The sequence below is a fragment of the Cupriavidus sp. FW305-27 genome (assembly GCF_058787995.1).
Map to the genome: position 1 here is coordinate 1 of NZ_JBYTAG010000028.1, position 57,671 is coordinate 57,671.

The window sequence follows — 57,671 nt, forward strand, 5'->3', positions numbered from 1 at the left end:
GCCCCGGTCATGCAGACCGCCAGGCGCTCCGCTCCAGCCCCCGCATGCCCATGCCGCCGCCAGCCGGCACGCCTGGCCTTGCGCGGCGCACTTTCCCGCTCACCATCCAGCCTTGCGCTCCACGCAGAATCGGGTACGCCTGCTGCACCGCACGAGGTCAGGCACGGCCCGTGAGCCTCGCAGAAATGGGTACGGTCTGTCCTGGCAGGCCTGCTTGCGCTGGGCAGCGGGTACGCAGAAACAGGTACGCCCTGCGGCACTTTGGTCTTTCCAGGAGCCTTCTGGCACGCAGAAGCGGGTACGCCCAAAAATTTTTTTTCGAATTCGATTCGGCCGATGGCAGCGGTTCTCCGGCCCGCATTCCTCCTACATATCCACAAAGCCGGGCCAGGCCGACGACGCAGAAACGGGTACGGCTAATGTTGCAACGCAATAACCATCGGAAGCCCTGAGGCTGCCGGCACCCCACGCAGAAACAGGTACGCCCACGGGCACAGGCGCACCACTCGACGCCACGCAGAAACGGGTACGCCAACGACATGCAAGGCGGTTGGCTACCCGGCTGAGCTTTGGCATCCATGATCTGTCTGCGCAGAAACAGGTACGGCGCGTAGCGCCGCGAGTTTCCCGCGTATACGTTGAGTGTGAGTGCTAGCTTTTTCTGCAACTCTCATGTAGAATGGAAACTTGGTGAAAGTTCCGTCAGAACAGCACCATAGGTCTGCGCAGAAACGGGTACGCATGACCCGGAAGAGCCCGGCAGGAGGTACGCAGAAACGGGTACGCTTCGCGGCGCACCAGGGTGCCAGGGTCGGCACGCAGAAATGGGTACGCCGCAGAAACAGGTACGCTGGGGCAGCACGGCAGCGGCCTTTCAGGCCAGCGCAGAAACGGGTACGGTTTCAGGTCTCGGAACGCAGAAACGGGTACGCCTGACGTGCAAAGCGCCCGTCAGCAGCCCGGCAAGTGAACCAGTTTCTGCGGGGATAACCGGGCTCTGGCCGTACTTTCTGCGGGAAAGAGGCACTGGAACCCTCGCAAGCCGCGTATACCCGGCGCTCGCTCGCAGAAACGGGTACGGTTTGAGGAGTGGCCGCTGTGGAAAAGGCTGTGGAACCTGCAAGTTATCCCCGCAGAAACCAGTTCGCCCCACCCGCAGATACAGGTTCGGCTTGCCGCAGATACGGGTTCGGCCCTTCGCAGAATCGAGTACGGTTGCCCGCAGAATCGGGTTCGGTGGGGTTGGTTTTTCCCTTACGAATCAAGGCGCTGAACTTCACGTATACGGTTTACAAGTAGTTAACCCGTATCGGTATCGTTTACTGGTAGTGGATGGCTGGCGAACCGTGGACAACCCTGACGGGTTGCCCACCGTCCACCACCATGCGACCAGTCGTGAGATTCCCAGCCGGCAGAAAACAGGGCGAGCAAGGCAAGGGCTTTGCGTACCTGTTTCTGCGTGACAACCTTTGCGGCTTCGAGTACAAAGGCGGGTAATCCGAAGCACGCCAATATGCCCATCAAACGCTCCCCGGCCACCACGGGGGATCGAAGCGTCCTCGACCTGGACGCCGAACCCTCCCGCATCATTGTTCCCGGCAACGAGAACAACCTGGTTCCGTCCGAGAAATTCCAGCGTCTGTTCGACGAAGCGCAGGCCATGGAGCGTGAAGACGCCTGGCAAAGCGGTGAAGTCGGCTTCCTGAGCCGCGCCAGCGTCCAGGTAACGCTGCCCTACCGCGCGCCCAAGGGCGCGCCGCCGGTATGGACCCGCACCAGCGGCAATATCTCGCTGATGATCCAGCCTGGCTACTTCACGCAGCAACGTTCCGAACGTGCCACCAACGGCCGCCAGAAGCTGGTGTCCGAGACCGTCTCGCTGGGTTACCCCTATGGCTCCTATCCGCGGCTGATGCTGGCCTGGATCGGCAAGGAGATCATGGCGAAGAAAAAGCGCGGTGAATTCACCGGCACGGTAGAGGACCGGCGCATTTCGCTGGGCAATTCGCTGTCCGAGTTCATGTACAACCTCGGCATTCCGATGGCCACCGGCGGCAAGCGCGGCACGATGACGCTGGTACGCCAGCAGATGATCCGCCTGTTCTCGGCGACCATCGCCATCGTGCAAAACAAGTCCACGCCGAGCCAGAACCAGAACCCCAACCACGAGCCACTGTCGATCGATCGGGTGGGCTACCTGCTGGCCGATCAACTGTCGACCTGGTGGGACCCCATGCAGCCTGGTCAGGGGTCCATGTTCGAGAGCTTCGTGGTGCTGTCCGAGCCGTTCTTCAACGAACTGGTCAACCGCCCCGTACCGGTCGACATGCGCGCGCTCAAGGCGCTGAAACAGTCGCCGTTCGCGCTGGACGTGTATTCGTGGCTGACCTACCGCTTCTTCACCATCCAGCGCCGCACGGAAATCCCGTGGGAGGCGCTGCAGATGCAGTTCGGCACCGAGACCGAAAGCGAGCGCAAGTTCCGTGCGCTGTTCCGCAAGGCCCTGAAGGATGTGCTGGTGGTGTATCCCGGTGCCAAGGTCGATGCGGATTCGTCCAAGGCGCTGATCCTGCAGCCTTCCCGGACCAGCGTGCGCAAGCTGGGCTGATTTGCCAGCTTCCCGCCCGGGGAGATCCGCGCACGCCGTTGCACGTGCTCTCGGGACGGCATCAGCAGGTCCGGGCGCGCCGGAACTGAGGCCGGACACCATGTCTGGCCCCGAATGCAAAAAAGGCAAGCGTTGAACGCTTGCCTTTTTTGTTTGCCCGCCGCGGACGGATCCGCAACGGGCGGGGTCAGCCGAGGCTGGTCAGGCCGGCTTGATTGCCGAAGCTTGCAGGCCCTTCGGGCCTTGCTTGACTTCAAACGTCACGCGCTGCCCATCCTTCAGGGTCTTGAAGCCCGAGCCCTGGATTTCCGAGAAGTGCGCGAACAGGTCTGCACCACCGTCGTCCGGGGTAATGAAGCCAAAGCCCTTGGTCTCGTTGAACCACTTGACCGTACCGGTTGCCATAGGAATTTCCTTTTCGAAGCAAGTTCTTGTACACAACGCAAACAACCGTTCAAGCACGTTGAGTTCTCGTAGATACCGAACGGAAGCCGACGAGGTTGACACGACTTGACTCGACTGTAGCGCGCATCATAACCACTTTGGATTGCGGTGTCATGTGCGGCGTAATGCGCACTATAGATACTTTAGGCACATCTCGGGCTGTTTTTCAAGCAATTTTACGGTACGGCTCGTTTCCGGCTGCCAAATGGCGGCCTCTGCTCTCTGCATCGGCAACATATATTTTGTAAATTTGGAAAACGGTTGAAGCATCACGTGCTTTTGGCTACAGTTGCGCCTTAAGAATCAACCGCGCTTTCAGCGCTGAAAGAGAGGTCGCAGTGCCAGCCAAAATCATCACAGTCTTTAACCAGAAAGGCGGTTGCGGCAAGACTACGGTCAGCATGCACCTTGCTGGGACGCTTGGCCTGCGCGGCGCGCGCTCGATGCTGGTCGACATGGACGAGCAAGGCACCGCCACTCGCTGGGCGGCGCAGGCCAGCGACGAGCGGCCGTTCCCGGCTTCCGTGATTGGCCTGGCGCCCTCGGGCGGCGCCATGCACCGCGAGGTCCGCAAATTTGTCCAGGATTATGACTACATCGTCGTGGATTGCCCGCCGGCGGTGCATTCGGCAGCGCCCTCGAGCGCGCTGCTGATTTCGGACCTTGCCATTATTCCGGTGGTGCCTTCGCCGCCGGATCTGTGGGCGGCGGTAGCGGCCAAGACGCTGGCGCAGCACGCCCAAGTCCAGAATGAGTCCTTGCTGATCCGTGTGATGGCCAATATGGTCCAGCGCCGCGTCTCGATCGCGCGCCAGGCCATTGAAATCCTTGGCGACGACGGCGACGTACCGCTTTTGAATTCGATGATCGGGTCGCGCTCGGCATTCCGGGAATGCCAGGCGATCGGCTGCACCGTGCACGGCGTTGCCGGCGCACGCGAGGCGGTGCAGGAGGTCGACATGATGGTCGACGAAATACTGTCTTTGATTGAGCACTAGGTATGGCTACCAAACTGAAGAGCCTCAAGGCTGGCATGCTGGCCGGCATGGCGGCCGAAAAGACCCGCAACGATACGCTGGACCGCTTCGCTCGCGCGGAAGCGGCCATTTCCCAGCATCCGAATGGATTGCTGCAGGGCAGGGGAGCCGATGGCGCGCCCGTTTTCAGCGCTGAAAGTCTTGGCGAAGCCGCCGCGGGCCGGCAGCTGATCAGGATTCCGCTGGAGCAACTGCACGACAATCCTCTCAACGCGCGGCGCCTCTACGATCCCGCCGTGGTGCAGGAGCGGGCGGCATCCATTGCCACGCACGGCCAGAAGACCCCCGGCCTGGCCGCGCCCGATCCGGCGCGCCCCGGCCATTACATCCTGATCGACGGTCATTACCGCAAGCGAGCTCTGGCGTCTGCCGGCAAGCTCGAGATGGAATGTTTTGTCGAAAACGACCTGAGCGACCTGGACTTCTACCGGCTGTCGTTCATGCTCAACGAGCAGCGCTCGGACCAGTCAGCGCTGGACAATGCGATCGCCTGGCGCCAGTTGCTGGACGAAGGCAAGGTCCAGAAGGAAGAGGAAATCTGCGAGCTGACCGGCATGTCGGCCGGCACCGTGAACAAGACGCTGGCGCTGCTGCGCCTGCCCGAGTCCGTGCTGGGCGTGATGCGCGAGCGCCCGAGCGCGATCGGCATCGCCGCGGGCTATGAGCTGACGCTGTACTGCAAGCTGGCGGGCGAGGAGCGCACGCGCGAACTGGCGGCGCGCATCATCAATGACGGCCTGTCGAGCCGCGAGGTTGAAGCCATCCGCAAGCACGCGCAGGAAGGCAAGGCGCGCAAGGTCAAGGAAATCAGCCGGCAATACAAGATCCGGACCGACAGCGGCCAGTTGCTGGGCACCATCAAGGAATGGGACTCGGGACGCGTGATGCTGGACGTGCAGCTGAGCGACCGCAGTGCCCGCGAGGCGCTGGTCGAGGCCCTGAAGGCCCGCTTCGGGCTGGACAACACGCTGCTCTGAGCCGGGCAGGCAAGCCATGGCGCCGCTGCGGCAGCATTGCCGCCGCAGCGCTCAAGCCAGCAGGTCGCGCGGCGAGCGCGCGCCAAACTCCGGATCACAGGTCTTGCGGTAGCGCTCAAGCATGCTGGACAGCAGGGCATGCAGGCCACGCACCGAGTAGCCGGCCAGCGGCAATGCCGCCAGCTTGCGCTGCGCGCGCCGGGTCGGCGGCGCGGCCGGTGGACCGATCAGCGAGGCGTCTTCTGTGCCCGCACCGTCCCACTGGAGGTTGCGGTCACGCCAATGCCGGGCCAGCGCGTGCTGCGTGGCCAGGCCAAAGCCGGGCGTTCCGTCTGGCACAATGCTTTCCACACCGTCTTCCGGAACCCGCGCAGGCTGCTGCATCGGCGCCAGCGAACGCCGCGTGACCGAGGTCAGCCGGTCCAGGCTGAGCCGGTGTTCCCGCAACAGCAGGATTGCCGCATGGGCGGTCCGGTAGCGCTGGCCATCGTCGTCGCCGCCCCGGTGTTCCAGCCATGACAGGAAGGGAGCCAGGCTGGCCTCGGGAACCTGCAAGGTGTCCGGCCGCGCCGCCTCCGTTGCCGCCGAGGCATCGGTGCCGTCCGGGATCCGGGCTGGCCAGAGCGCTGTGACCGGGTAGCCGTTGGCATGCATCCAGCGGAACAGGGCGGCCAGCACCCGCATGCTATGCCGCACGCTTGCCGGACTGAGCGGGCCGGTGAACGGACGCCAGCCGGCCAGGTGGCGCGGTGCCCGCGGTCCGCACCAGCGGCTGCCCGGTTCGGGCTGCGCCAGGAAGCCCAGGTAGGCCCGGCGGTCGTCCAGATCGAGCTGCGACAGGCCCTTGCGCCGCTCCAGTGCTGCCCATAGCAGCAAGCGCTCCGCCTCCTTGCGGTAGGCCGAGAACGTGCTGCCGCTGTCGCCGGCGGCATCGCGCAGCCAGGCCTGGACGACGTCGAGGCCCTGACTGTACGGGCAGCTGGCGTCAGCGGCTAACGCGGGCGACGCGGTCATCCATTCCAGCGGCAACGGCTGGCGCATCCCTGGTCCCAGCCTGCCTCGCTCGAGCAGAGTCCGGTTGCCGACGTGCGCGCCCAGCAGCGGCTTGCCGTCCGGGTCCCGGAAGGCAGCACGGTTCTCGCTGAGCCAGCGGTTGACGGCCGCGCCGGCAAGCGCGCCAATGCGCGGGACGGCCCGCCACCAGGCGCTGCCGCGTCGGTTTGCAAGCTCAAAAAGAGAATTAAGGGTCACAATTTCAGCCTTGCGCAAGCGTCGCGCCAAGGCTGGTGCAAACCACAACTCCACGCCGTGCTGGGGGCGCGGCGCCGCCGTACCCAACCGTTCGAGCTCAGCCAGCGCGTCGACGCGGCGATCCATGCCGCGGTTGGAGCGGCCAGGGCCGGCCAGCAGCAGTTCGGCCAGGTCCGCCCGTCCGTGCAGGTGCGCGAGCTGGACCATCCGGTCGCGCAGGGCAAGCAGGATCCGCAGCGCAGACTCGGCCCCGGCTTCGTCGTCATCGGCTTCGTCGGCCAGGTAGCGGGGCACCACCATGGCCGCCGGCATGCCCTGCACATAGGCGCGTACCGCCGCAAATTCGCTGCGGGTGAGGCTGACCATCATCATTCCAGGAATCATCGGCAGGTATGCGCTGAATGGCTAACTTCTTGATTTATAAGGCACTTGAAGCGAGCGAGAATTCATCCGGCCCGAAATGCATAGATAAATACAATGCCGATAATTTTATGCGCGTTTTCACTGGAAAGTCATCCCCGCTGCCCTTGTGGCATCCGTATGCTGGTGTCAGGCAGTGCTCGGGGAAAACCCGCCGCAGCGCACCATCACCTTGCATTCGACCTACGCGTTTCATATGCTGCAGGTCAGGAGTTATAAATACTTAGATCAGACTTCAGTCGCATCTAAGACTCTTTCTACATAAGCGTCTTAACACGCAAAACGGGGCGATCCGGTATCTCCACGGGAAGGACGGACCTGCAGCCTGACGGGAAGGCTGCCGGGCGGTCTGGAGCGATGGCGGATCGTATGGAAGTGCAACCGCAAGATAGCGGAGCATTTCCGACAAGCAAGCGCGGATTGTCGCAGGGTCCGAACTTGCCGCAATAATAAGAGAGCGGCCATGGCCACCATCCTCTTGATCGAGCCTCACCCCCTCCTGCGCCTGGGTCTGCGCCATCTGCTGGCCCAAGCACATATTCCTGGTGACCTGATCGATATCGATCCCCTCGCCCCAGTCGATTCAGATTTGTGGCTGTACGATGCCGACCTGCTGATCTATGGCCTGCCAGCCGATCACGCCGGCGGCTGGGCCATGCTGGAGGAACTGTGCCAGCGGCTACGCCCGCAGCGCGTGCTGGTCCTCAGCGATCAGGCGGCCCCATCGCTGCCGGATGCAGGCTTGCCTGACCCGGTGCGCGGCTGCGTGGCCAAGAGCTGCAGTGCGGATGCGCTCGATGCCGCGGTGCGCCTGGTGCTGGCCGGCGGCGAGTGCTTCCCGGCGCGTGCCCAAGGCAGCCACCATGCCTGGCAATCGGAACTCGATGCCGGCCATACCCCGGTGGCAAGCAGCGCAGGGCAGGGCGAGGCCCGGGTCGTGGCGCTGCGCGCAGGCATCGGCGAGGCCGTGCTCGAGCATGCGGTGCCCGCGCCCCAGCGCCATTTCCAGGCGCACGCGACGTACCACGAAACCCCGTCGGCCGGCGCGCACCTGCTGAACATCACCGAACGCCAGTACGAAGTGCTGGCGCTGCTGGCTCGGGGCTATCCCATCAAGACGGTCAGCCGCATGCTGAATATCTCGGTGGCCACCGCGAAGACGCATGCCTGCACGCTGTACCAGCGCCTGCACGTACGCAACAAGGGCGAAGCCGTCTACGTTGCCCTGCAGAAGGGTGCCACGCTCAACTGGGCCGGGCCCGCCACGCCCGTCAATCCGGTGACCCGGGTGCCGGCACCTGATCCCACCTGCCAGGCTGCGTGACGGGTGGCGGCGCGGCGTTCACGGGTCGCGCCTCATCCTTCTGGCGTGCGGCTCTCGGCCAAAAGCATGAGGCAATGGCAGCGGCGGCTTGCTACCTTGTGATGAAAGGCATCTGCAGACACTTTTTCCGGCGGCTGGCGCTGCCCTGATGCCCTGCAAGGCGGGCCGCCCCGCGGCCCGGATCCCGACCCGGTGGCAAGCGCATCTGCGGCCCGGGCCAGCTGCCAGACCGAGTCAATGCCGACCTATCTCATCGCCAGCAATGAAATGATGTGCCGTGTCCTGGCGCGTCGCCTGAACGCACTGGACGTGCCGCAGCCGATCACGTGGCGCACGCCGCAGTGGCTGCATGAATCGGCGCGCGCATCGACGCAGGCTTCGTCATCGGAGCCATCGCCGGACCCGGCCGATATCGCGCTGATCGATTGCAGCGCACTGGAGGGCGACCCGCGTGCGTTGCTGGACCAGCTGCAGGCACGCCTGGCGCCACGGCGCTGGCTGGTGCTGTCCGATCGCCTCGATGCCTCGCTGATGCTGCATGCCGCGCTGCTCGGTGCCAGCGGGTGTCTCGCGCTGCCGGCACCGGTTGAACTGGTCTGCGCCGCCACCGCGCTGGTGTGGGCCGGCGGCCAGTGCTTTCCGCGCATGGCGCTGTCACTGACGGGCGCCAACGGGGCCACCGCCTCCCTCCTTTGAGCGAGCAGACCTACATCCACCGTAGGAGTGCGCATCGCACCTGATTGCCTATGCTTGATTCGCCCGGAGGCAGAAGCCAGCCCAGTTTGCAGGCAGGCCGCCCTGGGGAAGTAAGGGGGTCATATGGAGGCCGGACTGGAATTCCTCGTCGTTCGCGGCTTTGCTGTGCGCGAAGGCAGAGGCAAGTGGGCGTGCTGCTTCGAGATCAGGCTGGCTGCCAGCCTTGACCATGGTTGCCACGCGGGTGCCAACGAGGGCAGCGATGAGCCGCTGCTCTATCGCGGTGAACTGCACGGGCGTCAGTTTGACTGCGAGCTGGCCGCCGCCGACGCGGCCCGCGCGGCCGGCGAGCGCGAAGCGCGGCTGCGTGTGGAAAGCCTGAGGGCGCTGATCATTGCTCAGCATCGGCATCGCGTGCCGCCACCACTCGTGGCCTGAACCAGCAGGCATCCAGCGAGAATCAGGCACAGTGGCACCCGGCGGCCTCGCCGGGTGCCACTGTGCCTTTGTCATTCTCTTCGTCGTCGCGCAGCTTGCCAAAATGAAAATCGCCCAGTTGGGGCGATTTCATGGCAAGGTATTTGCGGAACAGGACACCAGCCGGCGAGCCAAAAAAGAAGCCCGCCGACCGGGGGACCATGCGGGCTTTGAAGGCGTGCGGGCCATACTGCCCGCCCACACGTCTCCTTGACGATAACCAATCAGTTCGCAGTCCTCCATCAACCAGAAGCACCATGCGCGCATATTTGCGGCTGAGTGCCCCCCTGAACCGCCTGAACCCTTTGCGGGTTTGTGCGCCGTCCAACAGACTGGCCAGAACCGCGCGCGCCAAGATCGCCATCATGGCCAATGGCAGCAAGTATCTGGCTCGGGTTCAGGGGGAGACGGAAAAATGACTGGTGTCAGCGCTCGGCCTGCCGTATCGCTCGTCAGGCACGCGCGCGGGCCCGGCATGGGCCGTCCGTACCCGCTCATGAAGCGGCATGGCAGGCGCGGAGGTCACTAGTGCACGGCGACACCAGGATGCGTGGACGGGGCGGACCAGGATTGCGCGGCGGCAATCCGGTGTGGTCGCACGTCAACTGCCATATCGACCTTTGGATCGAGCTGCTGCACGGGCTGGACCTGCCGCCGGTCGCGGCACTGGCCTGCGCGGTGCGGCAGGACTTCGAGGCCGACCACTTCACGCAGTGCCGCTTTCCGGATGCCGACCTGGAGCGGCTGTACGGCCTCACCGTGCACGCCCTGACGTTCTACGACTCGCTCGAGTCGCACGTTGCGGCACAGACCTCGCGCGGCCATATCGTCGTGATGGAGCTGGACAGCAGCCAGCTGCCGCCACCCCGCGGCGCCGGCTACCTGCGCCATTGCATGCCCACCTGCATTGCCATCGATGTGTTGATCCCCGAAGCCGGCGCAGTCGGCTACTACCACTCCGACGGCTACCACACCGCGACCGGCGAGGACTACGCCGCCATCATTCGCCTGGCACCGGGCGTGCGCAGTGCCGACGCGCTGCCCTTCATGCACGCCGATGTGGTCCGCCGCAACGGACATCCGCACGCTGCCGAGACGCTGCTCGAGGCCTCGCTGGCATTGCTGCGCTTTCACCTGGGCAACCGTCCGCGCGAGAACCCCGTCACAATGTTTCGCGCGGTATTTCCCCAGCATCTCGAGCGGCTGATGGCGCGCGGGGAACCGGGCTTTCACCACTACGCGTCGGGCGTGCTGCGCCAGCTCGGCGCCAATTTCGAGCTGCTGGCGCGCTACCTGCGCTGGCTGGTGATGCACGGGCAGGAGGTGCCCGAGAAGGCGGCACAAGCCTGCTACACCATGGCCTCGGAGGCGATGGTGATGCAGTTCCGCCTGATGCGCGCGGTCATCAGCCGCAAGCCGGACCGTTGCGAAGACTGCCTGGACCAGCTCGAAGCCTCATACCTGGCCAGCGTGCCGTTGCTGGCCGCGCATTTCGGCGAGTTCAAGCCATGAGTCGGCAGATCCTGCCTGCAGCGGGCAACACTTGGCTGGTGTGCCGCCTCCGGCGTCTGGCACAGAACCGGTTCGATCCGGCGCCGGGGGCAACCCGGTGCATCCGCCTTTTGCACGATATCCCGGGTCTCATGCCGACAGCGGAGGGCATGCCATGCATCCAGCCTTGCGTGCCTGCCGTGACTGACTAGCCCGTAACAGCTTCCATCTGCCGTGCCGCCTCGCCTCGTATGGCGGCGGCGGACATCGCAGCCGCCGCGGCGCATGGCGCCCTTGTCAGCGCCCGCTTCACTCTCGCCTTTCCGTCCAACCTCCCGATGGATGACCGTTCCCCAGCCGTTCGCCTACTGTCGGAGCGCGCTGCCATGACGCTAAATAGAGGCACTGGCTTGCAAAGAGCGCCGCACCTGGGTCGGCGGCGCAGCCAGCCGGTTCTCGGAAAGCAGTCGTGCCGAGCCAGGCCGGCAGAGCGTTGTTCCCGGACTCGGGATTGGACAGGGGGTACGAAAATGATTACGCATCGATCGGATCTGCATGTCAATCACCTGCTCAGCGCGCTGCCGCGCGGCGAGTGGGAGACGCTGGCGCAGCACTTCGAGCTGGTCCGTCTGCGCGCCGGCGAACTCCTGACTGATTCCGGCCAGCGCATCGTCCATGTCTATTTCCCGACCACCGCGGTGGTATCGCTGCTGTCGCTGCTGGAGGACGGCGCGACGGTCGAGATCGCCGCGGTCGGAAACGAAGGGCTGGTCGGCATCCCGGTGGTCACCGGCGGCGACACCATGCCCAGCCGGGTGGAAGTGCGCAGCCCCGGAATGGCCTATCGCATTCCCGCGCGCCTGCTGCGCGGCGACCTGCCGCGCCTGCCCACGCTGCAGCGCGTGACGCTGCTGTACGTGCAGGCCATGCTCACGCAGATCGCACAGACCGCGGCCTGCAACCGCCACCACTCCCTGAACAAGCAACTGTGCCGCTGGCTGCTGCTGGCCATCGACCGGCTCAGCTCCAACGAGCTGGTGATTACCCAGCAGGTCATCGCCAACATGCTCGGCGTGCGCCGCGAAGGCGTGACCGAAGCGGCCGGCAAGCTGGAAGACCTGGGCCTGATCCACCACAGCCGCGGCCATATCACCGTGCTTGACCGCTGCGGGCTGGAGAAGCATTCGTGCGAGTGCTACAAGCTGGTCAAGCGCGAGTATGACCGCCTGCTGCCCGCGCTGGCCAGCGCCTGAGCGGCACGCTTCGGCGCGTGTGGCCTGCGAAGCGCGGCGTGTATACGCCGCGCCGATCCCATTTGAGGAGCTGTAGTCGTGAGCAGACTGTCATATGCCGGTGGCCCGGCTGAGAGCGCCACCCCGCGCCGTGAGGCCCAGCCGGGCGTCACGCAGGCGCGCGCGCTGATGGACCACCTCGGCTGGATTGCCGCGGCTGGCGTGGCCGGTGCGGCCGCAGGCTTGCTGGTGGCGCTGTCGGCGCCGCCGCAGTATCGCGCGCAGGCGCTGGTGCAGGTTGAGGGGCGCGATGGCGGCATGCGCAGCGTCGCCCAGATGCAGGGCCCGGCGGCCTTCGACGCAGGCCTGCTCAAGAGCCGCGCCGTGGTCGGTCCGGTGGTGGAGCGGCTGCGGCTCGATATCACCGCGCAGCCGCTGCGTGCGCCGCTGCTGGGCGCGCTGGTCCAGCGCTTTTCCACACCCGGCCAGCCGCGCGGCACCTGGCCTGCCAGCCTGGGCTATGCCTGGGGCGGCGAGCGTCTGGTAATCGCCAGCATGACCGTGCCCGAGGCGCTGGTAGACCAGCCACTCACCTTCGAGGTGCGCAGCGACGGCCGCTACCGCCTGATGCAGCAGGACACCTTGCTGCTGGAAGGGCGGGCCGGCGAGACTGCGATGGCCAACGGCATTGTGCTGCGCGTGGACAAGATCGAGGCCGGGCCCGGTACGCGCTTCCAGCTCACGCGGCACGACCTGGCCCGCACCGCCGAGTCCGTGCGCCGCGGGCTCACGGTGGAAAGCGAACGCAGTGAAACCCCGGCGAGCCTGGGCGGCGCGGCCGACCCCCTGACCGCGCCGGGCGGCACCGTGCGCGTGAGCTGGCAATACCCGGACCGCCAGCTTGCCGCCCAACTCGTCAACGGGGTCACGCGCGCCTATATCGACGGCCAGACCGACAAGCGCCGCCAGGACGCGGCCGGCACGCTCGCGTTCCTCTCGGGCGAGCTGCCGCGCGTGCAGAGCGAACTCACGCGCGCCGAAGAGGCGCTCACGCGCTACCGCGCGCGCACGGGTTCGCTGCAGCCCAGCCGCGACGCGCAGTCGTTCCTCAGCAACAGCATGGAGTACCAGCGCCAGATCGCAGCGCTCAAGCTTGAGCGCACGCGGCTGCTCCAGCGCTTCACGCCCGAGGCCAACGAGGTCCGCACCGTCGACAGCCAGATCCAGCAGATGACTCGCGAGCGCGCGGAGATCGACGCGCGTATGCAGACCCTGTCGGCCTCCGAGCGCGAATCGGTGGCGCTCACGCGTGACGTCAAGGTGGCCGAGGACATGTACATGTCCTTGCGCAGCAAGGTCGAGCAGCTGTCGCTGATGCTGTCCGACAGCTCTACCCAGATGCGCGTGGTCGATGCCGCGATCGCGCCGGTCACACCGGTCGGTCTCGGCGCGTGGCCGTTCGCCTCCGCCGGCGCCTTGCTCGGCCTGTGCCTGGGCGTGGCCGCGATCAACCTGCGCCAGCGCATGCGCCCGTCGGTGGCCAGCGCCGCCGATGCGGAACAGCGCCTGGGCATGGCCATGCTGGGCGATATCGCCTTCAGCAACGAGCAGACCGAGCTGGAACGGCTGGTCGAAGCCAAGCGCCGCCTGGGCATCGCTTCCGGCTTTGTGCTGCCGCCCAATGTGCGCCTCGGCCGGCCGGAGTCTGTCACCAGCGTGATCGACGCCGCCACGGCCGCCGCGCCCGAGGACGAACGCGCGCGCGCCGAACGGCTGCTGCGCCAGGGCCTGCACGACCAGTTCCTGCACGACCAGTTCCTGCTGGCGCGGCGCGCCCCGCATTCGCTTGCCGTGGAAGGCCTGCGCACGCTGCGGGCGGCGCTGCATTTCGCGTTGCGCGATGCACCCAACTGCGTGGTTGCGGTGACCAGCCCCGCCGCCAGCGCCGGCAAGACCTTCGCCGCGGTTAACCTCGCGGTGCTGTTCGCCGAAGCCGGCCAGCGCGTGCTGCTGGTCGACGCCGACCTGCGCCGCGGCCGCGTGGCGGACTGGTTCGACCTGCCTGCCGAGCCCGGGCTGGCAGAAGTGCTCGCTGGCCGCAGCGCGATCGCCGAAGCGGTCAAGCCGAGCGTGGTCAATGGCCTGTTCCTGCTCAGCCGCGGCGCGGTGCCGGCCAATCCGTCCGAGCTGCTGATGCTGCCCGCGCTGGCGGAATCCCTGCGGCTGTGCGCGGGGCGCTTCGACCTGGTGCTGGTGGACACGCCGCCGGTGATGGCGGTGGCCGATGCCACGCTGGTGGCCAACTTGGCGGGTTCCACGCTGGTGGTGGTGCGCGCCGATGTCACGGCGACGGCGCAGGTCGATGAAACCCTCAAGCGCCTGGCGCACGCCAATGCCAGGCTGGCCGGTGGCATCCTCAACGGTGTCATGCCCCGGCGCAGCAACCGGGCGGACTTCAATACCATCAATCCTTATCTGGGGATGCCGTTGCCACGAGCGGTAGCGAAGCCTCCCGCATTGGCCGGTCAAGCCGATCGGGTAGGGAAAAACTGACGCATGCCAAAGCACGCCAGAAACCGCACCGCCATTTGTGTGGGTGTACCTGTTTCTGCGAGCGTTTGGCGGACGTTCTGAGCACACGCATTGGTGTGAAAACGCACTGATGCGCGTGCGACGTTCAGGCTCAATAGGTCACCAAGGCGTTGTACCTCAACCTGGAGCCCACCATGCGAGCAGCGATACGCACCATACTTTTGGAAGTGGCCCGACTTGACGTACCAGTTGAATCGCTGGACGACCAGGCCGATCTATACGAAGCGGGACTGTCATCACTGGCAACGGTGCAAGTCATGCTCGCGATCGAAAATACCTTCGGCATCGAGATACCTGACCGCATGCTGACTCGCCAGCTGTTCCGCAGCATCAGCACACTGGCTGCGGCGACCGAGCAGATCAAACAAGAGCAGGAGGCGGCATGAGCCCGGTCCTCGCCAGCGTCGAGCAGGCCTTTCCGCGCGCAGAGACTGCTGACGCCGCACACTTGCTGGCCGGAGCGCGCCTGGCCGCGGCAGAAGCAGCCAGGCATGCAGACCAGGTCGACGCCGATGCGTGTTTTCCGCACCAGGCGTTTGCAGTCTTGCGTGAGCAGAGGTTGCTGGGCGCCATGGTGCCGCCAGCCTGTGGCGGTGATGGCGCGTCGCTGGAAACGATCGCAGCGGTCTGCCGCGTGCTGGGCGGTGCCTGTGCCTCGACGGGAATGATCTACGCCATGCACCAGATACAGGTGGCATGCCTGGTCAATCATGCGAGCACCAGCTCGTGGCACGCGCAGCTATTGCAGCGCCTGGCCAGCGAACAATTGCTGCTGGCTTCGGCCACGTCCGAAGAGGCGATTGGCGGTGCCCTGCGCAGCAGCGGCTGCGCGGTCAACGCCGATGGCGGCAACCTGTACTTGCTCAAGATGGCTCCGACCATTTCCTATGGCGCCCATGCCGACGGGATCCTCGTCACGGCACGCCGCCATCCCGATGCCTCGCCATCGGACCAGGTCATGGTAAGCGTGCTCAAGCCAGACTACGTACTGGAAAGTCTCTCCACCTGGGATACCCTGGGCATGCGCGGCACCTGCAGCAATGGATTCCGGCTGGAAGCCCGCGGGCATACCGATCAGATCCTGCCCGTGTCGTTCGGCGAGATTGCCGACGTCACCATGACCCCCGTGTCGCACATCTTGTGGTCTGCCTTGTGGACCGGTATCGCCGCGGATGCGGTTCAGCGCGCCAAGGTGCTGTTCCAGGGCCAGGCGCGCGCCCGGCCTGGCACGCTTCCGCCCTCGGCTACGCGCGTGGCCGAAGCGGTTGCCATTATCCAGATGCTGGAGGGGCGGCTGGAACTGGCGTTGGCTCACCAACGCCAGCGTCATGCAAGCCAGAGTGTGTCGGCAATTTTCAACCTGGCGGCGGAAATGAACGGGCTCAAGACCAGCGTGTCGTCGCTGGCGCTCGAAGCGGTGCAAATCGCGATGCTGGTCTGCGGCATGGCGGGCTACAAGCATGGCACGCCGTTCAGCCTGGGACGCCACCTGCGGGATCTGTGGTCCGCCCCCTTGATGATCAACAACGATCGCATATTGACCAATACCGCCAATCTGCTACTGGCGGACCGGTCCGCCTGAGGAGCCGTCCATGGACGATACCAGCAACGCTTACGTGCCAGGCGACGACGCATCCGTTGCCCCGGGTGACCATTCTGCCATGGCCAGGCCGGCGCAGGATCCTGACACGGGCCGCCGTGCTTACCGGCAGGCGCTGATTGACGCCCGCGTGCTCTTTCCCTCGACGGTCGATGGCATTTATGGCCGTAGCGGACTGTTCGAGAGTATTGCCGACGGCTTGAACTACGCCGTCAGCAAACTGGGCGCCGACCAGGACGCGGAGGTGATGCGATTTCCTCCTGCCATGCCGCGCAAGGATTTCGAAGCGAGCGAGTATCTCAAGGGCTTTCCCCAACTGGCAGGGACGGTGCATTGCTTCTGTGGCGGCGATCGCGAACATCATCGACTCCTGGCGCGCCTGGAGCGCGGTGAGGAATGGGCCGATCAGCAGCAGCCCACCGATGTGGTGCTGGCGCCCGCGGCGTGCTATCCCGTCTACCCTGTGGTGGCCAGCCGCGGTCCGATGCCTCGGGAAGGGCTGGTGGTTGACGTGTTGACGTATTGCTTCCGTCATGAACCTTCGATCGACCCTGCACGCATGCAGATGTTCCGCCAGCGCGAATATGTCCGGCTCGGCACGGCCGAGCAGATCGTGGAATTCCGTCAACGTTGGATGGAACGTGGCACGCAACTGGCCAGCCTGCTTGGCTTGCCGCATGAGGTTGACGTGGCGAACGATCCGTTCTTTGGGCGTGGCGGCAAGATCGTGGCCGACAGCCAGCGCGAGCTCAAGCTGAAGTTCGAGTTGCTGGTGCCGATCAATGATGGCGCGCCGCCCACGGCTTGCATGAGTTTCAACTACCACATGGACCATTTCGCGCACGCATGGCCGTTGCGTACCGCGGACGGCGCGCCGGCGCACACCGGCTGCGTGGGCTTTGGCATCGAGCGCCTGACGCTGGCCTTGCTGCGTCACCACGGCTTCAAGCCGGCGAACTGGCCCCAGCGGGTGCGTGACGTGCTCGGAGGCATCTGAGACGGAGCGGCATTGAGACGTGAGCAGATGCCGCATCCATTCGGCCCATGCAGATGCAGTGCCGACCGATGCGCCTGGTGGTCCGCCCTGCATCGAACTTCTGCAGCCGCCCGGAGCAGCGAGGCATGCTCCGCGTGGCCAGCGTTCCAGCACGGGCAGGCTGTCACGGGAGAGGCAGTCCATGAAGTCGCAAACTTATCCTGACACAAGCATTCTTGCGTCCGGTCAGCAAGCACTCCCCGGCGGCCGCCCGGGCGTTGCCATCGGCAGTACCGCGCTCGGCGGCGAGTGGACATGGGTGCAGACACCCGCCGGCGCGGCCGAAAGCCCCGCTGCATTGGATCCTGCCGCAGGCTGGCTGCCGGCCCCAGTGCCCGGCACGGTGGCCAGCGCGCTGCGCGCCGCCGGGCGATGGGACGACGCAATGCCGCCGCCATTGCACCAGTATGACCATTGGTATCGTGTGAACTTTGCCGGCCGCGGCCGGCGCGTGCTGCGCTTTAACGGGCTCGCCACGGTGGTCGAAGCCTGGCTGAACGGAAAGCTTGTGCTGAGCGCGCGGCATATGTTTGTCGCTCATGAAGTCGAGGTCGACCTGGACGGCGACAACCTGATGCACCTCTGCTTCCGTGCGCTCCATCCGTGGTTGCGCAAGCAGCGCGGCCCGGTGCGGTGGAAGCCAAGAATGATCGTGCCACCAATCCTGCGGGCGATTCGCACGACCCTGCTTGGCCACATGCCGGGCTGGTGCCCGCCGGTCCATGCGGTTGGGCCCTGGCGGCCGGTGGAACTGCTTGACCCGGCCAGTGACGACATCCTGCATGGCGTGCGCGCTGATCTGTGGGGGCGGGTGCAAGGAGATCGCGGTGTGATTGGCCTGCACCTGCACTTCCCGGCATCCGCGCCAGCGTCTGGATCGTTCGAGGCCATCGACGGCGAGGGATGCATCTATCCGGGCTCGCTGTCGCGTACCGACAGGTTCACACTCGAAGGCACAGTCTGCGTTGAACGTCCAAAGCTCTGGTGGCCGCATACGCACGGTGAACCCCACCTCTACCGTGTGGATGCAACCATCGAGGGACGCGCCATCCACTGCGGACGGGTTGGCTTTCGCACCATATCATTGGATTGTTCAAGCGATGCCGGGGCCTTCGCACTGCGCATCAACGGAGAGCCGCTGTTCTGCCGGGGGGCGTGCATCTCCAGCAATGATCTGCACGGCCTTGCCGACACGGATGAAGCATCCCGGCACTGGCTGGAGCTGGCGCGCCGGGGCGGGATGAACATGGTGCGGATCAGCGGCGTCACGTGCTATCCGGGCGCGGCCTTCTACCGGATATGTGACGAACTTGGCTTGCTGGTCTGGCACGATTTCATGTTCGCCAATTTTGATTATGGCAGCATCGGACCGGGCCTCGGCCTCACCGAGGACATCACGCGCGAAGTTGGCGACTGGCTAAGCGCCACCCTAACCCATCCGAGCATTGCCGTGCTGTGTGGCGGCAGCGAGGCAGAGCAGCAGGCGGCAATGATGGGCGTCTCGCGCAGCGACTGGAAGCAGCCACTGTTCGACGAACTGATCCGGGGCTTGGTTGCCGCCAAGCGGCCGGACGTAGTGTATGTCGGCAATTCGCCAACTGGCGGCGCGTGGCCGTTCCAGCCGGACACTGGTGTGAGTCATTACTACGGCGTTGGAGCCTACCAGCGACCGTTGGCGGATGCGCGCTTGGCGCAAGTGCGCTTTGCTTCCGAATGTCTGGCATTTGCCAATGTGCCCTGCGAGCGCACGCTGGCGGAACACGGTTTGTCGCAGCCGCTGCATTCGCCCCGCTGGAAAGCCACAATACCCCGCGACGCGGGCGCACCGTGGGATTTCGAGGATGTACGTGAGTACTACCTGCGAACCTTGTACGAAGTGGATCCACCGCGCCTACGATATGAGCAGCCGCAGCGTTACCTGGTGCTGTCCCGTGCGGTGGTCGCGGAGGTGATGACAGAAGTCTTCAGCGAATGGCGCCGGGTCGGGTCAAGCTGTGCCGGCGGACTGATCTGGCAATTGCAGGATCTCGTGCCCGGAGCCGGCTGGGGCATCGTCGATGCGTGCGGGCGGCCAAAGTCGGCCTGGCATGCCCTGCGGCAGGTCTGGCAACCGCTGCAGGTATTGATTACCGATGAAGGGCTCAACGGACTGCACGTGCATGCGATCAACGAAACGCCGCAACCGCACGCGCTGTCGCTGACGCTGCGCTGCCTGCGCGACGGCGAGACAGTTGTGGCCGAAGCCCGGCACAGCCTGTTATTGCCGGCGCGTGGCGCGGCGCGCATTGAAGCAGCGGCGCTGCTGGACCGCTTCTTCGACTTCACCTATGCGTATCGCTTCGGCCCGCCGACGCACGATGTGGTCGTGGTCACGCTGCATGCTGCCGACAGCGGCGAGCCGCTGAGCCAGGCCGTCTACCTTCCTGACCGCCGTGCCGCCGCGCTGAAGCCCCCCGGGTTGCGAGCCAGGCTCGAGCAAGTCGACGGTGACTGGTGGCTGACGGTATCCGCGCAGCGCTTCGCACGTTGGGTTCACATCGACGATCATGCCTTTCAAGCGACCGATAACTGGTTCCATCTCGCGCCCGGCAGCAGCCGGCGTCTGCGGTTGGTGCATGAGGCGGGGAAGGCTGGCGCGCACGCTCCCGCGATTCCTTCCGGCGAGATCCACGCGGTCAATGCGGAGCATCCACTTGGCTATGATGGCTGACCGCCGAGCCGGGCGCCGTTGCTGTTGCGGCGCTCATGCCCCGGGATGCCCGCCGTAGAACATGGCGGGCACCCCCGGCCCTATGCGCAGACTTGGTGGGACGTGCCGAACGCCGACAGCAAGCCCTCCATGGTCCTGTCATAGCAGGACTCCAGCGTGTCCAGGCAATCCGTGCAGGAGTCCACCCGCCGGCGCGCGACCGCTCGAGCAAGCCGGAACTGCAAGACCTTACTCTCGGTCGCAATGCTGCGTGCGGCGTCAGCCACAGCCTTGGGCGCATTGTATTTTTGCTCGCCGAGCCAGGCCAGCCAGTGGTGCAGCATTTCGAAGTTGGCGCCGAGCTGACGCGGAAAATTGAAGGAGTACAGGTGGAAATAGGCGTCGTCACGCGCCAGCAGGGTATCCATATGCTCGCCGAACACCTGTCGCCAGCAGGCCACCGGGTTGGCTGCAGGGCGTCTGCCCAGGTGGTAGCGCAGCAGGCCGACCGAAGCGTCGACCAATGCGGATGACGCGAGCGGCGGGCGCACGCGCTTAGCGCATTCGGCATAGGGGAACAAGATGTTGCCGTTGCCGCTGAGATCAGGGAGAAGCCGCAACAGGCCGCGATAGTTCTCCTCCTGCGCGCTGTGATAGCCGAGGCCGTGGTAGTACCAGAGGCGCTGCGCCTGGCCGTCAATGCGGTCAATGGCGACGGTGGTCTTGACGTGCTCGCGCCGGTACGCCGTGGCATGCGTGTCGGGCAGATAGTAGCTGTCGGCTTCGAGCAGCACGGTGTGACCGCGTTCGACCTGGGCCATGACGTGCGCCTGGAGCGTGTCGTAGACCGCCATTTCTTGCACAACCGTCCCGTACAGCGTCTCCAGGTCCAACTGCGGATACTTGAAGAAGGTAAAGTGATCACCCTCAAAGTCTTGCGCCACGGTAAAAGCCAGTCCCGCGCGCGGTTCGAGACCCCAGCGGTGGAGCAGTTCGACCCACAAGTCGATGTAGCAGTTGGTTTCCTGCCAGATGGCCTCGGCGCTATGCAGCGGGTGGGGATCCGCAATCGCCGGCAGGGTGGCGCCGAATCCGCCGCCGCCCTCGCTGCGTGCTGTGCTTGCCTTCATGTCCGGTCCTCCACATCTGTCATGTCCCAAGGCGTGGTCTGCCGGCCTGGGTGTGGACTCCAAATCTAGCGAGTTGGCCTTCGCTCTTCGGTGCGCTCTCCAACAGACTCGGAGGCCTTTCGGCTGGGTCGAGAGCGGTGCAGGGAGTGCTCCCTCGAGCGGCGGCCAAATGTGAGATAGCCAACGGTGCGAAGGCACACTTGCAGACAGAATTGCTCAAAGCTCCATCCGGATTCGCGTGCCAATGGATGGACAGCGGGCCGAAGAGCAACGCACCGGGAGCACGACATGGGGCAAAAGCTATCAACAGTGCAGTCGCTGCGCGCCATCGCGGCGACGGCGGTGGTCGCCTATCATTCGGCCGCCACGATAAGGATCTTCGGGTGGACGCCCGGTGCTCTCAGCCATGCGAGCGAGTGGGGATGGAGCGGCGTCGATATTTTCTTCTTCATTTCCGGGTTTGTGATGGTGGCCACGACCTCGGGCCGGCTTCGCGGAGCGCAGGCGGCAAAGGATTTCATGGTTGCCCGGCTCATGCGAATCGCACCGATGTACTGGATTCTCACCAGCCTGATGCTGGCAGTCGTGTGGGTGGTACCGAGTCTTAAGAATTCCGAGTTCACGGCGATGCAAATTGTGACCTCCTATCTCTTTATCCCATACGAGGTCAAAGAGCACGGTAACGCCTACCCGATTCTCTATGTCGGCTGGACGCTGGTCTATGAGATGTTCTTCTATGCGGTTTTCGCCATCTCGATCTGCTTCTCGGAGCGATGCATGCGTTGGGCCTTGCCCGCCTTCTTTGCAGGGCTTTCGGTACTGTCGCTCACCAGGCCAACGCTATATATCTTCAGGTTCCTGACCTCCCCCCTGCTGCTGGAATTCGTACTCGGCTGCCTGGTCGCCTGGCTCTACAAATTCGGCTATCGGATCTCCAGGCGGGCTTCTTTCTCCCTGATCGCGGCCGGAGTTTTCGGCTTCCTTGTGCTGACCCCCGGTTCTTCGATGGAGGACAGAGTGGTCTTTGCGGGAATCCCCGCGGCGCTGCTGGTTTCCGGGATGGTGTTCTGGGAGAGCGCCGAGGGCTGGATAGGAGGTAGCTGGTTGCAGGGCATTGGCGATTCCTCATACTCGTTATATCTGTTGCAGGCCTTCACGGTTCCGGCATTTGCCCGGCTGTTCTCCGCGATGGACAAGCACAGGGTCTTGCCAGGCGACATTGCATGCGTGTTGTTGGTGATTGCGACGATGATGGTTTCGTTGCTTACTTATCGACTTGTCGAGAAAAGAATTGACGCAAAACTGGGCAAGCTTCGCCAGGGTCTTCGGAGAGTTCCTGCTTCCGGTAGCGGAAGACCGGAAGAGCCGGCGGCGCGGCCGGCAGGTCGAGACCGAGGGGTATAGCGGAGGTGGCGTGCGTTCTGTGGTCATCGCCACATAGCAGTGCAACGTTCGCTTTCCGCCGCAACTATACTGAGCCAGCGTGGCGTGTGGCGGCCACTAATGACTTGCCCGGCCCGGCAAGTGCCGGCGCGGCATGCAGGCTCCCTCCCCCATTCGACGCTTACCCCCTCTGGACCTACATGCCGGCCATTCCAGGAAGGATGCCGCCTGCCGGTGGCGCTCCTTACGCCGCCGCCCTGACGGGCGGGATTTCTCGGAGCGAATGTGATGAAGCGCATCTTTGACATCCTCCTGGCCGTGCTGGCCATCCTGCTGCTCGCCATTCCTCTCCTGTTCCTGATGGGCGCGGTGCGCCTGAGGCTGGGCAAACCGGTCTTCTTCCGGCAGGTGCGGCCGGGACTTCATGGCGAACCATTCCACATCGTCAAGTTTCGCACCATGACGGATGCTTGCGGCCCGGACGGCGAACTGCTGCCCGATCCGGAGCGGCTGACAGGATTCGGAGCATTGCTGCGCGCCACAAGCCTTGATGAATTACCGGAGCTCTGGAATGTCGTCAAAGGCGATATGAGTCTGGTCGGGCCGCGGCCACTGCTGATGGAATACCTGCCGCTCTACACACCGGAGCAGGCACGCCGCCATCTGGTCCGTCCCGGTATTACCGGACTCGCGCAGATCAGTGGACGCAACGCTATCAGCTGGGAGGAGAAATTCCGGTTGGACGTCTGGTACGTCGACCATGTATCGGTATGGCTGGACATGGTGATCTTGTGGAAGACCGTCACCAAGGTCGTGGCGCGCGAGGGGATCAGTGCCGCGGGAGAATTCTCCGCCCCCCGCTTCAAGGGAAGCAAGCCGAGTGCCCCGGATGTCGATGCCGCATGACATGTCGGATGCTCGCTCGAGACGCAAGGGCGAGTGACCATTCCATGATCTGGAGCCGCCAATGCGATTGTCCTGGGTGCTGATCGTCCATATTGGCGGCGCTTCACTCACGTTCCCCCTTGCTGCCATGATTGCGCTGCGGCTGGTCTACCTGGGCTTTTGGAGGCAGGCATGCTATTGGCTCCTGTCGCTGGGGGCCGGCGTGGCCGTCATTCTTGCAGGGAAACTCGCGTTCGAAATTGGGGGATGGTCAATACCATCGGCGAACGTGTACAGCATAAGCGGGCACGCCATGCTTACGGCTTCGGTCTACCCGGTGCTCTGTGCGATGCTGGGATCGACATGGGGCAGGCGCACAGCCAGGTTCGGCCTGTTTGCCGGTGTATGGGTGGCGGTCGTGGTGGCGGTTGCCCTGATTGTCGGTCGCTATCATACGCTGGCGGAAACCCTGATCGGCATGGCTGTGGGGTTGACCGTGGCATGGCTCAACCTACATCCCTTTCGTCCGCTTGCGCGCGCCGGTCAGACGCCGATGCTTGCCCGGCTGGCACTTTGCGGCTTCCTGGTCCTTATTATGCCGGCCGCGCTGCATCCTATCAAAACTCGCTTGTGGTCCCATGGGTTGCTTTGGTTCGGTGTCACCGAGCGCTATTTCAGATCCATCGACACCGATCCGGTTTCCGGCCGGACTGTGGTGAATGTCGAACAGTGCCGTTTGCCGTCTTACCGGGCATGTTCTGACACCTTCTGAGCTGCGACGATGGAGTTCACCATCACTGATCACGGATCCGGCGTGCCGTAATCTGGTAGGTACCGGCAGTGATGAACTGCCGGTCCTTGGCGTTGGCGGAGACGCCGGTGTGAGAGTCGACAACGCAATCGGCACCGATTGTCACGCCTGGGTAGAGCGTTGCACGTGTCCCCAGGAAACACCGCGGTCCGACGGTGGCGTTGCCATTGAGGACCGCGTGAGGTGACAGCACAGAGCATGCGCCCGCCCGGGAACCATGGCCGATCCCGCTGAAGACATTGGCCACCACGCCATCCTCCACCACTGCGCCCCGACTGACGACAGTGAATGGAAAGATCAGTGCACCCACGCCCAGGCGGGCGGAAGGCGAGACAAGGGCCGTGCTGTGTACATACAGCGGAACCTCGATCCCGATTTGCAAGAGCCAAGACAGTACGTCCTGCCGTGCCTGGGTGGCAGCTATCGCGACCAGCACTGCCTGGTGCGACGCGGGGCGGAACTGACGTATCGGTCCCAGATGCGGCAGATCTATGCCGTCCGGAACCTTGCCCGGCCTGTCATCGATGAAGCCCGCTACAACCGGTCCGCCGCACAATGCTTCTGCCTGCAGATAATCATAGAGTTCCACCCCGAGCCCGCCGGCGCCGGCGATGACCACTGAAGAGACGGCAGACGCGTGAACGAGTGGCATGGCTGATGGGCCCTCCGGTGAAGCCGTGTGAAAGTCGGCGGTGGTGGCGGCCGACGGCTGGGAGACAGCCGGGGACGACACCGACCGCCGCTTTAGCTAGGCCCGCTTGCTCTGTCCATTGCCGTATTCGGCGAGATAGCGATACTTGCCGAAGTAGTTGTGGGACCGGTACCAGCGTCCCTCGATCAGAAGGCCGTTGAAGAGCACGCCCTTGATGTCGGCGCCGGCCTGCTGGATGGCCCGTTGCGCCGCGATCAACTCGTCGGTGGTGGTCTTCTCGGCACGCGCGACGAGGAACACTACGCCAGCCTTGCTCGCCAGGATGCTCGCGTCGGCAGCGGCAAGCACTGGCGGGGTATCGATCAGCACGAGGTCATAGCGCGATTTGAGTTGCTCAAGCAGGGAATCTATGCTGGAAGTCAGCAGCAAATCCGCCGCGTGTGGTGGTTGCGTGCCGGTCGAGATAAAGTCCAGGCCGGGCGCCACTTGCCGCTGCAAAACCTGTTCCAGCGGCGCGCCCATCAGCAGTTCGGTCAAGCCTGGCCCGCGCCTGGCATCAAAGAGGCTCTGCAGGCTGCCGCGGCGCAGGTCGGCATCGATAAGCACCACGCGGCTGCCAGCGGCGGCAATCGCGGCAAAGTTCGCGCAGACAAAGGATTTGCCGACGCCCGGGGCGGGCCCGGTGATCATCACCGTCCGACTATTGCTCCCAGCCATGGCGAAACGCAATGCCGTGCGGAAGCTGCGCAGACTCTCCACGGCCGGGTCGTCCGGCTGCTGTAGTGCCAGCAGGTTGCCGCCGGATGGCAGCTCTGACTGCTGCTTGCTGAAGGGGATGGTCGAATAGACGGTCATCCCTGTCTGCCTCTCGATCTCGTCCGCGTCGGCCACGCCGCCATCGAGCATATGGCGCATGAAGATCGCCAGCAGGCCGGCAAGCAAGCCCAGGGCCAGCGACATCCCCGCAATCATCGCCCGATCAGGCCGCACTGGTTTGAGCGGCACATCGGCCGGGTCGACAATCCTCGCGGTTCCCACTTTGCTTGCCTTGACCAGTTTCAGCTGCTGCACCTCGTTTAGCAGCGTCTGAAGCAACTCAGTGCTGACCTTGACGTCGCGCATCAGGCGAAGCACATTCTGTTCCACATCCGGCAGCTTCTGGATCCGCCCGGATACACCGTTCAGCTGGCCGTTCAGGCCGGCAATCTGGTTGTCGATGAGTGCGATCGCCGGGTGATTGGAGGTAAAGCGTGCAGCCAGCTCCTGGCGCTTCTGCTGCAATTCCTGAAGCTTGGTCTGGATCTGTACCGACTGGCCCAGGATCAGCTTGGACTCCTCGCTGAGGTCGATGGTGCCGCGTTGATTGCGCATCGCGTTATACCGGGTCTCGGCCACATCGACCTGCTGCCTGAGCAGCGGCAGTTGTCCCTCGAGAAAGGCCAGCGACTTCTCGGCTTCAGCGGCTTTGCGGCGGATGTTCTGGTCAACATAGGCGTTACCGATCTCGTTGAGGACAGCTGCCGTCATGTCCGGCGAGATTCCCTCCAGCGACACGCCGATCACGCCGCTTTGCTTGCCACGCTCGCTGATCGCCAGCTTCTCCTGCAATCGCGTGATGGCCGCGCCGCGCGGCAGGCGACGGAGTACGAACTGGACACCGGGGCGTCCGTCGATCTGGCTGACCAGCATGGTGACCGTCCCGGTGGCCGTGCTGATCGTCAATGGCGATCCCACCTTGCCGGTAGCCTCGACATTGTCGCTGGCAAACCGCACCCTGTACGCGTCGTCACCCAGCGCGGTCAACGTGATCTTGCGTTCCTCCATGGGCGCTGGCACGTCGAGCTGGGCCACGGTGATCGATTCATGGCCCCACGCGAAGCCGCCCCATCCAAACAGCCCCGGGTGCGACAGTTCAGGATTGAAATTGGCGATTGCCGGGCCAATCAGCGGGAAATAGCGCGGTGCGGCTTCGATATACAGACGCAGGTCGTCGACCGCCTTGCCGACTACCATCCGTGAGCGCAGGAGTTCGATCTCCGCAGAAGCCGCGGGTTTGACGTCGAAAGCCGGCGAGACGCCGGCTGCGAGCTTGCCTATCGAGTTACCGCTCGAGTCCTCCACTTGTACCGTCATGTCGGTGCGGTAGACCGGCTTTGCCAGGATGGCGTAGATGAGACCGAGGCCGATGATGACTCCGGCGACGGACAGGAAGGTCCGTCGATAGCGGGCCAGCAAATCGAGATAGGAGGTGAGGTCCACTGCCGGCTCGCGCTCGTCCGCGCCAGCGGGGGCCTGGTATCGCGTACCGATCGGTTTCATGATGCCTCTCCTTGAACATGTGCGGGTGCAGCAGCAGCCCCCAGCCGTGTAGACCATGATGCGATGCCCTGCTTGATCAGTTCCAGCACGATGCCGAACATCTTCGGCGAGCATCCATACGGATCCGGCACATCCGTGTGCGTATATTCGCAAAGCCGGTGGGTTTTCCCGCGCGCGTGCGGGAAAACCCGCTCGAGCTCGTCGCGTTGCTCGCTGTCCATCACGAGGATCAGATCTGCCGCCGCCACCAGTGCGTCATCGACGGCGCGTGCGCGGTGACCGACGATATCGAACCCCTCGCGTGCAAGCAGCCTGACAGCGTTCGGATCAGCGGGGGCGCCGACCGGCGGTGCGAGCCCGGCGGAAACCACCTCGCAAGCAGGCAGGACATGGCCCAGCAGGCAAGCCGCCATCGGGCTGCGACAGATGTTACCGATGCACACCACCAGGATTGAGTGAACCATCTCTCGCATCCCACTATTTGAATGCCGTGGCCGAACTGAAAACGGGCTGTGTACTCGGCAGCAACTGGTTGATCACACGGCTCCAGCGGACCACTTCGCGTGCATTCACATAAACCACGTCCTTCGGTTCCAGCTCGAAGCCCTCGGCGATAGCCAGCGCCGCCGGAGAGTTGCCATCCAGGTGGAAGACATTGGGCTCGCCATCCACCGCCTTCCGAATCACGTAGATCTGCTCCGCATTGCCGGAATTCGGATTGACCCCACCGGCATCGCCAAGTGCCTCGTTCAGTGTCATCCGCCCGTTGCGCATCAGCAAGGAAGCCGGACGCACCACTTCGCCGGTGACGAAGATCTTGTTGTCTTCGCGCTGTTCCACGCGGACGATGTCGCCGGAGCGCAGCAGAATGCGGGATGGATCGATGCCCTTGGCGAGCAGCGCGGGGATGTTGACATACCAGCTGCGCTCGCCTCGGGTGATACGGATGCGGCTGTTGTCACCGGTCAGATTCAGCACGCCGCCGGCGCGATTGAGCGCTTCCACCAGCGTCATGGGCGCGTCGTCGATGGGCTGCATGCCAGGCAGCTTGACCTCGCCGTCGACATAGACACGCTGGCTGCGAAAGCCAAGCACACGCACGGTCATCTGGGGATTCCTGACCACTCGCGATAGCACACGCGCCATCTGGTCGCGAACATCGTTTGCCGTCTTTCCGGCCACCTTCATGACACCGGCGTAGGGGAACTGAATATCGCCATGTGCGCTGACCACATAGCCAGGCACGTTGGCGCCACCGCTCGACGAAGGGATTTCGAAGGAGGCGCCGATGCTGTAAGTCTGCGTGGGAAAGACCAGTTCCGGATGGTCCCATACCACGACCGAGATGATGTCCCCCGGGCCGATACGATAAGGCTGCGGCGTTGCGAACAGTTCCTGGACCCGATCGTTGTCCGTACGGGCCTTGTTGCGTTGCGCTTTCACCAGGTCCAGGGTGATCGGCGTGACCTTGGGCACGACTTCCGGCCCGATCGCGCTCACTACCGCCTTGTTATCGAAGTACATGCCGGGCGATGCGGCGCAAGCCGCAAGCAGGGCGGTGGCCACAAGTATTGTCAGACTGGTCCGAGATTGAATGCGCCAATTGACTGGTCTCACGGCGGTCTCCTTGCTGATAGCAGCGGACATCGCACCGCACATGCCATGTCCCCCGACGAATGCATAGTAGGAGCGGCTGCTCCATGCTTCGGTGCGGTTGCGCACAGTAAGTACATGCACGTGAGAGCCGCGCTTCTGCGAGCGCCAGGCCGCTCCGCGCCGGCTTGCACGCCGGTCTTCGCACACACCCCTTCCCGGTGATCGCGGCATGGCCATCCAACTCAACCACGCCATTGCTTTTGCTCCTGGCGCTGACCCAATCACTAAACTGTGGCTTCGCATGCTTCGTCCAGCACGACAGCCAGACGCTGCGCCAGCTGCTGGAAGCTGTGGTTGCGTTCGACGTACTCCCGCCCGGCGCGCCCCATGCGCAGGCGGGCCTCGAGCGGCGCCGCGGCGATGTTGATGATGGCATCGGCCAGTGCCCGAGGCTGCTCCGCGCCGACCGTCAGTCCGGCCGCCGAATCGGCCACCGGATTGTTGGCGGCATTGGAGGCGATGACGACGGGGCGGGCCGCAGCCAAGTAGTCAAACAACTTGTTCATGCTGATCCCGTACCGGTACAGCCGCGGCAGGTCGCGCACGGCGATGACAAAGGCATCCGCCTCCATCGCCACGGCAGGGATGCGGAATTTCGGCACCGGGGGCTCAAAGCTGACATTGCTCAAGCCGAGCTGCCGCGCCTGCTCAATCAGTGCAGCCTTCATGCGGCCATCCCCCACCAGGCGCAGCACGATGTGCCGTCCCTCCGGACGCGATTGCACCAGCTTCATCGCCTGCAGCAAGTTGTCCAGGCCGTTGGCCTGCCCGTGGGCGCCGAAATACATCAGCGTGAATCGCCCGGATGGTTCCCCAGTGCGCTCAGGCGTGGGCGGGAACAGCGAAAGGTCCACGCCATTGGGTATCCAGGTGATGCGCTCCCTCGGGATGCCGAGCGGCGTGATGTACTCCCACGCATGCGGCAACAGCACAACGATGCGAGCGGCACGTCGGTACAACCACGTCTCCAGCTTGCGCAATGCCCAGGTCAGGAAGTCCCCTTCACGCAGACGGCCCATGTCCACCAGTGTTTGCGGCCACAGGTCGCGCACCTCGAATACGAATGGCACCTTGAAGCGGCGCGCCAGCAGGGCGCCCGCCGCCGCGGCAAAGGGATGGACGCTGGAGCCGATCACCACGTCCGGGCGCGGCAGGCCGTGCGTGGTGCGCCGACGCAATACACGCCAACTGTAGGCCAGCATGTTGAGCATTCGGCCGGCGCCATCGCCTTCGTATATGGGCGTGCGTACCCAGAGGAAGGGCACATCGCGAATACTGTCCAGGCGCGACAACTCGCCCGCCTCCAGCCGCTTCTCGCCGCTGCCGATCGCGGTGGCCGCGATGACGGTCGCCTGCCAGCCAGACGAGCTCAGGTGCTTTGCGAGATGGAAGTGTCTCGTGCCGCCTGTGCCGCCGGGCTCCTGGGCATAGTGATTGAGAATCCAGACATGCTTCATGGATGGACGGGATCGTTGGATGCTGGCGCGGATGTCATCGGCAGAGCTCGTCCAGTTGCCCTCCCGGTCTGGTAGGTCAGCAGAGCAATGCGGGCCCGCCAAGGACCTCCCCCCTCGCGACCACTTGTCGCCGCACAAGGACATGGTCACGGGCCGGAAACTGGAATACCTTGCCGTCGTCTGCGGCGTACTTGCCAATCCGGTCAAATACATCTAATCAAAGTCCGCAGCTAAAGGGAAGCGCATAGCGTGGCCCGGCCCACACTGCTCGACGGCGCACCGTAGCAAGCTCAAGACAGCTGGTCCACCAGGTCAACGTATTCGCTTTGCGTTCGGCGTCGCACCCAGCGCCATTGTTAGTGCACTGCGAAGTCCCGATAATTTTCTCGACTGGCCCAATCCTGTGAGTATCGGCCATTCGGCTTGCGTGGCGCCGATCCAGGACCGGCTCGTGGAACTGACAGCCATCATTCCCATCGGAGCATTGGCATATTCACACTGGAAATCTGAATGAGGCATATGACCCCGGAAGCCCTTTCCTGGCTACAGCGGATTCTGGCCGAGCGATTCGGCCATGGCTTTCACCTGCAAGCTGCTGGCGCGGACTTTGTCCACCTGTGCCTTGCTGGTTCCGGCCAGAGGTCGATTGAGATTGCCGCAGATCCCGGCACCTTCCGGCGCGCCGACTCTGAGCTCGCCTTCACGAGCTGGGACGCGCTTGCCGAGGGTTGGCAGCCGGCCCTCGGCAGTCCCTTGCCAGCGCCAGGCCTCGCGCGCGCACCGTCACCGCTGATCGAGGCGACCACTACCGGCTATCGCATCCACTATGACGTTCTCGGTCTAAGCTACTGGATGCTGTCGCGCCAGGAGGAGGTCGGCCGCTCCGACCTCGACAGCTACGGTCGTTTCCCGGCCAGCGCGTCGCATGCCGGGAAACATGGCTATCTGGAGCGGCCGGTGGTGGACGAATGGCTGCATATCCTTGGCCAGGTGATCAGCCGGCTATGGCCCGAACTGCAGCTCAGGCAGCAGCGGGCCAGCATGAAGGTGTCGCATGACGTGGATGTGCCCAGCCGCTATGGCTTTGCCTCTGCGGCGAGAATCATCCGCCGCATGGCGGGCGACATACTGATACGCCGGGACGTGAAAAGCGTGCTGCAGGCTCCCGTGATACGGCTTAAGACCCGGACCGCGCTGCATCCGACGGATCGGGTCAATACCTTCGACTGGATCATGGATGTTTCCGAGCGCCATGGACTGGTCAGCGCTTTCTACTTCATCTGTGGCTGTACCGACCCCAGCAAGGATGCCGACTACGAGCCCGAGCATCCCGCCATATGTGGACTGATGCAGCGCATCCATGCCCGCGGCCACGAAATCGGCCTGCATCCGAGCTTCAATACCTATCGCGCCCCCGAAAAGCTCCAGGCGGAGGCAAAGCGGCTGCGGCGGATATGCGAGCAGGAGAATATCGAACAGGAAGCATGGGGCGGCCGCATGCATTACCTGCGCTGGGAACACCCCACCACCATGCTTGGTTGGGAGCAGGCAGGCATGACCTACGACAGCACGCTCACCTACGCCGACCACGCCGGATTCCGCTGCGGAACCTGCTTCGAGTATCCGGCCTTCGACCCGGTCGCGGGAACGGCGCTGAACCTGCGCATCCGTCCGCTGATTGCGATGGAAGGCAGCGTCATTGGTTATATGGGGCTTGGAACCGGCGAAGCAGCCTGGAAGAAGTTCCGGGAACTGAAGGATGCCTGCAAGGCGGTGAACGGCTGTTTCACGATGCTCTGGCATAACTCATCGCTCGGCAGTGCCGAAGAACGGGATCTGTACCAGGCGGTGCTTGAGCACTGACCAGCCATCGCATTGGCAAGCAGCCGGTCCGCACCCGCCAGGGCCGCCCTCGCCCGCAGGCGAACAGCGCCGCGGCGATGCTTTTGTCCTTCAGCGCGAGCCGCCACGGCGAACCAGCGTAGGCCAGAACATCAGCTCGGCAATCATACGCTTGCTAGGACCGTAGCGCCCCATAAAGCTCGGAAAATACGCCGCGACGAAGTCCCGGTCGTCCACGCTTGCCGACTGCGTCAGTTCGTACAAGCGCACACCCAGCGCATGCAGTCCGGGCCATGTCGCATAGCCACCGGTAGGGAATGACTCCGCCTGGCCATAGGGTGGGTAGCCCTCCGAGCAATTGCCGGTGCCATTGTCGTAGTTCACCCGATACCAGCCATTGGCGCCGCTGAAGTAATTGGTGAACAGCGGGCGGTTCCAGTCCTGGTTCCACACGTGAAGACGCAGCTGGCGCGCAAAAGCGACCATGCTGTCGTGCGAGGGCAGGCTCGACGGGGAGATGCCGTATACCCGCACCATCTCTGCGCGATTGCGCTCGATGGCTTCAAAGAAATGCACCAGCCGGCGCGCATGGCTGATGTCCCAGCCGAGGTTGGCAACCGGCGCGAAGCGCTCGGCAGGGATTTGCGTCTGCGCCACGAAAACATCGGGCCTGGCCGGATCGCGCTTGCACACCACCGGCTTGTCGCGCCCGGTGTAGCCCGCGTACCGGTTGTCGTCATAGAGCCGCCAGAATCCCGCGTCGAGGTCAGCCACCATGGCGCTCTTGCCGGCCTTACCGTTCGCTCCGGGAGGCACCTGTACAGTGATACGCGCCGCAACCAGGCCCAGCAGCAAGTCCAGGTGCGCCTTCATGGTGGCAAAGCCGGTATCATCCTGGTCCAGGGCAAGCCCAGGCCGCACGGCCAGCATGCCGGCCAGATCCGCGTAGATGGAGATCTGCCAAAGCTCCTTGTCGGTCAGGAACAGCTCGGACGAGCCATTCTTCACATCTTCCGGCCGGGCGGCGATCTGCTTGCGCAACGCACCCTGCGCCGCAGGGGTACTCCACCGCACCAGGTGCTCGCGCGCGATGCGCGCGGTCTGCTCGACAAAATCGCCGGGAGCCTCGGGCCGCGCCCGGCTCAAGCTGTTGGCAAGGCTGGTCGCGAATGCCAGGAACTGCGTGCTGCTGAGCATCACCTCGGTGTTGCGGAGCCGGATGTTGTGGCTGCACTCAGGACCGCCACGGCATATCCATGCTCGCCCCGGCCGGTTGCCGGGCGCAGGCTCCAGCTTCGCGTACGTGCTGGAGACGAGTTCGGCCAGCTGGTACAGCCGGTCGATCCGCTGGCAACGTTGCGCCATGGCCAGCAAGTTGTGAAAGTAGATCTCGAAATGGTATAGCGCGTAAGTATCGCCTGCTGCCAGTCGTTGCGCGATCAGCTCCTCTCGCACGAAGGCGAGGCCGCCTTGGTTCCAGCGGCGCCAGACGGCGTACTCGATCGGGCCGTCGCAGTTCAGCGCGTCGGGCATCAGGCCGCCGGATTGAGCCTGCGCTGCCGGCACAGTGCTGGCCAGCAGTACAACAAGGCCGCAGGCGCCCAGTAGCGCTGACGCAAGACGGCGGCGGACGAGCCTCATGCCAGCATCTCCTTGTGAACGCGCGGCTGTTCAGCGCCGATCGTGGCGACCAGCCACCACGCCTGACTGGAAAAAGGGCAGAGCATTCGATCGCGCAGGGCTCTCTATACTTCTGCTGGTTGCACACCCGAATCGGCGGCCGAGAAGTGTCGGCATACCTGATTTCCGTTGTCCGTCTCCAGACTAGCGGATCCATGGCAGGCGCAACATCGTGCGGATGGCGATCAGCCGTCGGAAGGACGATATCGTTCAGAGGGATGGAGAGCGGACTTTTGTCAGCTCTGCTTCGCGGCTGCGCACCCCTGCCTGTGTCAGGGATGGCGTGCTTGTGCGCCGGCGCTTGTCTAGTGCGCAAGCCGTCGCGCCCCACGCCAGGGCGAAGATCGGGTCGTTGACGGATTTGGCGGTGGCCGCCAACGTCACTGCATAGAGGCTGAAGGCCAGCGCCAGTGCAACCTGCGGATCCGATGCGCCGCCCTTTTTGGCCAGCCAGGCCGACTGTACCAAGGCACAGCCCAGCAGGAGTACAAAGCCAAGAAAGCCCGCGAGCCCGTAGCTGACCCAGGCCGAAAGTGCGTTGTGCGCATAGCTTCCCATTTCGCCGATCTCCATCTCGGAAGCATAGCTTCCAAGCAGCGGATGCTCCATGATTATCCTGACGGCGTACTGCATCAGTTCGCTTCTTGCCTGATAGGAAGCCGATTCCTTGATCGCCAGAAGCTGCAGAATGCGCGAGTTGCCCTCGAGGATCTGGAAACTGATGGCGAGATAGGCGATACCAGCAACGCCCAGCGGAAGCCAGATCAGCGTGGTCCGCGACGCGCCTTCCCGAACCACCATGAGCATTGCGGCCACCACGAGGAATGCCATAAACTCGGACCTTGCCCCTAACAGGAACAATAGGGGTACGGCAATCACTGTAATCAGTGCTGCTCGCAATCCCGCATTCATCGCGAGCAGGACCAGGGCGACAACGGCGGCAGAACGGGCCAGCCCCTGATAGCCCGAGACCCGCACCGCATCACCAGCAAGCCTTTCGGTATCGTAGAACTGGCCATTCGATTGCCATGCGGCGATCGCCAGGAAGTAGACCAGTGAAAGGGAAAGTATCCAGCGCAGCCACTTCCCGTCCAGATCGAGGCTCCGTACTGCCGCGTAGACCACCAGCCAAAGGAACATCGCGCCGAGGTTATACAAATAGACGGCGGGGGATCCCTGCGCCCCCATGCCGAGCAGGAAATGCAGGCTTGACCATGCCACGGCAAACAGCAAATACAGCATGAAAGCTTGATCGATAAAAAGCGACCGTTCGCGCCCGACTATCATCGCGCCGGCGCCGAGTGCCAGCAGCGGGACACCGAGCACGACCGACATCGGGCCGAAGAAGCCGCCCAGCACCGGCGGAAAGAAACCGCCAGCAACCGCGGTGTGATAGTAGAAGTAACCCGGAAAGAGGGTGACGAAGACCACGCCGGCGCAGAATGAGAGGTACCTGCGCTTCATGATTGCCCTGTTGCCTCCCGTGTTGGTCGTCAATTCGGACGGAATTCCCGATCGCTATTGCATCCGTCGCGGTTTATCAGCCAGTGGAAGTCGCTGGCGTACAAGCCGCGGACAGTGCCTTTCCGCATGCAAGGCCCGGCCACGGATGTCTGCTGCCGTCCTATCCATCTAATCAAAGTCGCCGCTACTTTTGTAGCGCAGTGCGTGTCCAACCCAACACACAGCGGTATGGCAGCCCGGACTGGAAGGGTTTGCTTCTGGCGGAAAATCCGGTCCGCTCTGGCGAGCGCGGTTGCGCAGGCGGGCAAGCCCGCTGGCACACGCAGGACGCGCCGCCCGGAGTGCACACAGATGGGCAACGACGCGTCGGCGACGGACTTCACGCCAGAAGCCGTTCATAGAATTGCAGGAGCTTGTCTTGCTCGATCGCCCAGTTGTATTTCCTGACCACGTTGCGGCGGCCGTTCTCACCCATGCGGCGCGCCTCATGCGGGTGCGTCACCAGATAGTCGACGGCGTCGGCAATCGCCTTCGGATCCAGCGGGTCCACGCATATGCCGCTGTCGCTCTGCTCGACAATCTCACGCCAGAGCGGAAAGTTGGAGGCAATGGGCGGAATACCCGCTGCCATGTACTCGAACATCTTCACCGGCAACGCATCGAGAAAATTGATGATCGGGTGGAGCGTCACCAGGCCGGCCACTGACCGCTCCAGCACGGCCCGCACCCCGGCCCGGTCCAGGTACCCGAGGTCGTTGACGCTGGACCAGCCGGTGGTCGCCCTGACCTCGGACTCCAGGGCCCGGTCGCCGAACCGTCCCGCCAGATTCAGTCGGGCCCCGGATCGCATCAGCTCCAGCGCCATGAGGGTCTCGCGGATACCGCGACTTGAGTTTATGCCGCCGAGATAGCACACTTCTGCACGCTTATCTTCCCAGCGCACGGGACCGCCCAGTTCGTCGAGTATGGGGAAATTGTTGATGTCGACCGTGCATGGATTAATCGGCAGGAACTTGTCCCTGATATAGGGTGTGGCTGCCACGATGCCGTCGAATCTGCGACAGACCTGCCTCTCATACATGGAAAAGGCACCCGCAAGCGCTCGTAAGCGCCTCGGTCCCAGGTAGGGCTTGCTGAGCAATTGCTTGGGTACATCTTCATGCGAATCATAGATGACACGCTTGCCCATGCTCTTCAGCCTCAAGCCAATGGGAATCAGCTCCGGGTCGTGCAGGTGGTAGATATCAGCATTCAGCTTGATCGCCCGGCGCAGAACGCGCGCGGTGGTCCTGAAGACGCGGTTCACACGCCCCGGCAAGGTGCCAACATCGGTGATGAGCACCCCATCGCGGCTTTCGTCCCCGTTGCCGTCGGCCACCACCAGCGAGACCCGATAGCCATTGGCCGCCAGGCTACGGCAATGCTTGAGAAAGATGCGATCATCGTAGCGTGGATGAACGGAGGTGAGGTGGGCTACGTTAGGACTCTGCACTTCTTCTGCTCCGTTTTTACTCCGTTAACATCGCCACGACACCCTCTGAAAAAAGGGCGGCCGTTTTGCTCGCGGGTCGAGGCTTGACGCCGGCCATCGCCTACCCGAGGACAAACGGGCATGCTTGCCTGAAGATGGGAGCGTCGTCGCACTCACTTGCATCCAGATCGCGTTGCGGCAATTGCCTTATGTCCATCGTTGTCGCCCTTTCATGCCCGACTGGTGCCGGCGTGCGGCGCGCGCAAGGCACGCCGCAGCCAGAGTGCCGAGAGCGCCAGGAAGTAAATCGCGCAAGCAAGGGAGCGCCAGTCGGGCGCGCCGCTGTACAGCAGTAACGACGGCAGCGCCAAGGCGCAGAAGAGGAGGATCCGCCTCGTATCGTGCGCCACCATTGCCCTGAGACCTACCCCTACTCGCGACATGAACAAGGCCAGCATCCAGAGATAGGCCAAGGCGCTTACCACCGAGAACGCGGCGATGCTTTGATCCGCCGGAACGCTGAATCCGTAACACGCCGCCAGCGTGGCCAGACGAACTGCGAAGGTGCTGAACTGCGCGGTCAGCTCCAGCTTCTGCAGTTCCATCACATCAGGCAGGCACGACAGCGGGGAAAACTGGAACTGAAAATAGATCCAGGGTGCCATCCAGCGCGCATAGTGGCCGGCCATGCGCCACCGTTCACCGAACACGGTGCCGAACAGGTCCGGTCCGGCGCAGATGAGCAGCACCAGCGCCGGGACACCGGCGTTGGCCAGCTTCCGGCGCAGTTCCTCGGCCACCTCCGGCAGGCGGCCTGCCCGCCTGGCGGCCGGGGCCTGGGCGAAGAAGACGCTGCCGATAGCGGCGCCGATCAGCGTGATCGGCGCTGACACCATGCGCAGTGCAAAGGCAAAGTGGCCCACCACGGCAGCACCGAACAATGCCGAGAAGATCAACGGGACCAGGTGTAGGCCCGCCACATTGAATACGGCCGTCCAGGTGGAATACAGCGGAAAGTCCTTGTAGCGGCGAGCCAGGGCAATGATTCGGACCAGCCTGATATTGCGGCCCTGCCTGCGCCGGACTTCCCTTATCAGGAAGAACAGTCCGCCGGTGCCATTGCCGATCACCGTTCCGCCCATCAAGGCAAGGACGCCGAGTCCGTGGCCGCCCAGCTGAACCAGATTCCCGATCAAGGACCGCAGCAGCCTGGTCTGCGCCAGCTGGCCGAAGTACTGCATCCTGACCATCCATCTCTCAATCACAGTGTAGAGGCCGGCCGAAGCAACGCCGAAGGGAAGCAGCCAGAGAACGTTGGTGTCGATCGACCAATTCAGGGCCAGGATCAGCGCATCGCCGAACCACAGCACGCCGAGCCCGCATAGCGCGGTAGTCGACGCAACGCATAGCAGGCACAACACCACCAGGTTCTCGGCATCGCGATCGTTGGCGGGTAGCGCGATCGACAAGTCGTAGCGCAGGCAGGCAACAACGCCGAAGAATGCCAGCAGGGCCGTGAAGACCGCCGCGGCGCCGAAATCCTGCGGTGCATAAAGGCGCGTCAGAATCGGCGCTGCCGCAAGGGTGAGTATCTGCGCGGTGGCCTGCCCGCCGACCAGCAGGCCAACGCTCCTGCCCACGCGCGGCTTCGCCGCCGCGTTGGGCTCAGTGGCAAGCGTTTGTTTGTTCAAGGCAAAACTCGCTCCGGCTGGCACATGACATGTTGGAGAATCGCCGAACAGATGGCCTGCTGGCTCGTCATGTCGAGGTAAGGATGCATCGGCAGGCTCAACACCTGCCGCGCCAATGCGTCGCCGATCGGCAGGCGGGCATGGGGAGTGGCCACCGCGGGCTGTCGGTTCAGCGGCAGCGGATAGTGCACGACGGTGGGGATCCCGGCGGCCCTCAGCCGGTCCTGCAAGGTTTCGCGATCGGGCACCCGGATCGTGTACTGCGCATACACGCTGATGTTGTGTGGTTCGATATGCGGCGTGGCCTCGATTCCCCCGCGGCGGAACAGCTCTCCGTACCGCGCCGCCACTTGCTGGCGCATCGCCACCTCCTCATCGAAGATTGACAGCTTCGCCAGCAGGATGGCCGCCTGCAATGTATCCAGGCGGCTGTTCACGCCAACGCGGACATGGTGGTAGCGCCGCTCCTGGCCGTGATGGGCGATCTGGCGTATCCGCTTGCCCAGCTCGTGGTCGTTGGTAAAGATCGCCCCGCCGTCGCCATAGCAGCCCAGCGGCTTGCTGGGAAAGAAGCTGGTACAGGCGATCGTGGACAGATTGCAGCTGCTGCGGCCTTTGTAGGAGGCGCCGAAGCTCTGCGCGGCATCCTCGATGACCGGTACGCCGTGGCGCGCGGCAATGGCATTGATGGGGTCGAAATCGGCGCATTGGCCATACAGGCTGACCGGGACGATGGCCCTGGTGCGTGGCGTAATAGCGGCTTCAAGTGCCGCCGGGTCCAGGTTACAGGTGCGCGGATCCACGTCTACATAGATCGGCTTTGCTCCCAGCAGCGCGACGGTTTCAGCGGTGGCAATATAGGTAAAGCCCGGCATGATGACCTCATCGCCGGCGCCAATCCCTAGCGCCATCTGGGCGATCTGCAGCGCATCCGTACCGTTGGCGCAACTGATGCAATACCTGGCGCCGGTATAGTCCGCCAGCCGCTGCTCCAGTTCCTCGACCTCCGGGCCCAGGATGTATTGACCGTGCGCCAGCACCTGCTGGATGCCGGCGTCAATCCTGTACTTGATGCGGGCTTGCTGGGTTTTGAGGTCGATGAACTCGATCATTGCTGATCTCCTCTGCAGACGGCATTCGGGCAAGCCTGGCCACTGTCCCAGGCACCTCAGGCACCTCAGGCACCTCAGGCACCTCAGGCGGCAGCCTTGCGCAGCGTGGCGCCATCCAGGACGTAGCGTTGCCCGCTGTTCGGGCAGATGGCCTCACCCTCACCACGCACCGGCAGGTCGAGCTGCTCGCCGAATTCGCTCATCCAGCCGATCTGACGTGCCGGCACGCCGACCATCAGCGCGTAGGCGGGCACGTCCTTGTTGATGACAGCGCCGGCGCCGACGAAGGCATATTCGCCAATCGCCACGCCGCAGACGATGGTGCAGTTGGCGCCCAGCGTCGCGCCCCGCTTCACCAGAGTGTCGCGGTACTCGCCCTTGCGCTCGATCAGCGAGCGAGGGTTATATACATTGGTGAACACCATGCTTGGACCGCAAAAGACGCCATCTTCCAGCGTGACGTTGTCGTAGACGGAGACGTTGTTCTGCACCTTGACGTGGTCGCCGATGACGACACGGTTGCCAACGAACACGTTCTGGCCGAGCGAGCACTGCCTGCCGATGCGCGCGCCGGCGCAAACATGCACAAAATGCCAGACGCGCGATCCGTCTCCGATCTGTGCGCCCTCATCGATGACGGCAGATGGATGTATCTGGTAGGTCATTAGAGCCTCAGGCAAGAAGTTGCTGCAAGAAAGGATGGGCTTCGCCGTCGCGGGGCGCTGCCGGGCGTGCCGAGCGGATCGCATTGACCGTTTCAATGCAGTGGCGCGCGTCATCCAGGCCGTAGCCCCGGCCCGCAAGTACCTCCCGGTAGCTGACGGTGTGCAGGTCGGTGAAGCCTTCCGAGAACTCGATCTCCGCGCCGTCCACGGTGATCGAGCGATAGGTCGGCTTCCTGCCTTTCACCGCCGCGGGCAAGTCGCCGGCATCGACCGACAGGAACCAGCGCACACGCGCATTCTCGTACTCGAGGTAGCCGGCCGCCTTGTTGTCCGTGCTGTGGTGCACGACATTGTGCTGCACCCTCCCGAAGATGAAGTGCAACATGTCGTAGAAGTGCACGCCGATGTTTGTGGCCAGGCCGAAGGATTTGCGCGTGTCGCCCTTCCAGCTCTCCATATACCACTTGCCGCGCGAGGTAATGTAGGTCAGCTCGACCTCGTGCTTGTGCCCGTTGCGCTCACGGCCGACCTTGTCCTTGAGGTCGAGGATGGCCTGGTGGTGGCGCAGCTGCAGGATGTTGAACACGCGCCGACCGGTCTCTCGCTCGACCAGGGCAAGCTCATCGAGCAACTCGGGCGTCGGTACCAGCGGCTTTTCGCAGATCACGTCACATCCCAGGCGCAAGCCGGCTGAGATATGAGACTGGTGCAGGTAGTTCGGCGAGCAGATGGCGACGTAGTCCAGCGCCGCGCCGGGCTGGCGGCGCAGTCGCCAGGCATGGTCATAGAAGCGCTCGAACTCGGTGAAAAACTCGCTCTGGGGCGAGATGCTGTCGATGATGCCCACGGAATCATTGATGTCATAGGCCGACACCAGCTGGTTGCCGGTATCCCTGATGGCCGTCATGTGGCGGGGCGCAATGTAGCCGGCCGCGCCGATCAGTGCGAATCGCTTCACGATAGCGCTCCCCGTATGCTCAGGCCTTGACAACATTGGCTTCTGGCGAGCGATACCTGCCGCGGCTGTCGACGAGGAGCTTTGCATGCTGGCGGATCAGAAGATAGTCGAAGCTATCGTGATCGGTGGCCAGCACCACGGCGTCGAAGCCACATAGCGATTCGCCGTCAAGCGGCACGCTCGATAGCTCGAAATGGTGTTCGCGCATCTTCGGAAACACGGGGACATGCGGGTCGCTGTATGCGACCGTCGCGCCCCGAGCGCGGATCAGTTCCATGATCTCGACAGAGGGAGACTCGCGCATGTCATCGACGTTCTTCTTGTAGGCAATGCCCAGCACCAGAACCCGGCAGCCTTTGAGCGCCTTGCCCTGCTGGTTCAGCCCCTCCGTCAGCCGGGCGACGACATATTCTGGCATGGCCTTGTTGACTTCGCCCGACAACTCAATGAAGCGGGTATGCAAGCCGTACTCGCGGGCCTTCCAGGTCAGGTAGAAGGGGTCGATGGGAATGCAGTGCCCGCCCAGGCCCGGCCCCGGGTAGTACGCGGTGAAACCGAATGGCTTGGTGGAGGCGGCATCGATGACTTCGAAAATGTCGATCCCCATCCGCGTGGCCACGATCTTCATTTCGTTGACCAGGCCGATGTTCACGGCGCGATGAATGTTCTCAAGCAGCTTGGTCATCTCGGCCGCCTTGGTCGAACTGACCGGCACCACACGGTCGATCGCCGCTTCATACAGCGCAATGCCGACCTTGCGGCAGCCCGGCGTCTGTCCGCCGACGATCTTGGGAATGCTGCGGGTTTCAAACTTGCCATTGCCCGGGTCCTCGCGTTCCGGCGAATAGACCAGGAAGATGTTGTTGCCCACCTCCAGCCCGCCTTCCTGCAAGCGCGGCAGCAATTCTTCCTCGGTTGTGCCGGGGTAGGTGGTACTTTCCAGTGATACCACCTGCCCGATGCGCAGGTACTTCTTGATGGCATCCGTCGTATTGATGACAAAGCTCATGTCGGGTTCGCGATGCTTGTTGAGCGGCGTCGGCACGCACAGGATGATTGCATCGCACTCGCCCACGCGCTCGAAATCCGTAGTCGCCTCAAATCCGGTCTCGCGGGCATGGGCAATGCCGCGTGCGGGGATATGCTCGATATAACTCTCGCCGGCATTGAGTTTGTCGACCTTGTTCCCGTCGATATCTATACCCAGCACGCGGAATCCAATCGCACAGTAGCGCAGCATCAAAGGCAGGCCGACATAGCCCAGGCCGACGATGCCGATAATGGACTCCCGGTTCTTGATCCGGTCGATGAGGTCTTTGGCGATTGGGCTCGGCATGGTGGAATCTGCTTCGTTGTGGTGAATCGAAGAGGACGATAAGGTCGGACCGGCGACGAGATGACAGAGCTGGGCGGATGACCCGTGTTATCGATTGTAGGAGTCCGTATATCTCCAGACGGGTGAAGACTGTTGTGACCCACACATATGCGGGCAATTACATGAACCATTTCCTGTCGCTAATTCCGGCGTGCCCAGATGTCGCTGCCAACACTAATGGAATCGAGGTCGAAAGCGACATCGTTCTGACGGCTATCGTCCAATCGATGGAGCCGTGCCGCACCAGACTGCATGCGACGGGCCACTTCCAATCAATGTGCGAAGGCGCACCGATGCCGGCGACATGGCTTTCTAGGATGCGGCTATCGTGGGATGGGTGCTGCGGCGAATGCGTGAGCAGCAGCTTGCATGACGCAATGCGCAGTAAACAAGAGCGCACCAGCGTCAGCGTGTATCCGTACTATCTGGTCAATGAGCAAAGGGGTAGTGCCAGCCATCGTCACAGGAAGGGAACATGAAAGTCGTTAACATGCATGGCAGCGTTCCGGATGCCGGGGACGAGGGGCGCGACCCGCTCGATTTGACCGTCCATGTCGATGTGCTGTTGCGCTACCGCTGGACCTTTCTCGCTGTGGCAGGCATGTTCATCTGTGTCGGAATGCTCTATGCCCTCCTGGCGACGCCTCTCTATCGCACCGACATCCTGGTGCAAGTGGAAGACATCAATGGCGATGCCAGCGCTGGCAGGCTGGCAACCAACATCTCGCCGATATTCGACGCCAAGCTGGTTGCAGCGGCGGAGATTGAACTGCTGCGGTCCCGGATGGTGGTAGGAAAGGCGGTTGACGACCTGCGCCTCGATATCGAGGCCGCAGCACGCTATTTCCCCCTGATCGGCCGGGGCCTCGCAAGCTTCAGTTCCGGCCTGTCCACGCCCGGCCTGTTCGGCTGGGGCGGCTTCGCGTGGGGCAAGGAATCGATCAGCGTGGCCCGGCTCGAAGTACCGCCGCAGATGGAGGGGAGCAAGATCTACCTCACCGCGCTGGGGGGCAACCAGTTCCGTGTCACCTTTGACAGCGACGATACCAAGGTGACGGGCACCGTGGGCTTGCCCCTGACGATTGCTACGGGACGCGGCACGGTTACCCTGCTGGTCAGCCATCTCGATGGCCGCGCCGGCTGCAAATTTGTGCTGCGCCGCCTGCCACGCGCCACCGCTATTGCCAGGCTGCAAGAACAGTTGATGATCTCTGAGCGCGGAAAGGAGAGCGGCGTGATCGGCGTATCGTTGAATGGCAATTCGCCGACGATGATCGCGGCCATCCTCAATGAGATCGCCGGTGCGTACGTCGACCAGAACGTTCGCCGCAAAGCCGCCGAAGCGGAGAAGTCACTCGCCTTCCTGGAGCAGCAATTGCCGCAGCTTCGAGAGCAGGTCGAGGAAGCCGAAACCCGCTACAACGCGATGCGTAGCCAGCGCGGCACGATCGACCTGGGCGAGGAATCCAAGCTGGTCCTGGTTCAGTCGATGCAGATCCAGACCAGGCTGCAGGAGCTGCACCGGCAGCGCCAGGAGCTGGCCACGCGCTTTACCAACGGCCACCCGGCACTTGAAGCCATCGATGGCCAGATCGGTCGTCTCAACGCACAGATCAATGCCATTGCCGGGCAGATCCAGAAGCTTCCCGACGTCGAGCAGCACGTGCTGCGCCTCATGCGCGATGTCAAGGTTAGCACTGAAATGCTGCAGTCCCTGCTCAATGACATCCAGCACCTCAAGCTGATCAAGGCCAGCAAGGTCGGTACCGCACGCCTGGTCGATCCCGCCGGCGTGCCGGTCAAGCCGGAGAGTCCCAACCGCCCACTGATCACCGGCCTATCCATAGTACTCGGCCTCTTTGCGGGTCTACTGGTGATCATTGCGCGCCACTCGCTGGATGGCGGCGTCAACGACGCCGACGAGGTCGAGCGACAGACTGGCATGACCGTCTATTCGACCATTCCCTTCAGCGCACAGCAGGCACAGGTGCAGTCGGCGGGCATGGAGGATGCGGGCCTGCTGGCGCGCGTGATGCCTAAGGATCCTGCCATGGAGAGCCTGCGCATTTTCCGCACCGTACTGCAGTCCGCGCTGGCAGGCAGCGACAACCGTGTCGTTGTGATCAGCAGCCCGTCGCCGGGCGTCGGCAAGTCCTTCATCTGTGCCAACCTAGCCGCCATTGCCGCCAGCGGTTGCCGCGTGGTGCTGATCGACGCCGACCTGCGCCGCGGTGGCCTGCACCATTGCTTCGGCGTGCAGCGCAGCCCCGGTCTGGCCGACGTGCTGATGGGCATGCCGCCGGACCGGGCGTTGCGGCGTCAGGTGGTGAAGGGCCTTGATTTCATCGCGACCGGTATGGAAGCACCGCACGCGGCCGACATGCTGCAGAGCGCGGGCATGGGCGCCCTGCTCGATGCACTGAGGTCGCGCTATGACTTGGTTGTGATCGATACGCCACCGGTACTGGCTGCTGCCGACGCCGGCATTCTCGCCGGCAAGGCAGACGCGGTGTTTCTGGTGGCGCGCGCGGAAATGACAACCGCGGGCGAGCTGCGGGCCTCCCAACAGGCGATCCGCCGGGCGGGTGCCGAGGTCGAGGGCGTGCTGTTCAACGGTCTCCACGTCCAGGGCCGCTGGTATCGCTCGCACAATCACTACGGCAAGTACCGCTATCTCAACGAGTACCGCTGCGCGGCGAAGCAGGCCTGAGCGCGGCACGTGGGGCACCCGGCGTCAGGTAGCGCAACTTTTTGCCAATCCGTCTCCTGGCGGCCACGAGTTCTGCGCAACGGTTCTGGCTGTTATTTTGCCTGGCGAAATACACCGCGAGCCATATGTAATGCTGCGAACAACCGGTTTGAGATGTTGGAGAACGTGCGTTGCTGTCCTCCGCAGCTTCTTCTCACCGATTCAACAGACTGAATCATGCTGCCCTCGAAATCAAGGCAGTTTAATTTCAACTCGTTCCGGGTATATTGAATGGCATCCCAGATTAGTTTTATTCCGGCACCGCTTGTGCGCAGCTTCGGGTCCTCGCCGACCATGTGGACATAAGAGGACTTCTGGTCCCACGTTAAATAAAGCGCGGAATGTATCTGGTTGTCATCGTCGACGGCCATGAAAATCTTTCTTGCATTTCTTTCCAGCAAGGCTTGGTCGTGTCTTTCTATAAAGCCAAAGGAATATGGCATTTTCATGCCCTGGCGATCAAAGGTCTTTTTGTTGATGGCGTAGAATTCTGATACATCATTGGTGAAGCGTGTTTTGACAATTTTCTCTGCTTTGCGAATCTTGTTGCGCGCGGCGCTGTTGAACCGGCTGAAGACACCGTCCAGATCGGCGATGTCATCGATAACGTAAGTGTAACGTACAGCCTCGGAAAATCCTTTCCAATAGAATGGCAATAGATTTCTGAGGGAATGATGAATATTGAAGCTAACGACATGTGATTTTGGGAGCAGTGCCACGATTTCCCTGACTGCCTCCATTTCAAAATCAATGCGATTGTGCTCGGATATATTCGACGGATAATTTAGCCAGAGCTGAAAGCTTTGCGTCAACTTTGGCATCCTTTGAATTATGAGTGGCCCCCTGCGTTCGGTGTAGTAAGGGAGTGCGGCAATTGGCTTGTTATTCTTCATGACAATCGCCGCGTCCCATTCGCCATTCTGGCAGACCGAGTCAAGCCACCAGTCTTTGGATGAGATCGCTATCTGCGGATTTTCCGAGCATATGGTGCGATATGCCTTCCTGGTCTCGCTTTCAGCGGTGATAGCTGGCACGGGCTTGGTTTGGCTCATGATTCCTCACAACGCTCCATAGTTGGTTTCTCTCAGAAACACTCGCCTTGAGATATTGCCCCTGGCGGCCCCAGCATTTGCCTGCGAGGCCTTCCTTTTTTCGTTAAAGGAATTATTCCCGCGTGGTAGTGCGGTCGCAACGGGCCCGCGTGTGTCAGCGAACGCAGGATTGGCTCGCACTGGCTCATGCCGGTCGGCTTCAGCTCGCCTTGCTTGAATTCGACAGTGTTGCGAGTTGCGGGTCGGTGCCGATCTCCGGGGGCGGCTGCTGGCGCGATGCAACCCCGCGCAGTGCATGCTGCAACGGCTGGCTCGGCTCCCGCTGCGAGGGCGCCGCCACCTTGCGGCCCGGCGACTCCAGTGAGCTGTACGGCGCGTACTCGACTACCAGGCTCTGAATGACGGTCTGGATCTCGAGTTCGTCACGGGTATCGCAGGCGGCAAAGAGGCGCTCAAGCATCTCGTGCAACTCTGCCTCCGCGATGAGCGGTTCGTTCGAGCACAAGATGCGCTCATGCTCGCTGGCCGTCACCTCACCACCGATGAGGAGCTCTTCAAACAGCTTCTCTCCCGGGCGCAGCCCCACGACCTTGATCTCGATGTCCCCGGCGGGGTTCTTGCGCGTCTTTTCCGTCAGGCCGGACATCTCGATCATCGTGCGGGCCAGGTCGATGATGCGGACGGGCTTGCCCATGTCCAGCACGAAGACTTCCCCACCTTTGGCCATCGCGCCGGCCTGGATCACCAACTGGGCTGCTTCGGGGATCAGCATGAAGAAGCGGATGACGTCCGGATGCGTGATCGTGACGGGCCCGCCCTCACGGATCTGTTTGCGGAACAGTGGTACCACGGACCCGGATGAGCCCAGTACATTGCCGAAGCGCACCATCGCGAACGTTGTCCGCGTGTTGGGGCGCGTGGCTGCGGCTTGGAAAACGAGTTCCGCAATGCGCTTGCTGGCGCCCATCACGTTGGTGGGCCGTACCGCCTTGTCGGTGGAAACCAGCACGCAGGTCTGAACGCCGAAATGGTCTGCCAGATCGGCAATGGTCAGGGAGCCCAGCACATTGTTGCGGATCCCTTCGGGCATGTTCTTTTCGACCAGCGGCACATGCTTGTAGGCGGCGGCGTGATAGATGGTGTCGACCTGCTGGCCGCGCAGTGCGGCTGACACGGCAGTGGCGTCGCACACAGAGCCGATCCGCGCCGTGATCTGCAGGTCAGGGTAGCGCTGGCGCAGTTCCTGTTCGATCGCGTAGAGGGCATATTCGGAGTGGTCGAAGAGAATTAGGCGCTGGGGTTCCTGCGAAGCGATCTGACGGCACAGCTCCCTGCCGATGGAGCCACCCGCACCGGTCACCATGACCGTCTTGCGTTGCGTGCATTTGGCGAACAGGTCTACCCGTGGCGGGACGATGTCACGGCCCAGCAAGTCTTCCACGCTGATATCCCGAATCGATTGCACGGTGATCTTGCGATCCACAAGCTCGAGAAGAGAGGGCAACGTGCGCACGCTGACCGAATAGCGGTGCAGCTTGTCGACGATCTGGCGGCGGCGCTCGATTGGCAGGGACGGAACGGCCAGTACGACTTCATTGATGGCGTGCCGCTGGATCTCCTTGCGCACGTGGTTGCTGTGATGGACTGGAAGGTCGGCAACGACCTTGCCCTCCAGCGCGAAGTCATCGTCGAAGAAGCAGACGGCCTTGTGGCCCAGGCTGGCGCGCATGGCGATGGCGAGCTGGAAGCCGGCCTCGCCGGCGCCGAATATCCCCACGCGCAAGCTGGCGCGCTCGTTGCGGGCCTGCAGGCTCTGCCGCGTGCGCGTCAGCAAGGCGCGCGCCACGAAGCGCGAGATCACGACATAGGAAAAGGCGATGAACCAGTAGATCAGCAGGCCGGTGCGAGGCAGCCGGTCGAGGTGCATGAGGAACGACAGCGCATAGGTGAGTCCGACGATGCCGGCCAGGCTGGTGCCGGTGGTCCAAAGGACTTTCAGGTCGAAATACCGGACGACGGTCCGATACAGTCCGCTGAGCGAAAACACGGGAATCGTGCAGGCGGCAATGATCAGCGGCGGCGTGATGCCGTACTGTGCCAGCAACTCGAAGTTGCCGGCGCGCAGGAATAGTGCGAAAGCAAAGCACAGCGGCAGCGCAAGCAGGTCCGCCGCAATCATCAGCGCGACTTTGCGACGTCTTGGCAGGGCAATCAGCCAGCGCGAGAGCGGTTTGGTCATTGGCCGGAACCTCCGCGCACCAGAACGGGCAGGGGCCTGGCGGCGACCAGGCTGCGATAGGGACGCCCCATTTGCGGGGCGGACAAAGAAGGTTGCGCACGGTTATGCATTGTCTTAAGGCTTCTTCTATGGGCAGCTCCACCGGCTGGTGGCCTCTGGAAGGGACATGCCCTTTCAGAGGCTTCCGATTTGCCCGTTTACCCGTCAGCGACTGGGTGCTTTCGACACCATTCCCGACTGAAACAATTATTGTTGTTGGTGCGTCCCTGGCAACGCAGCAACGTGGGTTTGCGTACGCAGCGGCAGGTGGCGCAAAGGGCGTGGAGCCCGCCGCGCCCTTTGCGCCTTAGTTGAGTGATCCAGGCCACATGGCGGCCTTCACCTGCCCATGCAAGTCTGGTTAGATGGATGCGTTCCCGGTACCCGGTCGGGTTCGTGCAGGGCACCCGCTCCGACTTTCATTACTGAGGTGGACCACCATGCTGGATACCAGTTTTTCTCCCTGGCCAAGTTTCACTGCCGACGAGGCGGCTGCCGTGCAGAAGGTGCTGCTGTCGAACCGGGTGAACTACTGGACCGGCTCTGAATGCCGGAAGTTCGAGGAGGAATTCGCCAGGTGGGCCGGGACGCCCTATGCGATCGCGCTGGCAAACGGGACACTTGCGCTCGATGTCGCGCTGAAGGCGCTGGACATTGGCCTTGGCGACGAGGTCGTGGTGACGCCGCGAACGTTCATCGCCAGCATTTCAAGCGTGGTGAATGCGGGAGCAAAGCCGGTATTTGCAGACGTCGATCTTGCGAGCGGCAATCTTTCCGCGGCGACGATCAGCAAGGTTCTGACGCCAAGGACGCGAGCCGTCATATGCGTGCACCTTGCCGGCATACCCTGCGACATGGACCCGATCATGGCGCTGGCGCGCGAGCACGGCATCAAGGTGATCGAGGATTGTGCCCAGGCACATGGTGCGCGCTACAAAGGGCGTTCGGTCGGCTCGATCGGGGACGTGGGTGCATGGTCCTTCTGCCAGGACAAGATTATGACCACCGGCGGCGAGGGCGGCATGGTGACGACCAGCGCGAGGGACCTCTGGCTGCGCATGTGGTCGTACAAGGACCATGGCAAGAGCTGGGACGCTGTCTATGAGCGTCAGCACCCCCCGGGATTCCGGTGGTTGCACGAATCCTTCGGCACGAACTGGCGCATGATAGAAATGCAGGCGGTGATCGGGCGCATCCAGCTTGCGCGCATGAAGCAATGGACAGCGCAGCGCACTGCCAATGCGGAGGTCATTGCCGGCGCGCTTCGGCAATGTGCTGCGGTCTGGTTGCCCGCCTGCCCACCGGATGCACAATCAGCCTGGTACAAGTTCTATGCATTCGTCCGCCCGGAATGGCTAAGGGATGGCTGGAGCCGTGACCGCATCGTGGCCGAGATCCAGGCAGGCGGCGTGCCCTGCTATGCGGGCGGCTGCTCGGAGGCTTATCTCGAGAAGGCGTTCGATTACACGGGCTGGCGCCCGCCGCACCGGTTGCCCAACGCCAGGCTGCTGGGTGAAAACAGCCTGATGCTGCTGGTGCATCCCACCCTGACCGACGCCGAGATTGCCCTGACTGCGCAGGTGCTGCGCGAGGTCATGCTTCGTGCAACGCTGCCGACCGGTGCCGGGCGGGACGCCGACGGCGGGGTGATGCCCGGCCTGGCGCAGGACTGCGCGGGCGCCATGCGGCGATGATGCACTGGCCGTCGCTGATCCAGCTTGGCACCATTACCTTGCTGGTGCCCGTTGCGCTGGTCATTGCGCTAGCGCTGTCCGTGGGGGGCGCATGGCGCAGCGCGCTGCGATGGCTGGTGTCGTTCAGCCTTGGCTCCGCGCTGGTGGGGGCTGCCAAGTTCGCGTTTGATTACGGCGGCTGGTACCTGCCGCAGCTCGGCCTGTACAGTGTCAGCGGCCACGCCATGCTGACCGCGGCGACGTATCCGGTGCTGCTGATGCTGCTGGGTTCGGCGCTGAGCCCGCGCGTGGCACGCATCGGCTGGTTTGCGGGACTGGCGCTGGGGCTCGCGATGGCGGTGAAACTGGTGTCCGGCAATTACCACACGCTGTCCGAGACCTTGCTGGGTGGTGCGGTGGGGCTGGTGGTTGCGTGGCTGAATGCGGGCATCCGTATCCGCGGGCCGGCGCCGCAGATCGTGCTGGTGGCTGCGCTTGGCATCGGCGCCTTCGTCTTTGTCAATGTGCGCGGGTTGCTGTACCCGGTCAAGGCCGCAATGTGGGAGCACGCGGCACCGTGGCAGGACGGCACAGTGCGGCATTACCGGCAGATCGACGCCGATCCGGTGACGGGCGAGACCCGCATCACCGTGCGCAAGCGGTCGTGCCTGTCGAAGCGGGGCCGGCAGGCGCCGCGTTTACTCACACCATCGAAAACAGGAACATCTACCCGGACACCAAGCTTGCTCTCGACGCAAACTACATGATTGGGCACTCTCATCATCAGTTTAAAAACAGAAAATGGCAGTTTTATTCCTTACAACAGCGGTGATGTGGGGCAGAACAGGTTGCACATTAGTATCATTAATTATCTGGTATTTTGCACCGACGAAAATCAGGTAGAGATGAGGTAGGCCGCATATGCAAGGGGCCGTATCGGGCTGGCGCCTGCCGTGCCCGGGGCAGAACGCCGCGCCGGCCGTTTGGCAGGCCGCTGACCGCCTCGCGCCGTGCGGGGTTGCCTCCGCGGAAGCGCACGCTGCGTGTCGTGCATTCGTCTACCCTGAACCATTCCAGCGCGGCGCTGGCCGCCTCACCCCTCGAGTAGGTGCGCCGCCGCGCACGCGTGGGCGGGCAGCGCAGAAATGGGTACGCTCCCCGGGCCTGTGCGCTTGTCAGTCGCGCGGCAGCGGTGCGCCGAGACCGGCGGCACCCTGGCGCCCGGCGGCTCGCGGGCCGCGCAGCAGCTGCCACAGGCAAGTCGCCGTGTCATAGAAGGTGCCGGCGCCGCGCAGACCCGCTGCGCGCAGATGGTGCGCAAGGTCGTGCGGCAGGGCCAACAGCAGGAACACTGCCGTCTTCAGTGGGTGCTGCGGGCCATGGTCATAGCGCCGGCAGGCCACATACAGTCGTGAGGCGTCGCTGGCGGAGCATGGCCGGTCGGCCGACACCGACGGCAAGCGCTGGTTGACTGCGCTCGGGACCATCTCGATGCGGTAGCCGAATTCCTGCACCGCGCGTCCGGCCAGTTCCAGGTCGTCGTAGCCGACGGCAAGGTGCTCGTCGAACGACAGGTTCTCGAACAGCTCGCGCGGGAACACCGCGCTGTGCAACAGCACCGAGCACAGGCGCTCGCCGCGGCGGTAGTCCAGCGTCGGGTGGCCCAGGAACGCCGGCTTGCGCGGAACGCCGCGCCGCCCCTGGCAGACCTCGGTCCCGGTCAGGATGAGCGGCGTCGCGCAGCCGGCCGTGGCCCGCCGGAGATGGTCGTCGGCAACGGACTCGGTCATCTGCTGCAGGAAGGTTGCGCCCAGCAGCGTCTGGTCATCCAGGAACAGTACGTGCGAGCCGGTGGCCGCGCGCAGGGCGCGGTTGCGGTTGGCGGCCCTGGAGCGGCGCGGGCCTTCCAGATAGGTGATGTCCGGATAGTCCCGGCGCATCATCTCGCGCGTGTCGTAGCCGCTGCTGTCATCCGTGACGATGAGCTGGTGCGCCGGCATGGTGGAATCAGCGACCGATTGCAGCGTGTGCCGCAGCTGCTCGGGATGGTCGCACGTGTAGATGCACACCGAAACGGTGGGCAGGAACGAGCTTGCCGGCATGGTGACCCCTCCAATGTTCGGCAGATGGCAGACACCTGCGCCGGCCTGTCTGGTGCGGGCGCGGCGCAAGGTCCTGAACTACAGCACCGGGCTGGCGGCCTGGAGCGCGGCTTCGCCGGTGCGGGACGCAACCACAGGGCGCGCGGTGCTGCCGCGCGTGAAGCGTTCATCGCCGCTGACCCACTCGAGCGTCGCGCCACGTTGCAGGGCGGCATAGACGGCCTCGCCCTTGTTGCGTACCTTCAGGCGCTGGTACAGCGTGCAGGCGTGACTCTTGACAGTTGCCACCGAGATATTGAGCATGCGGCTGACGGTCTTGATCGGGTAGCCGCGTGCCAGCAGCACCAGCACCTCGTACTGGCGCGGCGTGATCTTCAGCATTTCGGCTTCGTCGTAGCTGGGCTCTTCCTCGACCAGCGGGGCTGCATTGGTGGCAGCCGGGGCCGACAGCGGCTGCCCCGGCCGGAGGCCGGTGAGGTCGCGCACCGCCACGGTGGTGCGTGCGGCACCGGGCGTGCCGGCGCATGCCACCAGCGACAGTTGCTCGCCTGTGAGCGCGTGCGCAGGGTTCAGCGGAAGCGGCGCGGCCGAGGCCAGCGACTGCACGGCCGGCATGGCCGAACGCGACGCCGACGGCATCGAGCCGGTTTCGGCCGAGAACAGCAGCCCCTGCACGCCTGACACCGCCAGCCGGATGGCCGCCTCGATCACCGCCAGCGAAGCGGATTTCGGCAGGCAGCCGCAGACGCCGCGGGCGCTGTCCGCGTTGGGCACATGCAATGGCAAGATGTCTGCCAGGATCAGGATGCGTTGCGGCGACAGTGCTTCGCGGGCCTGTTCGAGCTGCGGCCAGCCAGACCCCACATCGGCGGGCATGCCGAATACGAGCAGGTCTGCGTTGTGGTGCCGGGTGTCCAGCCTGGCGATGTCCGCGGGCGCAATGGCGGCAACCTGGGCAGACTCCTGGATGTTCTCGAGCATCTGCAACAGCCCGAGCCGGAGCAGTGGATGCTCCTCGATCAGCAACGCGTTCATTGACTTCACTCCCCGTTACTCGGGGGCGGAATGCGGGGCGCTTTGCGTATGGAGGGCATTGCAGGACAGCAGTCACCTGCGGCGACTGGCTGCTTGTCTGACCCCCATGCTTCCATGCTCCGGCAGTCCCGTTTTTCTGGATGGAACTTGTCGGTGGCTGGAAGGTTGACCCGAACCCGAACCCGAAAGATTCTCGCTCCTAAATCGGCTTAAATTCATCTTATGGGCTGGTTGAATGGAATGCAAGCGAGCCGGTCTGGTACGAGTGTGGGTGGGAATGAAAGGACATACATAATCCTTTCAAAAATCATCCGAACGCACCGGTCCAGGTTCCGCAAACGCCGCGCTGATGCGGGGTCCAGGAGGTTTCACGGATGTGACATCGGGATTTAATTTGGTTGCAGCATTGAAACAGATAGCATTATCTGTACCCCCTGAAAGTAGTATTCTTAACCCCATCGTGGGGTATCGGTAATATATCTGCGGCGGATTGCTCCAATCATGAAACGCCGCTTTCATATGTGTTTTCGAAATAGGCCTGCCTGATTTTCAGGCAGGTCGGGCGCATGGCCTAGTGCTTCTGGATGAGAGACGTCTCCCACCTCGGGATGAGCGCTGCGGCGCCGGCTGCACCGACCTGCGCCGGACTTGCCACCGCCTGCCGGGAGGACAGGGTGGCGGGCCCGGGGCCGGCCGGCAGGTTCGTCCGCGCAGGCGTCAGCGGGCCCAGTGGCCGGGACGCATGACCCAGCCGTGCGGACCGCGCACCCAGCGCTCGGGCACATAACGGTAGCCTGGACGCTGCGCCTTCCAGTAGCCGGCGCGCCAGTCGTAGCGCCCGCCGGTGGCGGTCCAGTGGCCCGGCACCCAGACCTGGCCGCGGCGCGCGGCGGGGTGCGGTTCATAGCGCGGCGGCGGGGGCGGACGGTCATAGCCGTGGGCGACCGCCACCGGATGAGCCTCGGCGGGGGCGGTCAGTCCGAAGGTGCCGCCCGTGGCGAGGACGGCTGCGGCAATCAGGAGCTGGCGTTTCATGTGGATTCTCCTTGGGGCGGTTGGAAGCGGTTCGAAGCCGCTGGCTCGGTCAATAGCGGTCGTAGTGGTGGTGGCGCGGCGGCGGGCCGCCGCGCGGTGGCACTACGATGCAGGCGGACAGCAGTGCGGCCGTGGTGGACAGCAGCACCAGCAGCGAGAGGGCGCGTTTCATATGGGCTCCTGGCGGGTTCGCGTTGGACATGGCTTCAATGTAGCGAGCCAGCCCCGCTGCGCGTGCTTGCACTTGTAAGGCTGTCTCACAAGGGGTTTTGCAGCGGGCGCAGCCCCGCACCGGGCGCGCGGCATCCCGGAAGCCCTTGCGTATCAAGGCGTTGCGCGCATGGCGGCAGGTCCATGGCGTGGCCTGCGCGTGCCGGGTTGGAGGTAATGTGACGTTACACGGGAAATGATTCTCGCAAGGCAACGGATCCCGGAGCAGGCGCCGCACCCTTTGTGGGCGGCCTGGCCGGGCACGCAGAAACGGGTACGCTGCAACGGTGCGCGATGCCTCGGCATGGCCCGGTTGGGGGCGCACTGGTGGCGTCGCGGCGCCATCACGGTGCGTTCAGTCGCGCAAATCGGTGGGGCGGAAATGGCATGAAGCTTGCGCCATGGGCTATACCAGTCGGAAGTGGCCTCGTGTGCTTGAAGGAGGCGTCATGCCGGTCATGCTCATCGTGCTTGCCCTGCAATGGCTGCAGGGGCTGTCGCCGCCCGCCGCGGCGTTGTTCGCGCTGCCGCAGGAGATGGCGCCCGCGGATGCCGCGGCCATCGTCGAACCCGCGCTGACACGCTGACATGGGCTGACGCCGGGGTGGTATGACTACCCTGCCGCCGTGGCAGTCCGAGTGGTTCCATCCAACCTACCACTGTCATGGAGTCAGCATGAACCGCAGCGACGTCACCGACCTCATCATCGAAGCCAAGGTCACCCGCGGCATTGCCTGGGCGCAGGTGGCCGAACGCGTCGGCCGCAGCAAGGAATGGACAACCGCGGCGTGCCTGGGCCAGATGGCATTCGACGCCGCCGGCGCGCGCGCGGTGATGGAGCTGTTCGGGCTGCCGCCCGAGGCCGAGCCCTGGCTGCGCGAGGTGCCGTACAAGGGCTCGCTGCCGACGCAGGTGCCGGCCGATCCGCTGATCTACCGCTTCTACGAACTCATCAGCGTGTACGGCACCACGTTCAAGGCGCTGATCCATGAAGAGTTTGGCGACGGCATCATGAGCGCGATCGACTTCCGCATGGACCTGCAGCGCGAGCCCGATCCCAACGGGGACCGGGTGCGCATCGAGATGTCGGGCAAGTTCCTGCCCTACAAGACTTACTGATGGGCGACCGCGCGCACGGGCGGCAGCGCAAGCGACACGCCATAGCGCGCCGGATCCAGGCGCATGGTCAGCACGCCCACCAGCGCGGCGCAGGCCAGGTGGTACCACCAGCCGGCGGCGAAGCCGCCGGTGCGTTCGTGCAGCATGGCGGTGATCCAGGGCGCCAGCGACGCCAGCAGGAAGCCGCCGCCTTGCATCAGGGCGCTCAGCGCGCCGGCGCTGTCGGGGTCCGGCAGGTGGTCCAGTGCCACCACCAGGTATAAGGCAAAGCAGCCACCGAGGCCGGCGCCGCCGATCACGGCCCACGCGTGCGGCGCGGCGTCGGGCCACAGCGCCAGTCCACCGAAGCCCGCCACCTGCATGGCTAGTGCCAGCGCCATCCAGGCGCGGCGGTCCAGGCTGCGCGCGGCCAGCACCGGCAGCAGCAGCGCCGCGGCGGCCTGCGCCACCGCCATCAGCGCCACCAGCGACCCGCTCGCCGAAGCGCTCCAGCCGTGGTCCTGGTAGAACGGTGCGAGCCACGCCACCAGCGACGCATAGCCGCCGTTCATCACGCCAAAGCAGGCCATCAGCAGCCAGGTGCGCGGACGCCGCAACAGCGTGCGCGTTGCCCTCGCCGGGCGGCTTGCCGGCACCGCGGGGCCGCGCGCCGCGGTGCGCGGCAATGCCACCCAGGCCAGCGCCAATGCTGCCAGCGCAGGCACGGCCCACAGCGCCAGCGCATCGCGCCAGCTGCCGGCCAATGCCGTCACGTAGGGCGACAGCTGCGCGCCGAGCGCACCGCCGCCCATCAGCGCGGCGGAGTACAGCCCCATCACCGGCGCCACGCGCCCCGGGAATTCCTGCTTGACCAGGCCCGGGCAGGCGGCCTGCACCACGGCCACGCCCAGCCCGCACAGCGCGGCCGAGGCGATCAGCCAGGTGCCGTCCGCCACGCCCAGCCGCAGCGCGCAGCCGGCACCGAGCAAGGCCAGCGCGCCCAGCACCGCGGTGCGCGCACCCAGCCGCTCGCGGATGGCCGGCCCGAAGAACGCGCCCGCGCCCATCAGCAGCATCGGCAGCAAGGTCAGCCAGGCCATGCCCTGGTAGCTCAGGCCGGTGCCACTGCGGATGGCCGGGGCCAGCGGCCCCACCGCGGTCAGGAACGGCCGCAGGTTCAGGCCGATGCCCGCGACCGCGGCCAGCACCAGCCAGCGCGGGGTGGTGCCGCGCGCGCCCTCAGCCACGGGGCGCGCGCGGGCCGTAGAGCTGCGCCGCAGAGAGGTCGACCGCCACCCGCGTGAGCGGCAGCGGCGGCGGGTTCAGCGACAGGCGCAGTGCCTGGTAGGCGGCCTCGCTCGACATGCCGTAGGGCGCGGCATCGTGGTTGTCGAAGGCGTAGTAGACCGCCTGCACGCCGGCCATGGTCATCGCCGCCAGGCACATCGGGCAGGGGTGGCCGCTGGCATAGACCACGCTGCCGCGCAGGTCGGGGCGGCCCAGCTTGCGCGCGGCGGCGCGCACCGCCTCCATCTCGGCATGGGTGGTGGGGTCGTGGCTGTGGACGATGTCGTTGACGCCGGTGGCGACGGCCTCGCCGTCGAGCACCAGCACGGCACCGAAAGGGCGCGCGCCACGGTCACGGTTGGCCGCGGCAAGGCGAACCGCCTCGCGCATGAATTCCTGGTGAGTGGTCATGGTTGGCAAAGAAGTGAGTGCATGCTCGCGAGTCGGGCGGCATGGGTCTTCGTGGGGCTTGCCCGGCAGTTGTGGGACGCGGGCCGGGGCAGCGTGCAACTGTACGCCGGGGCTTGGTAATTGGGAAATTAAATGATGAAATCGCCGGCAGTGGAGAAACTAATGGATAACCGGCCATGCAGGACCCTCGCCTCGATCCCGTACTGCTGCAGAGCTTTGTCGCCGTGGCGGAAAGCGGCAGTTTTACCCGCGCCGCGCAGCGCGTGCACCTGACTCAGTCAACGGTCAGCCAGCAGGTGCGCCGGCTGGAAGACCA

The 57,671-nt window shown here is 64.0% G+C and carries 48 protein-coding genes (1 of these 48 running past the window's edge); 23 read left to right on the plus strand and 25 right to left on the minus strand.

All coding sequences use genetic code 11. The features are described from left to right. Positions 1-1,513: 1,513 nt before the first annotated feature. On the plus strand, positions 1,514-2,608 hold the full coding sequence (locus AC3WRI_RS15215) for a replication protein RepA (RefSeq protein WP_011616296.1): 1,095 nt from the start codon (positions 1,514-1,516) through the stop codon (positions 2,606-2,608). A gap of 201 nt (positions 2,609-2,809) precedes the next feature. On the opposite strand, the gene AC3WRI_RS15220 is transcribed toward AC3WRI_RS15215, so the two are convergent. Continuing rightward, positions 2,810-3,013 carry a cold-shock protein gene (locus tag AC3WRI_RS15220; protein WP_006159056.1) on the minus strand — a complete coding sequence of 68 codons (204 nt, stop codon included), beginning with the start codon at positions 3,011-3,013 and terminating at the stop codon, positions 2,810-2,812. Between the two features lie 377 nt (positions 3,014-3,390). Here AC3WRI_RS15220 and AC3WRI_RS15225 point away from each other — a divergent pair, with 377 nt between their 5' ends. After that, positions 3,391-4,050, plus strand: a complete 660-nt coding sequence (locus tag AC3WRI_RS15225) for an AAA family ATPase (protein ID WP_010811147.1) — start codon at positions 3,391-3,393, stop codon at positions 4,048-4,050. Between the two features lie 2 nt (positions 4,051-4,052). Beyond that, positions 4,053-5,066 (plus strand): ParB/RepB/Spo0J family partition protein, encoded by a 1,014-nt coding sequence (locus tag AC3WRI_RS15230; protein WP_010811146.1) that lies wholly within the window; start codon positions 4,053-4,055, stop codon positions 5,064-5,066. A gap of 51 nt (positions 5,067-5,117) precedes the next feature. Here AC3WRI_RS15230 and AC3WRI_RS15235 read toward each other — a convergent pair whose 3' ends face one another. Further along, positions 5,118-6,701, minus strand: coding sequence for a phage integrase family protein (locus AC3WRI_RS15235; RefSeq protein ID WP_041687889.1), 1,584 nt, complete (start codon positions 6,699-6,701; stop codon positions 5,118-5,120). Between the two features lie 499 nt (positions 6,702-7,200). Here AC3WRI_RS15235 and AC3WRI_RS15240 point away from each other — a divergent pair, with 499 nt between their 5' ends. The 3 genes from AC3WRI_RS15240 (at position 7,201) to AC3WRI_RS15250 (ending at position 9,195) form a co-directional block, all read left to right on the plus strand. Continuing rightward, positions 7,201-8,061, plus strand: a complete 861-nt coding sequence (locus AC3WRI_RS15240) for a helix-turn-helix transcriptional regulator (protein WP_010811144.1) — start codon at positions 7,201-7,203, stop codon at positions 8,059-8,061. A gap of 237 nt (positions 8,062-8,298) precedes the next feature. Continuing rightward, positions 8,299-8,757 (plus strand): response regulator transcription factor, encoded by a 459-nt coding sequence (locus tag AC3WRI_RS15245; protein ID WP_010811143.1) that lies wholly within the window; start codon positions 8,299-8,301, stop codon positions 8,755-8,757. Positions 8,758-8,880: 123 nt separating this feature from the next. Then, positions 8,881-9,195 carry a hypothetical protein gene (locus AC3WRI_RS15250; RefSeq protein WP_010811142.1) on the plus strand — a complete coding sequence of 105 codons (315 nt, stop codon included), beginning with the start codon at positions 8,881-8,883 and terminating at the stop codon, positions 9,193-9,195. A 22-nt stretch (positions 9,196-9,217) separates the two neighbouring features. Here AC3WRI_RS15250 and AC3WRI_RS15255 read toward each other — a convergent pair whose 3' ends face one another. Then, positions 9,218-9,601 carry a hypothetical protein gene (locus tag AC3WRI_RS15255; protein ID WP_136227837.1) on the minus strand — a complete coding sequence of 128 codons (384 nt, stop codon included), beginning with the start codon at positions 9,599-9,601 and terminating at the stop codon, positions 9,218-9,220. 161 nt (positions 9,602-9,762) lie between these two features. Between AC3WRI_RS15255 and AC3WRI_RS15260 the strand changes: the two genes are divergently transcribed. From AC3WRI_RS15260 to AC3WRI_RS15290, 7 genes are all read left to right on the plus strand, one after another. Next, the gene (locus AC3WRI_RS15260) at positions 9,763-10,746 is read left to right on the plus strand and encodes a DUF1839 family protein (RefSeq protein ID WP_011616301.1); all 984 of its coding nucleotides are present in this window, start codon (positions 9,763-9,765) and stop codon (positions 10,744-10,746) included. 509 nt (positions 10,747-11,255) lie between these two features. Then, positions 11,256-11,978, plus strand: a complete 723-nt coding sequence (locus AC3WRI_RS15265; RefSeq protein WP_010811139.1) for a Crp/Fnr family transcriptional regulator — start codon at positions 11,256-11,258, stop codon at positions 11,976-11,978. Positions 11,979-12,056: 78 nt separating this feature from the next. Then, a complete protein-coding gene (locus AC3WRI_RS15270) occupies positions 12,057-14,510 on the plus strand; it encodes a polysaccharide biosynthesis tyrosine autokinase (protein WP_492293489.1) in 2,454 nt (817 codons plus the stop codon). A 173-nt stretch (positions 14,511-14,683) separates the two neighbouring features. After that, entirely contained in the window at positions 14,684-14,935 is a 252-nt protein-coding gene (locus tag AC3WRI_RS15275; protein ID WP_010811137.1) for an acyl carrier protein, read from the plus strand. Continuing rightward, a complete protein-coding gene (locus tag AC3WRI_RS15280; protein ID WP_010811136.1) occupies positions 14,932-16,131 on the plus strand; it encodes an acyl-CoA dehydrogenase family protein in 1,200 nt (399 codons plus the stop codon). Before AC3WRI_RS15275 ends, AC3WRI_RS15280 begins: the two co-directional genes overlap by 4 nt. A 10-nt stretch (positions 16,132-16,141) precedes the next feature. Continuing rightward, positions 16,142-17,146, plus strand: coding sequence for an amino acid--[acyl-carrier-protein] ligase (locus AC3WRI_RS15285; RefSeq protein ID WP_010811135.1), 1,005 nt, complete (start codon positions 16,142-16,144; stop codon positions 17,144-17,146). A 181-nt stretch (positions 17,147-17,327) separates the two neighbouring features. Then, positions 17,328-19,895, plus strand: a complete 2,568-nt coding sequence (locus AC3WRI_RS15290) for a beta-mannosidase (RefSeq protein WP_010811134.1) — start codon at positions 17,328-17,330, stop codon at positions 19,893-19,895. Between the two features lie 80 nt (positions 19,896-19,975). On the opposite strand, the gene AC3WRI_RS15295 is transcribed toward AC3WRI_RS15290, so the two are convergent. After that, positions 19,976-21,004, minus strand: a complete 1,029-nt coding sequence (locus AC3WRI_RS15295; RefSeq protein ID WP_492293490.1) for a DUF1839 family protein — start codon at positions 21,002-21,004, stop codon at positions 19,976-19,978. A gap of 288 nt (positions 21,005-21,292) precedes the next feature. On the opposite strand from AC3WRI_RS15295, the gene AC3WRI_RS15300 reads away from it, so the two are divergent. From AC3WRI_RS15300 to AC3WRI_RS15310, 3 genes are all read left to right on the plus strand, one after another. Then, positions 21,293-22,408, plus strand: a complete 1,116-nt coding sequence (locus AC3WRI_RS15300) for an acyltransferase family protein (RefSeq protein WP_010811132.1) — start codon at positions 21,293-21,295, stop codon at positions 22,406-22,408. Between the two features lie 267 nt (positions 22,409-22,675). Continuing rightward, positions 22,676-23,293: a sugar transferase gene (locus AC3WRI_RS15305; protein WP_010811131.1), complete on the plus strand. Its 618-nt coding sequence runs from the start codon at positions 22,676-22,678 to the stop codon at positions 23,291-23,293. Between the two features lie 61 nt (positions 23,294-23,354). Beyond that, on the plus strand, positions 23,355-24,044 hold the full coding sequence (locus AC3WRI_RS15310; protein WP_011616305.1) for a membrane protein: 690 nt from the start codon (positions 23,355-23,357) through the stop codon (positions 24,042-24,044). Positions 24,045-24,066: 22 nt separating this feature from the next. Here AC3WRI_RS15310 and AC3WRI_RS15315 read toward each other — a convergent pair whose 3' ends face one another. The 5 genes from AC3WRI_RS15315 to AC3WRI_RS15335 all read right to left on the minus strand — a co-directional run bounded on the left by AC3WRI_RS15315 (position 24,067) and on the right by AC3WRI_RS15335 (position 30,167). Then, on the minus strand, positions 24,067-24,735 hold the full coding sequence (locus tag AC3WRI_RS15315) for an acetyltransferase (RefSeq protein WP_010811129.1): 669 nt from the start codon (positions 24,733-24,735) through the stop codon (positions 24,067-24,069). A 96-nt stretch (positions 24,736-24,831) separates the two neighbouring features. Beyond that, a complete protein-coding gene (locus tag AC3WRI_RS15320) occupies positions 24,832-27,054 on the minus strand; it encodes a polysaccharide biosynthesis tyrosine autokinase (protein ID WP_010811128.1) in 2,223 nt (740 codons plus the stop codon). After that, positions 27,051-27,518, minus strand: coding sequence for a low molecular weight protein-tyrosine-phosphatase (locus AC3WRI_RS15325; protein ID WP_011616307.1), 468 nt, complete (start codon positions 27,516-27,518; stop codon positions 27,051-27,053). Before AC3WRI_RS15325 ends, AC3WRI_RS15320 begins: the two co-directional genes overlap by 4 nt. 13 nt (positions 27,519-27,531) lie before the next feature. Beyond that, complete coding sequence (locus AC3WRI_RS15330; RefSeq protein ID WP_136227839.1) at positions 27,532-28,701, minus strand: polysaccharide biosynthesis/export family protein; 1,170 nt, start codon at positions 28,699-28,701, stop codon at positions 27,532-27,534. Between the two features lie 233 nt (positions 28,702-28,934). Next, a complete protein-coding gene (locus AC3WRI_RS15335) occupies positions 28,935-30,167 on the minus strand; it encodes a glycosyltransferase family 4 protein (protein WP_492293491.1) in 1,233 nt (410 codons plus the stop codon). 510 nt (positions 30,168-30,677) lie between these two features. Here AC3WRI_RS15335 and AC3WRI_RS15340 point away from each other — a divergent pair. Further along, on the plus strand, positions 30,678-32,030 hold the full coding sequence (locus tag AC3WRI_RS15340) for a polysaccharide deacetylase family protein (protein ID WP_492293492.1): 1,353 nt from the start codon (positions 30,678-30,680) through the stop codon (positions 32,028-32,030). 90 nt (positions 32,031-32,120) lie between these two features. Here the strand turns inward: AC3WRI_RS15340 and AC3WRI_RS15345 are convergent, their stop codons facing one another. The 8 genes from AC3WRI_RS15345 to wbpA form a co-directional block, all read right to left on the minus strand. After that, a complete protein-coding gene (locus AC3WRI_RS15345) occupies positions 32,121-33,650 on the minus strand; it encodes a hypothetical protein (protein WP_492293493.1) in 1,530 nt (509 codons plus the stop codon). Between the two features lie 249 nt (positions 33,651-33,899). After that, complete coding sequence (locus AC3WRI_RS15350; RefSeq protein WP_010811121.1) at positions 33,900-35,153, minus strand: O-antigen ligase family protein; 1,254 nt, start codon at positions 35,151-35,153, stop codon at positions 33,900-33,902. Positions 35,154-35,532: 379 nt separating this feature from the next. Continuing rightward, positions 35,533-36,645, minus strand: a complete 1,113-nt coding sequence (locus AC3WRI_RS15355) for a glycosyltransferase family 4 protein (protein ID WP_010811120.1) — start codon at positions 36,643-36,645, stop codon at positions 35,533-35,535. 209 nt (positions 36,646-36,854) lie between these two features. Continuing rightward, positions 36,855-38,315 carry a lipopolysaccharide biosynthesis protein gene (locus tag AC3WRI_RS15360; protein ID WP_492293494.1) on the minus strand — a complete coding sequence of 487 codons (1,461 nt, stop codon included), beginning with the start codon at positions 38,313-38,315 and terminating at the stop codon, positions 36,855-36,857. Then, positions 38,312-39,427: a DegT/DnrJ/EryC1/StrS family aminotransferase gene (locus tag AC3WRI_RS15365; protein ID WP_011616314.1), complete on the minus strand. Its 1,116-nt coding sequence runs from the start codon at positions 39,425-39,427 to the stop codon at positions 38,312-38,314. Before AC3WRI_RS15365 ends, AC3WRI_RS15360 begins: the two co-directional genes overlap by 4 nt. An 83-nt stretch (positions 39,428-39,510) precedes the next feature. Beyond that, complete coding sequence (gene wbpD / locus AC3WRI_RS15370) at positions 39,511-40,092, minus strand: UDP-2-acetamido-3-amino-2,3-dideoxy-D-glucuronate N-acetyltransferase (RefSeq protein ID WP_492293495.1); 582 nt, start codon at positions 40,090-40,092, stop codon at positions 39,511-39,513. 7 nt (positions 40,093-40,099) lie between these two features. Next, complete coding sequence (locus tag AC3WRI_RS15375) at positions 40,100-41,050, minus strand: Gfo/Idh/MocA family protein (protein ID WP_010811116.1); 951 nt, start codon at positions 41,048-41,050, stop codon at positions 40,100-40,102. 19 nt (positions 41,051-41,069) lie between these two features. Continuing rightward, complete coding sequence (gene wbpA / locus AC3WRI_RS15380) at positions 41,070-42,386, minus strand: UDP-N-acetyl-D-glucosamine 6-dehydrogenase (protein ID WP_010811115.1); 1,317 nt, start codon at positions 42,384-42,386, stop codon at positions 41,070-41,072. A gap of 514 nt (positions 42,387-42,900) precedes the next feature. Here wbpA and AC3WRI_RS15385 point away from each other — a divergent pair. Continuing rightward, on the plus strand, positions 42,901-45,135 hold the full coding sequence (locus AC3WRI_RS15385) for a polysaccharide biosynthesis tyrosine autokinase (RefSeq protein ID WP_037024992.1): 2,235 nt from the start codon (positions 42,901-42,903) through the stop codon (positions 45,133-45,135). Between the two features lie 92 nt (positions 45,136-45,227). On the opposite strand, the gene AC3WRI_RS15390 is transcribed toward AC3WRI_RS15385, so the two are convergent. After that, positions 45,228-46,226 carry a GNAT family N-acetyltransferase gene (locus AC3WRI_RS15390; protein WP_011616318.1) on the minus strand — a complete coding sequence of 333 codons (999 nt, stop codon included), beginning with the start codon at positions 46,224-46,226 and terminating at the stop codon, positions 45,228-45,230. Between the two features lie 199 nt (positions 46,227-46,425). Beyond that, positions 46,426-48,465, minus strand: a complete 2,040-nt coding sequence (locus tag AC3WRI_RS15395; RefSeq protein WP_010811112.1) for a polysaccharide biosynthesis protein — start codon at positions 48,463-48,465, stop codon at positions 46,426-46,428. A 479-nt stretch (positions 48,466-48,944) separates the two neighbouring features. Here AC3WRI_RS15395 and AC3WRI_RS15400 point away from each other — a divergent pair, with 479 nt between their 5' ends. Together AC3WRI_RS15400 and AC3WRI_RS15405 are read left to right on the plus strand one after the other, a co-directional pair. Beyond that, complete coding sequence (locus tag AC3WRI_RS15400; protein WP_010811111.1) at positions 48,945-50,198, plus strand: DegT/DnrJ/EryC1/StrS family aminotransferase; 1,254 nt, start codon at positions 48,945-48,947, stop codon at positions 50,196-50,198. Further along, positions 50,195-50,944, plus strand: a complete 750-nt coding sequence (locus AC3WRI_RS15405) for a membrane-associated phosphatase (RefSeq protein ID WP_010811110.1) — start codon at positions 50,195-50,197, stop codon at positions 50,942-50,944. The genes AC3WRI_RS15400 and AC3WRI_RS15405 overlap by 4 nt, the downstream gene beginning before the upstream one ends. Before the next feature lie 408 nt (positions 50,945-51,352). Here AC3WRI_RS15405 and AC3WRI_RS15410 read toward each other — a convergent pair whose 3' ends face one another. The 4 genes from AC3WRI_RS15410 to AC3WRI_RS15425 form a co-directional block, all read right to left on the minus strand. Next, positions 51,353-52,279, minus strand: coding sequence for a glycosyltransferase family 2 protein (locus AC3WRI_RS15410; protein WP_010811109.1), 927 nt, complete (start codon positions 52,277-52,279; stop codon positions 51,353-51,355). 78 nt (positions 52,280-52,357) lie between these two features. Further along, entirely contained in the window at positions 52,358-53,314 is a 957-nt protein-coding gene (locus AC3WRI_RS15415) for a LuxR C-terminal-related transcriptional regulator (protein WP_010811108.1), read from the minus strand. 717 nt (positions 53,315-54,031) lie between these two features. Next, a complete protein-coding gene (locus tag AC3WRI_RS15420) occupies positions 54,032-54,349 on the minus strand; it encodes a hypothetical protein (protein ID WP_492293496.1) in 318 nt (105 codons plus the stop codon). Between the two features lie 49 nt (positions 54,350-54,398). After that, a complete protein-coding gene (locus AC3WRI_RS15425; RefSeq protein ID WP_010811106.1) occupies positions 54,399-54,521 on the minus strand; it encodes a hypothetical protein in 123 nt (40 codons plus the stop codon). 487 nt (positions 54,522-55,008) lie between these two features. Between AC3WRI_RS15425 and AC3WRI_RS15430 the strand changes: the two genes are divergently transcribed. Continuing rightward, positions 55,009-55,146, plus strand: coding sequence for a hypothetical protein (locus AC3WRI_RS15430; protein WP_010811105.1), 138 nt, complete (start codon positions 55,009-55,011; stop codon positions 55,144-55,146). Between the two features lie 88 nt (positions 55,147-55,234). Then, positions 55,235-55,678: a cyanase gene (gene cynS, locus AC3WRI_RS15435; protein WP_010811104.1), complete on the plus strand. Its 444-nt coding sequence runs from the start codon at positions 55,235-55,237 to the stop codon at positions 55,676-55,678. Here the strand turns inward: cynS and AC3WRI_RS15440 are convergent. After that, the gene (locus AC3WRI_RS15440) at positions 55,672-56,904 is read right to left on the minus strand and encodes a cyanate transporter (RefSeq protein ID WP_011616325.1); all 1,233 of its coding nucleotides are present in this window, start codon (positions 56,902-56,904) and stop codon (positions 55,672-55,674) included. The two genes, cynS and AC3WRI_RS15440, sit on opposite strands and share 7 nt — an antisense overlap. After that, on the minus strand, positions 56,897-57,355 hold the full coding sequence (locus AC3WRI_RS15445; protein WP_081225744.1) for a nucleoside deaminase: 459 nt from the start codon (positions 57,353-57,355) through the stop codon (positions 56,897-56,899). Before AC3WRI_RS15445 ends, AC3WRI_RS15440 begins: the two co-directional genes overlap by 8 nt. Before the next feature lie 176 nt (positions 57,356-57,531). On the opposite strand from AC3WRI_RS15445, the gene AC3WRI_RS15450 reads away from it, so the two are divergent. Beyond that, positions 57,532-57,671 carry the 5' end (the start) of a LysR family transcriptional regulator gene (locus AC3WRI_RS15450; protein ID WP_010811101.1) on the plus strand. The gene runs 763 nt beyond the window's last position, so the window shows 140 of its 903 coding nt (coding positions 1-140); its start codon is at positions 57,532-57,534; the stop codon falls past the right edge of the window.

What these genes read in the sequence shown, in the direction of transcription:
- AC3WRI_RS15215 (WP_011616296.1), top strand. Translation starts at nt 1,514, where the DNA reads ATGCCCATCAAACGCTCCCCGGCCACCACGGGGGATCGAAGCGTCCTC.
- AC3WRI_RS15220 (WP_006159056.1), bottom strand. Translation starts at nt 3,013, where the DNA reads ATGGCAACCGGTACGGTCAAGTGGTTCAACGAGACCAAGGGCTTTGGC.
- AC3WRI_RS15230 (WP_010811146.1), top strand. Translation starts at nt 4,053, where the DNA reads ATGGCTACCAAACTGAAGAGCCTCAAGGCTGGCATGCTGGCCGGCATG.
- AC3WRI_RS15235 (WP_041687889.1), bottom strand. Translation starts at nt 6,701, where the DNA reads ATGATTCCTGGAATGATGATGGTCAGCCTCACCCGCAGCGAATTTGCG.
- AC3WRI_RS15240 (WP_010811144.1), top strand. Translation starts at nt 7,201, where the DNA reads ATGGCCACCATCCTCTTGATCGAGCCTCACCCCCTCCTGCGCCTGGGT.
- AC3WRI_RS15245 (WP_010811143.1), top strand. Translation starts at nt 8,299, where the DNA reads ATGCCGACCTATCTCATCGCCAGCAATGAAATGATGTGCCGTGTCCTG.
- AC3WRI_RS15250 (WP_010811142.1), top strand. Translation starts at nt 8,881, where the DNA reads ATGGAGGCCGGACTGGAATTCCTCGTCGTTCGCGGCTTTGCTGTGCGC.
- AC3WRI_RS15255 (WP_136227837.1), bottom strand. Translation starts at nt 9,601, where the DNA reads ATGATGGCGATCTTGGCGCGCGCGGTTCTGGCCAGTCTGTTGGACGGC.
- AC3WRI_RS15265 (WP_010811139.1), top strand. Translation starts at nt 11,256, where the DNA reads ATGATTACGCATCGATCGGATCTGCATGTCAATCACCTGCTCAGCGCG.
- AC3WRI_RS15275 (WP_010811137.1), top strand. Translation starts at nt 14,684, where the DNA reads ATGCGAGCAGCGATACGCACCATACTTTTGGAAGTGGCCCGACTTGAC.
- AC3WRI_RS15280 (WP_010811136.1), top strand. Translation starts at nt 14,932, where the DNA reads ATGAGCCCGGTCCTCGCCAGCGTCGAGCAGGCCTTTCCGCGCGCAGAG.
- AC3WRI_RS15285 (WP_010811135.1), top strand. Translation starts at nt 16,142, where the DNA reads ATGGACGATACCAGCAACGCTTACGTGCCAGGCGACGACGCATCCGTT.
- AC3WRI_RS15290 (WP_010811134.1), top strand. Translation starts at nt 17,328, where the DNA reads ATGAAGTCGCAAACTTATCCTGACACAAGCATTCTTGCGTCCGGTCAG.
- AC3WRI_RS15295 (WP_492293490.1), bottom strand. Translation starts at nt 21,004, where the DNA reads ATGAAGGCAAGCACAGCACGCAGCGAGGGCGGCGGCGGATTCGGCGCC.
- AC3WRI_RS15300 (WP_010811132.1), top strand. Translation starts at nt 21,293, where the DNA reads ATGGGGCAAAAGCTATCAACAGTGCAGTCGCTGCGCGCCATCGCGGCG.
- AC3WRI_RS15305 (WP_010811131.1), top strand. Translation starts at nt 22,676, where the DNA reads ATGAAGCGCATCTTTGACATCCTCCTGGCCGTGCTGGCCATCCTGCTG.
- AC3WRI_RS15310 (WP_011616305.1), top strand. Translation starts at nt 23,355, where the DNA reads ATGCGATTGTCCTGGGTGCTGATCGTCCATATTGGCGGCGCTTCACTC.
- AC3WRI_RS15315 (WP_010811129.1), bottom strand. Translation starts at nt 24,735, where the DNA reads ATGCCACTCGTTCACGCGTCTGCCGTCTCTTCAGTGGTCATCGCCGGC.
- AC3WRI_RS15320 (WP_010811128.1), bottom strand. Translation starts at nt 27,054, where the DNA reads ATGAAACCGATCGGTACGCGATACCAGGCCCCCGCTGGCGCGGACGAG.
- AC3WRI_RS15325 (WP_011616307.1), bottom strand. Translation starts at nt 27,518, where the DNA reads ATGGTTCACTCAATCCTGGTGGTGTGCATCGGTAACATCTGTCGCAGC.
- AC3WRI_RS15330 (WP_136227839.1), bottom strand. Translation starts at nt 28,701, where the DNA reads ATGTCCGCTGCTATCAGCAAGGAGACCGCCGTGAGACCAGTCAATTGG.
- AC3WRI_RS15335 (WP_492293491.1), bottom strand. Translation starts at nt 30,167, where the DNA reads ATGAAGCATGTCTGGATTCTCAATCACTATGCCCAGGAGCCCGGCGGC.
- AC3WRI_RS15340 (WP_492293492.1), top strand. Translation starts at nt 30,678, where the DNA reads ATGAGGCATATGACCCCGGAAGCCCTTTCCTGGCTACAGCGGATTCTG.
- AC3WRI_RS15345 (WP_492293493.1), bottom strand. Translation starts at nt 33,650, where the DNA reads ATGAGGCTCGTCCGCCGCCGTCTTGCGTCAGCGCTACTGGGCGCCTGC.
- AC3WRI_RS15350 (WP_010811121.1), bottom strand. Translation starts at nt 35,153, where the DNA reads ATGAAGCGCAGGTACCTCTCATTCTGCGCCGGCGTGGTCTTCGTCACC.
- AC3WRI_RS15365 (WP_011616314.1), bottom strand. Translation starts at nt 39,427, where the DNA reads ATGATCGAGTTCATCGACCTCAAAACCCAGCAAGCCCGCATCAAGTAC.
- wbpD (WP_492293495.1), bottom strand. Translation starts at nt 40,092, where the DNA reads ATGACCTACCAGATACATCCATCTGCCGTCATCGATGAGGGCGCACAG.
- wbpA (WP_010811115.1), bottom strand. Translation starts at nt 42,386, where the DNA reads ATGCCGAGCCCAATCGCCAAAGACCTCATCGACCGGATCAAGAACCGG.
- AC3WRI_RS15385 (WP_037024992.1), top strand. Translation starts at nt 42,901, where the DNA reads ATGAAAGTCGTTAACATGCATGGCAGCGTTCCGGATGCCGGGGACGAG.
- AC3WRI_RS15390 (WP_011616318.1), bottom strand. Translation starts at nt 46,226, where the DNA reads ATGAGCCAAACCAAGCCCGTGCCAGCTATCACCGCTGAAAGCGAGACC.
- AC3WRI_RS15395 (WP_010811112.1), bottom strand. Translation starts at nt 48,465, where the DNA reads ATGACCAAACCGCTCTCGCGCTGGCTGATTGCCCTGCCAAGACGTCGC.
- AC3WRI_RS15400 (WP_010811111.1), top strand. Translation starts at nt 48,945, where the DNA reads ATGCTGGATACCAGTTTTTCTCCCTGGCCAAGTTTCACTGCCGACGAG.
- AC3WRI_RS15405 (WP_010811110.1), top strand. Translation starts at nt 50,195, where the DNA reads ATGATGCACTGGCCGTCGCTGATCCAGCTTGGCACCATTACCTTGCTG.
- AC3WRI_RS15410 (WP_010811109.1), bottom strand. Translation starts at nt 52,279, where the DNA reads ATGCCGGCAAGCTCGTTCCTGCCCACCGTTTCGGTGTGCATCTACACG.
- AC3WRI_RS15415 (WP_010811108.1), bottom strand. Translation starts at nt 53,314, where the DNA reads ATGAACGCGTTGCTGATCGAGGAGCATCCACTGCTCCGGCTCGGGCTG.
- AC3WRI_RS15420 (WP_492293496.1), bottom strand. Translation starts at nt 54,349, where the DNA reads ATGAAACGCCAGCTCCTGATTGCCGCAGCCGTCCTCGCCACGGGCGGC.
- AC3WRI_RS15425 (WP_010811106.1), bottom strand. Translation starts at nt 54,521, where the DNA reads ATGAAACGCGCCCTCTCGCTGCTGGTGCTGCTGTCCACCACGGCCGCA.
- AC3WRI_RS15430 (WP_010811105.1), top strand. Translation starts at nt 55,009, where the DNA reads ATGCCGGTCATGCTCATCGTGCTTGCCCTGCAATGGCTGCAGGGGCTG.
- cynS (WP_010811104.1), top strand. Translation starts at nt 55,235, where the DNA reads ATGAACCGCAGCGACGTCACCGACCTCATCATCGAAGCCAAGGTCACC.
- AC3WRI_RS15445 (WP_081225744.1), bottom strand. Translation starts at nt 57,355, where the DNA reads ATGACCACTCACCAGGAATTCATGCGCGAGGCGGTTCGCCTTGCCGCG.